Source organism: Streptomyces sp. NRRL WC-3605 (assembly GCF_001509795.1).
Lineage (GTDB): Bacteria > Actinomycetota > Actinomycetes > Streptomycetales > Streptomycetaceae > Streptomyces > Streptomyces viridochromogenes.
The window spans coordinates 55258-99807 of record NZ_LLZN01000051.1 but is presented as its reverse complement, the minus strand read 5'-3'; the positions used below and the strand labels follow the sequence as shown (position 1 = coordinate 99807).

Sequence of the window (44550 nt, the reverse complement as noted above, 5' to 3'; positions counted from 1 at the left end):
CGTCAGCGGATCCAACAACTGGACCGTCACGATGAAGGTGCCCTCACCCGAAAAGGTCCTGGCCACCTGGAACATCAGCGCAAGCTACCCCGACGCACAAACGCTCGTAGCGAAACCGAACGGCAACGGCAACAACTGGGGCGCCACCATCCAGACCAACGGAACCTGGACCTGGCCCACAGTCTCCTGCAGCACCAGCTAGTGCTCTGACCGCAAAGGTTCGCCGGGTTGGGGTTCGGGGCGGTTGGATGGGCGGTGACGTCCGATCCGACTGCTGGAGGTGCAGTGGCCGAGCCCGTCCGTGTGCGCAGACTGACCGACCAGGAGGGGCAGAAGCTGCAGCAGATCGTGCGCCGGGGCAGCACCAACTCGGTGGGCTACCGGCGCGCGATGATGCTGCTGCCCTCGGCCCGTGGGAACCGTGTGCCGGTGATCGCCCAGCTGGTATCCAGGCGAACGAGGACACCGTGCGCGATGTGATCCACCGGTTCAACGAGATCGGCCTAACCTGTCTGGACCCTCGATGGGCGGGACGCCGTCCCCGCCTGCTCAATCGTGATGACGAGGACTTCGTCGTCCAGACGGCCACCACTCACCCCACCAAACTCGGCCAGCCCTTCACCCGCTGGTCGCTACGCAAACTCGCCGCCTACCTGCGGAAAGTCCACGGCCGGGTGATCCTCATCGGTCGCGAGGCGTTACGCGGCCTGCTCGCCCGCCCGCGGCGACATCATCTGGCGAAACCGCCATGCCGACGACCGGCGCCTACGCGCCGTCGTCGACCGGGCGAACGTCGCCTGATCTATTCATCGTCGCGGCACAGGCAGAAAGGATGGCCGGCCGGGTCGAAGAGCACCCGGACGTTTTCCCGCGGCTGGAACTTTGCGATGGTGGCGCCCAGGGCCACCGCCTCAGCGACCGCCGAGTCCAAGTCGCCGACCTGGAAGTCGAAGTGCATCATCGGGCGCTGGTCACCGTCGGCCGGTGGCCACACCGGAGACCGATAGCCCTCCGCCTGCTGGAACACGAAGAACGGTCCCTGCGGTGAGGCGGCCACGATGGCTGTTCCCGGTTCCTCGTGCCCGATGTGCCAATCGAGGAGTTCGGCATAGAACTTCGCCAAACCGCTGGGGTCCGGCGCTTCGATCGTGGTGCCCCACCACATGCCGCCTGTTCGAGATCGCATGCTTGAGCCTATCCGAGCCCTCACATACGCCGTTACCACCCGTTGGCACCGGAGCGAGTCGGCCCGCGCGTCAAGGCAGGGCAAACGTTGCCTGATGCGGCACTAGCGCGGCGCCGACCGAGGGATTTCGGCGCACATGAGTTCCGCGATCTCGAGAACGATGCACCGGAGGACGTCCCCGGTCTCGATCTCGTCATCGGTGGCAACGTCAGATCGTGCAGGGGGTGCGGGACAGTTGACCATGGACGAACATCCACGACGTTGCGGACCTCGACGACGCCGTCACTGTGCTCAATCCGACCCAGGGTCGCAAGGGTAAGGCGGTCATCCAATTTCGCCCCTTTGGCTTGGGCCCCACCTCAGGGCTTCCGGGCCGCCTGGCCGGAACCGGTCTTGTCGTATCGAGTGGCCGAGCCACGCGTCCTCGGATGCCTCATCGTCAGTTCTGCCAGCCGGACCGCGCTCATCGGCCAGTCTCTGTCTGCGCATCTGGCCGTGTGGATACGGGCGGAGGTGTAGCGGTCCGCGTGCCGGGAGTTGTGGGTTCGGGCAGGGCGCGGAACAGGAGCCAGCTCAGGGCCGGCATGGCGATCAGCGGGGTGAGGGCGGTCCGGAGGGTGGTGGTGTCGGCGAGGCGTCCCACTAGAGGGCTGAAAAGGCCGCCGATACTGACCGTGAGTCCGAGGGTGATGCCGCTGGCTGTGCCGATGCGGGAGGGCAAGTAGTCCTGGCTGAGCGTGACTTGGAGGGAGAAGGGGACGTACAGGGCGGCTGACGTGAGGGCCACGAAGCAGAACATGGCCGCACCCGGCGCGTAGATCAGCCCGGTGACCGCGGGGACGCAGAGCAGGTAGGCCCAACGGGAAACCTGGACGCGGTCGTAGCGGTTGGCCAGGGCCCCGCCGAGGACCGAGCCGACAGCGCCGCCCAGGAACAACAGGGACAGCGCCACGGCGCCCGCGGTGGTGCTGTCTGGTATGCGCTGCTGGGCGTAGAGGGCGATGAAGGTGCTCAGGCCGGTGAAGACGATGGAGCGGAAGACCACCGCCAGGGACAGCTTCACGAACGAGGCCACGTCGTCCGCGGCAATCGGCGTCTGCGGGGTCGTGGTCGTGCCGGTCTGAGGGCGGGCCAGTATCCGCAGAACCGGCACGCACACCGAGGCGCCGGCGAGAGCGGGCACGACGAGGACGGGTGTCAGGTGCAGGGAACCCTGCCCGATCGTCGCCGACACCATGAGGGGGGCGAGCGCGAAGCCGATGTTGCCGCCGAGGGAGAACCAGCTCATCGCGCTGTGGCTGCCCTGGCTCGCCTGCCGGGCCATGCGCGCGGACTCCGGGTGGTAGGCGGACACGCCTATGCCGGACGCGGCGACGAAGAACAAGGTGATGCCGTAGGAGCCGCTCAGGCCGCTGAGCGCGATGCCCGCCCCGCCCAACAGAGTGCTGACCGGCAGCAGCCACGGCATGGCCCACCGGTCGGTGAGCACTCCGAACAACGGCTGGGCCAGCGACGACAGCAGGGACGCTGCCAGCACGATGCCCGAGGCGACCGCATAGGTGTAGTCCCGTTCGGCCACGAAGTACGGAATCAACGCCGCGACGGCGCCCTGGTAGATGTCGACACAGGCATGCCCCGCGGCAAGCAGCAGGATCGGTGCGTTCTTTCGCATTCCTCCCATGCTGGAAGGACCGCATCTGTCGCGCTTTCGATACATTGACACGTGATGCAGAAAACCCGCCGATCTCCTGCCGCGCCGACCCGAACTCAGCGCCTGGCTTCCGGCGGCGAGATCGACGCGCACCGCCACGACGACCACCAGATCGCCTACGCCAGCCGCGGCACCATCGCGGTCACCACCGACGCCGGCTCCTGGATCGCCCCCGCCACCCGCGCACTCTGGATCCCCGCAGGCACGGTCCACCAGCACCAGGCCCACGGCGACCTCGACCTCCACCTCGTCGGCTTGCCCACCGCCGCTAACCCCCTCCGCCTGGACAGACCCGCCGTCATCGCCGTCAGCCCACTGCTGCGCGAACTCATCGTCGCCTACACCCGCGATCCCGACGACGACACCCCGCCCCGCCACCGCCTACGCGCCGTCATGCTCGACCAGCTCGCCCTCTCCCCCGAACAGCCCCTGCAACTGCCGGTCCCCACCCACCCCCTGCTCCGCGAACTGCATGACATCCTGCGCAGCGACCCTGCCGACAACCGCTCCCTCGACGACCTCGGGCGTCAGATCGGCGCCAGCGCCCGCACCCTCTCCAGGCGCCTCCGCGACGACCTCGGCCTCACCTACCCGCAGTGGCGCACCCAGATCAGGCTCCACCACGCCCTGATCCTTCTGGCCGACGACACCCCGGTCACCGCGGTCGCCCACCGTTGCGGCTGGTCATCCGCCAGCACCTTCATCAGCGTCTTCCGCCGCACCTTCGGCCACACCCCGGGCACCCGCCCCACCGCCTGAGCACGCGCCCCGGTCAGTGCAGCGGCCGTCAGGCTTTCCGCTGGGCACAGCCTGAAGCCCCGTCGGGGCGAGTGCCTTGCTCAGCGTTCCAGTGGCCGTCGGCCTACCGGCCGCGCAACCCCAGACCCTGGACGGTCGCCGACGCCTCCGTCGCCTTGACTCTCCCCGATCCGTCGCCATACGGGGACGCAGCAGGTCCCGACGCCGAGTCCAGGGCGCTGCGGACGGCCGACAGGATGTCCTCGGTGCCGGCGCCGAGCGCACGGGCCGCGGAGGTGAAATCTCTGGCCAGCGTGTTGAGTTGATGGACATCGTGCCCGTGTGCGGGAGGGAGTTCGGCGACCCGGGTGCCCGCGCCGCGGCGAGTCCGGATCAGGTGCGCGGCTTCCAGCTCGCGGTATGCACGGGCCACGGTGCCGGGTGCCAGACCGAGGTCGGTGGCGAGTTGCCGGACGGTCGGCAGGCGGTCACCTTCGGCCAGTCGGCCGGTCCGGATGAGCGCGGCCAGTTGTGCGCGGATCTGCTCGTACGGCGGTACTTGGCTGGTGGTGTCGACGCGGACGGCAGGGTCACTCATCCTCGCCACTCCCCTCGCCTGTCACGCCGTCGTCGACCGCCCGCGGCGCGACCACGGTCAGCAGGGACCATCCGAGCGTGAACACGCTCAGTACTCCCAAGGGGCAGGTCACCATCACGGTGACCGCGCCCAGCGGGCCCGCGCAGGGGCCGTCGATGAGCGCGACCAGAAAGGTCAGTACGACGAGCAGCACCTGACACGACACCAGCAGTCCCCAGGCTCCCACGATGGCCCAGGCTCGGTCGCGGCGCTGCTGGTGGTCGCCGGGTCCGAAGGCGATGCGGCGCAGCGCCCAGACGCAGGCAGGGGTTGCGACCGCGAGGGCACCGAACATCGGGCCGCTGTAGTACAGCCCGGGCCAGGGGCCGACGGAGGAACGCACCCCGTCGCAGACGACCTCCATGGCGCGCCCCGCCCCGCCTGTCCGGTCACTGCTGGAGGATGCCGTGACAGCCCCCATGACCAGCAGTGCGAGAAGAGAGCCTGCTTCCAGCAGGAGCAGGGGCGTCATACGTGGCGGCACGTGGTCGCGCACCAGGCGTGGGGCGAGGCTGGCGGTGCGGACCGCTTCCTGCGGGCGCAGTGTCAGGGCGTCACCGATCAGGACCCCCGCCACCGCGCACAGGCCGAAGGCGGTGACGGCCAGCACGAGGGGTGTCGTTATGTCGCCGCTCTCGATCGTGAGCAGTTGCCGTGCGACCTCTATGCCGATCGCCAGGCCGGACCAACGGGCGTAGTGGTCGGCGTGGTCGAGGAACCGGGTCTGGAGCGGGACGGTGTCGAGCACGTGAGGATCCCCCAAGGCACCTTGTACCAAGTGATGGATACAAGATGCCCTGCTCTGAAAACTTGTGTCAAACCCTCGATACAAGAAGAGACGGCCGCTGTCCCCCACGCGCCACGGCCCACGACATGACTAGCGGGTCTGTGCCCCCAGGGCGGGCGAGGTGAGCAGAGGCCCGCTCAGGAGCCGGGCCGCGAAGTGGTCAGACGGTGGTCTCCACCGACTCCCGGTCGTCGTCACCGTCACTGATCTCGCCAGCCCTGCGTGCTCACGCTCCACGACCACTGCGAGCAGGTATGTGAGGCGGTGCGGTGTGGTGTGGTCATGTGAGGCTTGGTGAGTCATGCCGGGGCGGGCGTCCGGGGGCCGGCCCCCCGTTGAGTAGGGACCTACGCGTCGCATGAATGGTCCTTCCCGGCCGACCACCGCACCGGCCCCTCTTGAAGGCTCGAAACGGCCAAAGCAACTGGCAGTCCTCCGCCAGGGACGGTCGACGGTGGGGGCTTCCGGGATGGCGGCTCAGCGTGCGACCTCACCCAGGGACGCCGAGCGGCGGATGCTCGAGCACGCGCGGCTTGTACTCGACCAGCTGGGTACGGCCGTCGAAGGTGCGGTGGTCGATCATCTCCAGGGCGACGTCCGGATAGCCGTCGTAGATGCGTTCTTCGCCCGTGGCCCCGGTGATCACCGGGAACATCACCACCCGGAAACGGTCCACGAGTCCTGCCTGCAGCAACGACCGGGACAGGCTGAGGCTGCCGATCGTGCTCAGCAGTCCCGAGCCCTCCGCCTTCAGGGCACGCACCGCCTCGACCGCGTCACCACGGACGAGCGTGGAGTTCGCCCACGTCAGTGGATCTTCCAGAGAGGAGGAGAACACCACCTTCGGCGCCTGCGTCAGCTCGTCGACGGATGCCTCTTCCTCGGGCCTGAAGTCGTCCTGGCCTGCTGGAACCTCCCCTGCCGCGAACCCTGACATCAAGCGGTAGGTATTCGCCCCCATCAAGTACGTGACCTTCGGCTGCTCCCCCAGCCATCCGAGGTACTCCGGGCCCTCCAGACCCCAGAAACCGGGCCACCCCTCACCGGACGCGTAGCCGTCGAGAGAAGTGATGAAATCGACCAATAGCTCCGACATGACAGTGTCCTTTCCCAAGTGGTCACGCGACGTGGTCACCAGGTTGGACCGGCCAACAGCCAGAAACTCATCGCCCGCGCTGCGAAGGACACGAAAGCGGGCGAAGCTGCAGCCGGTCGGACCTGTGGATCCGGTTCACGGCGACAATGACCGCATGAACGTCACCGAGCTGCTCGAATCGGCTTCCCTCCTCGTTCCGCAGGAGGTCGCGACCGAGAACGACCTCTCGGTGGAGGACATCTGGGACTATCTCGTCCACGACGAATGGCAGATCGCGCTGAACCTGCTGGAGGAGCTCGGAGGCGGGCTACCGCTGCCCCTGGCCTTCTGGGAGCAGCTTGCCGAGGCGGCTACGCAGCTTGGCCTTGAGCGGAGCAGGGCCTGGTGCCACTGGCGGTGTTCCGAGATCATGAACGGCATGATCCGGGCGGACCTGATGCTACGGCCCGCCCACGAGACCCGTCGCACGACGCCCATCTCGGGTCACGGTGTTCTGCGACCCATGTGGGACATCGGCAACCTGTCACCCACAGGGCACACCTCCGTCAGCATCGCGGGGCTCTGGGTCGAGGACATGCCCCTTCTGCACCCTGGCGGCCGAGCCACCGTGCGGCTCGTCCCCCTCACCCCTGCCCATTGGACGCACGTCCAGCCAGGTCAGCTCATCACCATGCACGAGGACCGGACGGCCGCCGGCACGGCAGTCGTGCTGGAGGCGCGCCCCCCTTCCCGCACCACCCCCACGATCTGAACGCCGTCCCGCAACTGTGGCCGTACGGCGACAGCGTCGCCAGGCGCTCGGACTCCTCCACAGTTGCCGCTCGTCCAGGGTCCCGAACCATACAGCCTTCGGTGAAGTGGGAGACCTGTGAGAACACCGAGTCCGCTCCCCGCTCTATGCAGGTGACCCGCCACGGAAGGTCGGCGCCCGCGCGTCGTGCGCGGGGGCGTCCGGATTCAGGATCGGCTTCCAGTCGTCGGCGCCGTCGCCTTGCCTGCAATGAGGACTACCGGTTCCGGCCGCGCCCAGAGTGCAGGTCATCGGCCGTTGCCGTACAGCGGGAAGGCCGGGGCCGCTTCGACCTCCCCAGGTTCGACGGCCCCAGCCCTCCCGCCGGACAGCTGCCAACTACCCCGATGATCCGTGCCTATGCACAGCTGTCAGGGCAGGTCCCTCGACGGTGCATCCTGCAGATCATCAGCCTCGTTTACGCAGTTCAGGCACCCGCAGGGGTGACAGAGGTGGGATCGCATGCCCGCAGTCCCGTCACGTGATTGCCGTTCGTCCCGTATCCGGCGAAGGTGGCCCGCCCGTCGGGCTCGATGACCCGGCATGGGGCCCACTGGCCGTTCGTGTACTCGACCGTGACGGATACGGCGTCGAGGCAGCCATTGTGGACATCGGTGTAGCGCCAGCTCTGGAAGTACTCGACGCACTGCGGAGCCGGCTCTCCGACGGTCGCCGCAGACGAAGGCGCGGCCGTCAGGGGCACCAGCAATCCCGCCGCGACGATTGCTGGGAGAGCGATGAAGGACTGTGCGCGTCGCGTCACGTGATTGGTCATGCGGCGCATCCTCAAGCCATTCGGATACGCATGCAACTTGCAGCAAGGATTTTCAGACACTTGGTGGGGATGTATACAAAGAGCCTGGCAATCGAGCTGAGGGGTGTGTGAAAGAGTTTGCAATCTGACCGCCCTCCTCCCCTCCCCGCTGGGGGCGGGCGCTATCGCGCTGCTCTGCGCAGCAGCCCTCCCGCAGGCGGAGCTCTTTACATCGCAGGGCTGGCGAGCAGACCCAGGATCTGCCATGCCCTCCAGTGCGCGGCCAGGTGGAGCCTGGATCGCCGGCGCGGCATCAGGTGCGGAGTCGTGGGGCCGCCGGGGCTGGCCGGTTTCGACGCGGGCGGGGAGGTGTGGCGGCCCCACGGCCCTGCGACCCCGGGCACCATCCCGCCGGCGCCGACCGTCAGTCGATCAGGACGCTCTCACCCGCGGCGAGGCGCCGGTACCGCGTCGGGATCCCGGGGCCCCGCTCACCCAGGAAACCCGCGACCATCGCGGTCCCGACGTCGTTGAGGGCACCGTCGTGCACCGCGTACGTGTCGCGGGGCGCGACCTCGCGTACGTAGTCGATCAGGTCCCCGACGGTGGACCAGGGTGCGTGTACGGGCAGCAGCAGCGTGTCGACCGGGGCGCCGGGGACGGTCAGGGCATCGCCGGGGTGGAAGAGGGCATCGTCGACCATGAAGCCGATGTTGGGGATGCGAGGGATGTCCGGGTGGATGACCGCGTGCCAGGTCCCGTGGACGCGGATGTCGAAGCCGGCCGCGCTGAAGGCTTCCCCCTCCCCCGTGGTGACGACCTGCGTTCCGATGCCGTCCAGTTGCTTGGCCACGGAGGAGTTGGTCCAGATCCGCAGCCCTGGACGCTCCTCGGCCGCCCTGCGCAGTACCTCCTCCGAGAAATGGTCGAAGTGCTCGTGGGTGACGAGTACGGCGTCCGCGCCTTCCAGAGCTTCCGGGCCGGTCAGACCGCCCGGGTCGATGACGAGGCGACGCTCGTCCTTTTCCAGCCGCACGCACGCATGACCGAACTTCGTGAGTTCCATGATCTCCGCACCTCTCACTTCTATGAAGGTTAGTTGTACAACTAGACTGTACAACACGGTTTTGGAGTTCCGGCTACGATGGACCCATGCACGAAGACGCCCTGGCCGAGGAACTGCGGCGGTCGCTCGGGGAACTGGTCCGGGCCGTCCGGACCGTGGACACCATGCCGCCCGGCGAGGCCGCCATCCTCGGGTTCCTCGACCGGAACGGCCCTCTGACGACGGCCGACCTCGCCCGCATGCGCGGTGTCACGCATCAGTCGGCCGCCAAGTCGGTCAAGGACCTCTCGGCCCAGGGCCTGGTCCGCGGGGAGCCGCATCCCGACGACGGCCGCAAGCTCCTGCTGCACCTCACCGACGCCGGCCGGTCCCGCCTCCAGCGGGAACGCACGCTGCGCGCGGGCGCCCTGGGTGTCGCCATCCGCGAGACCTTCGACGCCGACGAGATGCGGCAACTCAGCGAGTCCGTCGCTCTGCTGTCCCGCTTGACCGCGCGTCTCACCGGTCGCTGATCGGGCCTGCTGTCACCGGGTGCCTTGCCTCACTCCGGGCGGTGGCGCGTCGAGAGATGCGCGACGGTGCGCCGAGGAGCCGGTGGCCTCATGCAGGGCTACCGTCATGAGGGTGACTGGAGTCCATGCCGACCGGCGGTGGTCCGCATCCATGCCGGCAGCCTATGAGCAGTACCTCGTCCCGGTCGTCTTCCGCCCCTTCGCCGAGGATCTGGCCGCCCGGGCCGCGGCACTCAGCCCTCGACGCGTCCTCGAACTCGCCTCGGGCACCGGCGCGTTGACAGCACGCCTGCTCGTGGCACTGCCCTCCGCCCACGTCACGGCCACCGACCTCAACGAGGCCATGGTCGCCTTCGGGTCGGAGCGCGCCCCGGGCGCGGTGTGGCGGCAGGCCGACGCGCAGCGACTGCCGTTCCCGGACGGGAGCTTCGACCTCGTGGTCTGCCAGTTCGGTGTGATGTTCTTTCCCGACCGCATCGCGGCGTTCAGCGAGGTCGGCCGGGTGCTGGCCGCTGGCGGCCGGTTCCTGTTCAACACCTGGGGCCCGCTCGAGGCGCACGCCTTCGAAGTCGCGTTGCAGGCGGGGTTGGAGCGGGCGTTCCCCGTCGACCCGCCCGCGTTCTTCAGGACGGTTCCGCACGGCTACGCCGACCCCGCCGTCGTCACGGCCGATCTGACGGCGGCCGGGTTCGCCGTCGAGGACGAGCAGGAGCTCACACTTCCCGGCCGGGCCGCCTCGACCGCCGATCTTGTCATTGGCTACCTCACCGGGACGCCCGTGCGCGCGGCTGTCGAGGCGCACGGAGACGCACCGGGCGTCCGGGCCGCCGTCCTCGAGGAGATGACGGCCCGGCTGGGCCCGGGGCCGGTCGACGCGACCATGACCGCCTACGTCTTCCGCGCCGTCGCGGCGGCTGGGTAGAGGAGGGGTGGGCAGGTCGGGCGGCCGCTGGACGGGCCTCGGGTCCTGCCCCTGTCGCCGGGCGGTCAGTACAGCTTCTCGACAGCCGTGGTCGTCGTCTTCTTGAACGCGGTCACGGGGGCGTCCGTGAAGTCGCCCATCTGCCCCCACTGCACCACGGTGACGGTCCTGCCGTCACGCCCGACGGACAGCAGGGCGATGTCAGAGGCGCCCCAGGACGTCTCGGTGTGCAGGCCTCGGACGCGCGCGCCCTCCTCGACCGCCAGCTTGCCGTAGTCCCGCCCCTGGGCCTCGACGTCGGGCGTGGCGGCCTCGATGCGGTCGGCGCAGGTGCGGATCAGGTCGTCGTAGTGCTTCGCCAAGGCCTTGGCCTGGGCGGTCGTACCCGTCACGACGGTGAGCTGGGCGGCGCTGGTGTCCAGGTCGGTGTGGAACGTGCGGTGCCGGTAGTCGTAGGAGAGCACGCCCTCCGTGCTCACGCACAGTCCGAGTGCCTCGGGGAAGCCCTCGGTGATGGGCCCCGCGGTCCACGACGACGTGGGATGGGGCGGCAGTTGGGACGCCGACAGGAAGGTGGGCGTGGTGGTCTTCGGCGCGGCGCCTGCGGACGGTGCCGTCAGGGCCGTGCCGGCGGCCAGGGTGGCGACGGCGAGCGCAATCACAGCGCTGATTCGGCTGCGCATGGGCATGGGCATGGGTGTCCCCCGTGGATGAATGCATGGATGCATGCCGGATGTGGGTGCCGCGGCCGTGCCAGGTGGTCAGCCCGGATCCGTTCGGCGCGACACCGAAAGCATCGGTGGTCACCACCGCCGGACGCAACGACCATCGGTCGATCGGACGTCATGGAACCGTCCCAGGCCGGGTGACCTGCATGTACGAGGATGCCTGGGATGCCGTTCCGGGCATGGCAAGACGCACGACGCCCGGACAGCAGCCTCTGTCGCGGCGGCGGGCGAGGACTACGGGATGCGCACCGGCGCCCCGACTGCCGTGAACCTCATCACCTGCTCATGGTCTCAACTGGCTCGCCCGGGAAGCCCGTGGACACCCCGCAGCCGATACGCGGCGACCACTCCGGGCTGGGGACTATCGACTGCTCCCGATCGTGGGGATCCGTAGATTCCAGCGGCCGGATCTGCCGGTGAGTTGCACGGCGGCGAGGGGCGGAACGTCGATGCGCCAGAACGACTGCTGGGGCGCACCCGTCGCGTGCAGCAACGCTGCCCGGGCCACGGCCTGTTCGACGACGGCCAAGGCCCGGCCCGTCTCGTCGGGCAGCTCCTCCAGCCAGGCGGAGACCCGGTGGCACAGCTGCGCCACCGACTCGCCGCCGTGCGGAGCCGCTTCGGGGTCCGACATCCACCGGGCGAGTCCGGTCCCGTCACCGGCCGCGATCTCGTCCAGAGTCCGGCCGCGCCAGCCGCCCATGTCCATGTCCCGGAGGGCCGGCTCGACAGCGACGGCGTCCCCTGCGAGGGTCTTCGCCGTCTGACGGCACCGTTGGGAGGGCGCCGCGAGCCAGGCGCCGGCCGACGGCAACGATCCGGCCGTCCCTCGGACTTGCCCCAGGGCCCTCTCGTCCAACGGCGTGTCCGCGCCGAATCTCACGTCGCGTTCCGTCGGCGCCGCCGCGCACAGCAGCGTGAGCCGGATGGTCATGATGGGCCTTTCTGCGAGGTCGGTTCATCGTAGGTGGCGTACGCCATGTTGGCCGAACTGCGCATTGCCCCTACCATCTGGGGCGACAAGGACGACAGCGCTACGGAAGTCCGGTGCAAGCCCGGCACGGTCGCGCCACTGTGTGCCATCCCGCCAGCCAGGTGGGGCGGTGAGTCAGACCCAACGCTGTCGTCGAGTGCTCCACACGACGCGGGACGCGTAGTTCCCGAGGAGGTCTCGCCATGGCGCAGTCCACTGCCGCCCCCACCCCCACCACCCAGACCCTCGCGCCGCTGCCGCTGCGGGCGGTCGCCCCCTGGGCCGTCTTCGTCGGCATCCTGATGCTGGTCCTGCTGTACTTCGTCGGCGCCGAGCAGGGCGCCACCGCACTGGTCTCCGGTGAGGGCGTGCACGAATGGGTGCACGACGCCCGGCACCTCCTCGGCTTCCCCTGCCACTGACGGAGACGTTCGATGAACTCCGTCACCGTACGCACCTTGCTGGTGCGCGGCATGCTCGCCGGCCTGGGCGCCGGCGTGCTCGCCTTCGTCTTCGCCTTCCTGGTCGGGGAAGGCCCCGTGGACGCGGCCATCGCGTTCGAGGAGGCCGGCTCCCATGAACACGGACATGGCGGCGAGGAACTCGTCAGTCGCACCGTGCAGTCGACCGCCGGTCTCGCCACGGGTGTGCTCGTCTTCGGTGTCGCCATCGGCGGCATCGCGGCGCTCGCGTTCTGCTTCGCGCTGGGCCGCATCGGCCGGTTCGGGGCACGGTCCACAGCGGCGCTCACCGCGCTGGCCGGGTTCCTGCTCCTCTACCTGCTGCCGATCCTGAAGTACCCAGCGAACCCGCCTGCCGTCGGCAACCCCGACACCATCGGAAAGCGGACCATCCTGTTCGTGGGAATGATCGCCCTGAGTGTCCTGCTGGGCATCGCGGCGATCCTGCTGGGCCGCAAGCTCGCCCCGTCCTGGGGCAATTGGAACGCCACCATCGCCGCCGGCGTCGCCTTCGTCACGGTCGTCGCGGTCGTGATGGCCGTCCTGCCGGAGGGGGACAACACCCCCAAGGGCTTCCCGGCGACCGACCTGTGGGAGTTCCGGGTGGCCTCGATCGGTCTCCAGGCCGTCCTGTGGGCCGCTTTCGGGTTGTTGTTCGGCTTCCTGGCCGAACGCGTCCTGGAACCGAAGCGGGCCCGCGACGAGGTCGCCTCACTGGCCGTCTGAACGGGACAGCACGCGGCGGGGCTGCTGGGGGCGCGCCCAGGGGTCCCGCCGCCGCCGTGCCGGAAGGCTCGTCTACCGGCCCTTCGGTGCCGCGGCCTCCAGTTCGTCGACGCTGCCGGACATGATCGTGCGGATGTGCTCGGTGATGTGCCGGGCCGGCCAGTCCCACCAGGCGACGGCCAGGAGCCGGGCGATGTCCTCGTCGTCGAAGCGACGGCGGATGAGGCGGGCCGGGTTGCCGCCGACGATGCCGTAGTCGGGAACGTCGTCGACGACGACGGAGCCGGAGGCGATGACGGCTCCGTGTCCGATACGGACGCCCGGCATCACCATGGCACGGTAACCGAACCAGACGTCGTTCCCGACCACGGTGTCACCCCGACCGGGCAGCCCCGTGATCAGGTCGAAGTGCTCGGCCCACGATCCGCCCATGATCGGGAACGGAAACGTCGAGGGTCCGTCCATACGGTGGTTGGCGCCGTTCATGATGAACCGCACCCCCTCGCCGAGTGCGCAGAACTTTCCGATGACCAGCCTTTCCGGCCCGTAGTGGTAGAGCACGTTGCGGGTCTGGAACGCCGTCGGGTCATCCGGGTCGTCGTAGTAGGAGTACTCCCCCACTTCGATCAGCGGCGAGGTGATCAGTGGTTTGAGCAGCACGACCCGGGGCTGGTCGGGCATCGGATGTACTACGGTCGGATCGGCGGGGACGGCTGGCATCTCGATCGCATTCCTCACACATCGTCAGGCTCGGACGGTTCATGATCGCAACTGTCGCCGTCCGGCGACCACCGAGATTGTCCGCGTCTGCCTCGCCCGTGCACGGCTTTCGCCGGGCCATGTGAAGCCGAGGACCACGTCACCAGGAGGAACCAGTGTCACGCCCGGTACCGCATACCGCCGAGGAGAAGCTCGCGGACGCGAAGCAGCGGTTGGGCCTTCCACGCATCGTCGTGATCTGCGGCTCCACCCGGTTCATGGCCGAGATGGGCGAGGCCGACGTGCGGGAGACCGAAGCGGGGAGGATCGTCGTGAAGCCGGGGTGCGACCTGAAGTCGCCGAACCCACTGTGGTCGGATCCTGATCAGGCCAAGGCGCTGAAGCTTCGGCTGGACGAACTGCACCGGGCGAAGATCCGGCTCGCCGACGAAGTCCTCGTGGTCGGCGACTACATCGGGGACAGCACCCGGGCCGAGATCGCCTACGCCCGGTCACTGGGCAAGCCCGTCCGGTTCACGCATCCCGAAGTCGACGCCGACGCCGGTCGATAGGGCGCCGCAGAGGCACCGGCCGGGGCGAGTTCTGCGAACTGCTCACCGTGCTCCCGGAGGAAGGCCACGGCCTGGTCGCAGCCCGTCGGTGGGGAGTACTCGACCTCGGCCCCGTCCTCTTCGAAGCCCCGGTCCAAGGGACCCCCAGCCGACATGATCCGAACCATGTCAGGCGCCACTGACAACGTCCGCGTGTGCGGGGCGGGGCGTCGAGTGCGCGGTGCAGGCCGAGGGGGCTACCCGACGTGAACCGCGGCGCGGGCGTGCCGCAGTTTGTGTGTGAAGCGGTGCATGTGCGGGTCGAGCACTTCCGGCGACTCCTCGAGCACCTCTTCGGCGGTCAGCCACCGGATCGCGTCGAACTCTTCCTGATCGTAGGAGGTGATGCTGTCGGCGTCGGTGACGAGGAGGTACCAGAGCGAGACGTCGGTGTGGACGCCCGGCCCTCGCGTCTCCGTGACGGTGAGGAAGAAGGGGCGCTCGCCGGTGGTCGGCGGCGGCGTTGCCGGGATACCCAGTTCCTCATCGCACTCGCGGACCACCGCGGACCACGGGTCCTCGCCCGGTTCGACGTGTCCGCCGGGCGGCAGCCACAGGCCCGCCTTGCGATGAGCCACGAGCAGCAGCTGGCCGCTCGGGGCGTCCAGGACGACGAAGTAGCTCACCAGGTGCATCGCGGGAACGTCGGACTTGCGTACCCGGTGGAGCGGGGCTCCGCTCGTGATCCACTGCGCGGTGGTGGTCAGGTGGGTGCGCTCGAGGCCGTCCCACGGTTCGATGGCGCCGACCAGCTCCAGCAGGCGGGCTCGCAGCTCTTCGTCATCCCCGTGGGGAGGGGAGGCGGTTGAGGTCATCCGCGCATCCTGTCAGAGGGGTCTGACAGGCGGCCTCTGCCCATCGATTCCCTCCGTCGGCCGGTCGCGCCATGGCCGACCCGGTGGCGCATCGGGACGGCGGTCGTCCGGACTCAGCCGTTGAGGACGCCGGTGGCCTCACTGATCGGGGTTGCGTCCGCGGCACGTGGCACCTTCACGCGGACCGGCTCGCCGATGTCCGACAGGATGGTGGTCACCGTCACCCGCGCGCCGGACATGTTGGCGCTCATGCGCGTCTGCACCAGGTTCCCCTTGCCATCGACCCACGCGTCCGCGAACACCGGCAAGTCGCCGCCCAGGATGTCGCGGGCCTGGCCCATCTTGGTGCGGACGTCCGCGGCCATGCGCAAAGTGACGGTGCGATGGTCGAGGATGCCCCGGTAGTGCACCGCACGCGCACCCTCGACGCTTTCCTCCCCCTCTCGGGAGACCTTGCGCATCGCGGCGATCTGCTGCAGGACGTGCTCGGGGTCGTTCAGCGGCGCCCGCAGCAAGTAGTGCGCCTGGGCCTTGTCCCGGGGGATGGCTCCCCATGTGTCCTCACCGGTCCCCAGCACGTTTCTGACGTAGATCTTGCCCTCTACAAAGACCTGTTCGCTGTGGTCGATGCCACCGCCGGGGAAGTCGACCGCCAGGTGGCCCCGGTCCGCGGCGAAGTCGAAGCCGCCGGTGATGGTGAGGCGGTACACCTGCCCATCACCCTGCACCTCGATCTTCTGACGGAACCCGGCGCTGTCCTCGCGAAGAGCCGCGACCGCCTCCTGGACGGCCGACGGGGCGTCCGACGCTGCCTTGGATGACGATGCCGCTGCCTCAGCCTCGTCGGAGCCTCCCCCGTCGGTCGCGGAACATCCGACGCACAGCAACAGGCCGGCTGCAGCAGCGAGCATGAGAGGACGGCGCATGGAACTCCCCGAAAGTACTGGCGCGCACGCTCTCCTCGCGGCACGCCTCACCCCGTGATCTTACGAAGCTCCGCACATCAGTGCGAGCGCTTTCTGGTGTCGAGCAACACCAGGAAGTAGCCAAGTGACACGCCGGTCAGCGCGCCCGCGCGTCTGGTCGATCTCGACCAGCGGTTTCCCGGGCTGATCGACTCCATCGTGGCCGCGGAGCCGCACTCCGGATGAGGCGGCGGCCTCAGTAACTGTCGTACGTCGGCTGTCCGTTCGTGCGGTAGACGGCGACGACGGTGCCTCCCTTGGTCGTCGTCACACTGACCGGCTCCAGCGCGGTGGGGATGGCTCCGTCGGCGAACAGGCGCTTGCCCGTGCCGATGATCACCGGGTGGATGGTCAGCCGGTACTCGTCCACGAGGCCGTTCCGCATGAGGGTCTGGGCGAGGTCGCCGCTGCCGACGACACTGATGTCGCCGCCGTCGGACGCCTTCAGCTCGCGCACGGCGTCGACGACGTCACCCTGGAGCAGGTGCGAGTTCTGCCAGTCGACGGACGTGAGGGTCCGGGACGCCACGTACTTGTCCATGCGGTTCATCCGGGCGGTGAACGGATTGCCGGGATCGGCGTTCGGCCAGTACGACGCGAAGATCTCGTACGTCTTGCGGCCGAGGAGCATCGCGTCGAAGTCCTCGTACCAGCCGCCGATGGCAGCGCCGACCTCGTCGTCGTCCACCGGCTTCTGCCAGCCCCCGTGCTCGAAGCCGCTCTGCCTGTCCTCGTCCGGACCACCCGGCGCCTGCATGACGCCGTCCAGCGTCAGGAACGTGCAAACGATGATCTTGCGCATGGTGCGCTCCCTTCGTCAGGGGGTAGACGACACGGCGGCCGCGAACTCATCGGCGGCACACGTCACGCTTCCGGGGCACACTGAGCCCATGGAGTACGTCGGCCGGGTGCCCTGTCCTCCCCTCGACCGGTTCGTCGACGACATCTACTGCCTGAGCGGGGTGCCGCGTCACCGCCGCATGAACATCCCTCCGATGCCGTCCGCCCACCTGTTCCTCAACCTGGGCGACCCCGTCGTGCTGCGGGACTCCGCCCCGGGGGCGGCGCCGGCCGTGCTGGCCGACGGGTGGTTCGTGGGCGTGTGGACCAGGCGTTTCGTCGTCGAGTACCCCGCCCGGGTACGGCTCGTCGGGGTGCACTTCAAGCCGAGGGGTATGTCGCCCTTCGTCGGCGTGCCGGCGAGTGAGCTGCGGGATCGATGGCTACCGGTCGACACCGTATGGCAACGCTCCGTGGACCGCATCCGCAACCAGATCGGCGACACCGCGTCGGCGACCGAGACCCTGCGCGTGCTGGAGGCGGAGCTGCTGTCGCGGCTCGCCGAACCACCGCCGCGCGGACTCGATCTCGTCCTGCGCGCGGGCCGTCGCCTGGTCGCGTCCGGCGGCGCGGTCCCGGTCGGTGCGCTGGCCTCGGGCGCCGGGGTGAGCGGCAATCATCTGGCCGCGCAGTTCAAGGCTCACGCAGGGGTCACTCCGAAGCGGCTGGCGCGGATCTACCGCTTCGCCCGGCTGATCGTCTCCGTGGACGCCCGGTGTCCGACCGGATGGCCGGACCTAGCCCATACGGCGGGGTACTTCGACCAGGCTCATTGCAGTCGGGAGTTCAAGGACTTCACCGGGCACACCCCGACGGAGTACCTGGCCCTGCGCCGCCGGTTCCCCGCCGCGCCGGGGTTTCCGCCGGACGCCGGTCCGATGCCCGCCGATTGATTTCCTACAAGCCCGTTCAGGGCTCTCCAGGACAGGATCGGGTGTGCACGGAGCTGCGCGGACTCGGACGCGCACGCGAGGCGGAGTCGAGGAGGATCCCGTGGGCACAGTGATCATGCACGACGTCGTGTCGGTGGACGGCTTCATCGCCGATGACCACGACGACGTGGGGCCACTTCACGAGTGGTACTTCAGCGGTGACACCCCGATCGGAGCCGAGGGCGACCAGCAGTACGACCACTCCAGCCTCGGGAGCGGCTTCAAGGTCTCCCGTGCGTCGGCGCGGTACGTGGGACCGATGTGGGAGTCGATCGGCACGATCGTGATGGGCCGCCGCTTCTTCGACCTCACGAACGGCTGGGAGGGCCATCAGCCCGCCGGTGACCATGTGGTCGTGGTGTCGCATCGCCCCAAGCCCGAGGGCTGGCATCCGGAAGCCTCCTTCCATTTCGTCGACGGCGTGACGGCCGCGATCGACAAGGCGCAGGAGCTCGCCGGGGATCGCGTCGTCGCGGTCAGCGCCGGCGAGGTCGGCGGTCAGGTCCTCGCGGCGGGTCTCGTGGACGAGGTGGCCATGGACGTGGTGCCGGTGGTGTTCGGTTCGGGCAGGCGCTACTTCGGGAACGTCGACAAGCAGTTCCTGCTGGAGGATCCTCACGTGGTCGTCAAGGGCGACCGGGTGCTGCACCTCAGATACAAGGTGCGGAGCTGAGGAGCGCAGAGCGCAGGTGCGATGAGTTCGCGGGGCGCCCGAGGTCTTTCCTCTGACAGGCCCGGCGCGCCGAGGAACCAGGCAGTGCCGGCCATCGGGAGGAAGGGTGGAGGCAGCCATGGGCGGTCCGATCCGGCTGTACATGTCGATGTCGCTCGACGGCTGCGTCGCCGGTCCCGACGACCGGCCGGAGCAGGAGCTCGGACGCGGCGGCGGACGACTCTTCAACTGGCTCGACGACCGGGAGTCCGACGGACCGAGCGGTCAGGTCTACCGTGAGGCGATGGCGACCGGCGCGGTGATCTCCGGACGGCGCACCTTCGAGCTGGCCGGACGCTGGCAGGGGGATCACCACGACGGTGTGCCGATCTTCGTACTCACCCATGAGGTGGACAGCGAGGACATGCCACCCGGACACGCGCGCTTCGTCACCGACGTCGAGGACTGCGCCCGCCAGGCCCGTGCGGCGGCGGGGGGCCGGCCCGTGATGGTCCACGGGGCGGGGGCGGCGCAGGCACTGCTGCGGGCCGGGCAGCTGGACGAGATGGAGATCCATCTGGTTCCGGTTCTCCTCGGGGGCGGTCGGCGGCTGTTCGACCACCTGGGCGGCGAACGCACCGAGCTCGAACTCGTCCGCCGCCTCGAGGACCGGGACGTCACACACCTGCGTTTCCGGGTGCGCCGACCCGAGGAGGCCGCGTGAAGACCCTGTTCGTCTCCTACCGCGTCACCGACCTGGACCGCTCGCTCGGCTTCTACACCGCTGTGGGCTATGCCGAATTGGGGAAGGTCGCGCTCGGCGCTGGCGCCCACCTGGTGCTCCTGAGGTTTCCCGACGAACCGGCGGCCTCCCTCGAACTGGTCCACCGTCCCGGCGACGGACCCGTCGACGTGGGCAGCGGTTTCGACCACCTCGCGATCCAGGTGGAGGAACTGGCCGTCACTTTGGAGCGGCTCGTGGAGGCCGGGCTGAGTCCCGGGCCCCTCGAGTACCCCGGTGGCCCTGACGGCCCGAGGACCTCGTGGCTCACGGATCCGGACGGCTACCGGATCGAGCTTGTGGAGTGGCCCCCGGGACACGCCGACGGGATCACGCCCGCGGACTTCGTCTGACGCCCAGCGCCGCACGTCGGATGTCGGTTCGCCCCCTACGGAGTCCGGCGCGACGGCGCTCACTGCGACGACAGGTCGTAGGCGGTGCCGTCCGCCACGGCCCTGAGCTTGTCCGGGTTGGCCACGTTGTGGAGGGCGGTGATACGGCCGTCCGCATCGAAATCGAAGGTGACCGTCGCGATCACACCCGCCGGCCCGCTGAACACGATCCCCGGCCCACCGTTGATTCCGACGAGTGCCGCCTTCATGTCGCCCGGCTCGACGCCCTGGTAGGTGACGGTACCGATGGCCGAGAACCAGGACGCCACCGTGCCGGCGCCCACGACGGGTCGCAGGGCTTGGCGGACCTTGCCGCCGCCGTCGGTCCACAACGTGACATCCGGGGCCAGCAGTTCCATCAGGGCGTTGACGTCACCGCCGGTCGCGGCCGCGAAGAACCGCTCGGTCACCTCGCGTTGCCGTGCCCGGTCGGCGGCGAAGCGCGGCCGCCGGGCCCGCACGTGCTCCCGAGCCCGGTGCGCGGCCTGCCGCACCGCGGACTCGGAACGCTCCAGCGCCTCTCCGATCTCCGCGTGGCTGAAGCCGAAGACCTCCTTCAGCACGAACACCGCGCGCTCCAACGGGCTGAGCGTCTCCAGCACCACCAGCATGGCCATCGACACCGACTCGGCGTCCAGTACGGCCTCGGAGGCGTCCCCGGCGGTGAGGACGGGCTCGGGGAGCCACGGGCCCACGTACGTCTCCCGCTTGTGCCGGGCGGAGCGCAGCCGTTCAAGCGCCAGGTTCGACACGATCCTCGTCAGGTACGCCTTCGGGTCGGCCACCTGCGAGCGGTCCGCGCCGGACCACTTGATCCAGGCGTCCTGGACGGTGTCCTCGGCATCGGCCGCGCTGCCGAGGATGCGGTAGGCCACGGAGAACAGCAGCCGTCGGTGCTGGCGGAAGGCCTGCTGGTCAGGGGTGGCGGCGGCGCTCGGGTCGGTCACTTGGTCCCCCGGAGCCGCGTGAAACGGCCTCCGCGGGGCCAGAACGCGCCCGAGGCGGGCATCTCCTTCATACGGCCGTACGTCGGCCAGGGCGAGGCGGTCACCGTCTCCTTGTACCGGACGGCCGTACGCCCGGTCAGGCAGAATCCTCGCGGACTGTCGTCGGGCCGCGTGAACTGGACCACGGCGTCCTGCCGTCCCAGGCTCACGGGCGTGTGGTAGTAGCCGAACCGGAACGGCTTCGGCTGCCGGCCCCGGAGCGCCCGGTCGATCGACAGCGCCGCGTGCACCCCGGTCGGCATGCCGCCCTGGCAGGTGCCGTGCATGACGCCGTAGCCCTGCTGGATGGCCGCCGCGTCGCCGATCGCGTACACGTCGGGGTGGGACACCGAGCGCAGCGCGGCGTCGGTGACGATGCGCCCGCGCCCGTCCACGGTCAGCCCGGCGACGGCCGCCAGCCGCGACGTCCGGGTGCCGCTCGTCCAGAGCACCACGTCAGCGGCGATGTTCTCCCCGTCCGCCGACTCGACCGCGTCGGGCAGCACCTTCACCACCTCGACGCCGACGCGCACGTGGATGCCCAGACGCCCGAGCGCATCGCGCACATACGACCTGGCCTTCCGGTTCATCGTCGCGCCAGGCCCCTGCCTTCCCAGCAGTACGACGTTCAGCTCGGGGTGCCGCTCGGCGATCTCCGCAGCCGATTCGACGCCGGTGAGGCCGCTGCCCACGACCACGACGGTTCCGCTGCCCAGCCTGGCCAGGCGATCGGCCAGCAACTCGGCGTCCTGGGGGCTGCTCAGGGTGTGGGCGTGCTCGTCGGCCCCCGGCACCGCCGAGGTGTCGGCGACGCCGCCCAGGCCGTACACCAGGGTGTCGTAGGACAGGACCCGGTCGTCGTCGATACGAACGGTCTTCGTGTCGGGGTCCACCGCCGTCACCCAGCCCCGCACGAACTGCGCCCCCGTGCCCTCCAGCAGTTCCGGGACGCTCAGTTCGGCGAGCTGTTGCCCGGTCGCCGCCATGTGCAGCCTCATGCGCTCGGTGAACCGCTCCTGCGCGTTCACCAGAGTCACCTCCACGTCACCGCGCCCCTTGGTCCGCGCCGCGAGCTGAACCGCCGCGGCCATACCGGCGTATCCGGCCCCCAGGATCACGACGTGGTGCGCGCCTTCCGTGCCCGTCTCCTGACGTGTGCTCATCGTTCCGTCCTCCTCGGTTCGCGTGCTGACGCCCACCAGATGGGATCAGGAGGCGTGAACGTGACATCACCTGCCTGTGATGCACGACACAGCGGAAACGGCCTCATGATCGGTGGCTTCGCGTGGTGCAGTGTGAGCCTCTGACGACTTCGGTAGGTGGGAGCGGTTCCTCTGATGCCCTCGGTCCTGGACAGTTGGACGTTCAAGCCCGCGCTGGTCAAGTCGGTGTTCAGGGACGTGGCGCCGATGCACGTCTCTCGGTCGGCCGCGTGGGCCGCAGCGGCGGTGACGGGGACGGTGCTGACGGAGATCATCGCCGGCGCCAGGACAGCGGCGGCTGTCGAAGGCCGCAAGAAGCTCGTTCCGCAGGACCTGATCGCGGCGATCGATCAGAACGTCGAGCTCGAGGTGGGGACCAAGTGGTACGACTTCAGCCCGACGTTCCGAGGTCTGACCGGTGTCCTGCGCGATGCCGACGGCGTCGTCGTGACGACGCGCCGGCGCAGAGGGGTACGCAAACCGAGTGCCGTGGCCGGAGCCCACAGGTTCGAGGCGGGGGTCAAGCGGCTGTTGCGTGATCAGGGGGTGACGGCCGTCCCGGCGATGGTCCGGGACCTGGACGGCATCGCGAGCGTGTTTCTGGCGGACCTGGCCCGGGACGCGGCCATGGTGGTCCGCGAGGGTGGTATACAGCGCTTCGGCACCGTCAGTGTGGGGGCGCCGGGCGATGCCGCCCCACCCTCGTCCCTCCCACCCTCGTCCCTCCCGGCCGCCTCTCTCCCGGCCTCCTCCCGTCGGGTCTCGTCCTCGCGCCGGACCATCCACAGTGACGACGTCCTGGACGCCACCACGATCCAGTTGATGGGCGGCGACCTCAGGCAGCGAGCACTCACCGCGGCACGAGCCGCCACACAGAACCCTTCGGCCGGCTGAGCGCATGCGACGACCCGACCGGCATCATGCCGGGCCCCTCCGTGTCCTCGTCGTCGACCCAGCCCACGGCGAGCAGGCTCTTCCTGAGCCCATCGCCCTCGAAGACCTCGGCTTGACGCCGACGGTCATGCGACCGTGTTGGGGTGTCCCGGCCCCTTGTCAGTGGCGGTTGGCAGGATCGAGGTCGATGAGGTGCCCGAAGGGCCGATGGCGATGCTGCCGGTGGCGCAGCTGTACGCGCGGGACATACCCGATCTGCACCCGCCACAGGGAGCGGACCTGCTCCAGGTCCTGTGGTGTCCCTTCGATCACCCGATCATGCCCAGGACCGCGCTGTTCTGGCGTGACGCGGCGTCCGTCACCGACATCCTCACCACGCCCCCCGAGCCGCCCGCGATGCAGTTCCACGACTACTTGCCGAAGCCCTACCTGCTCCAGCCCGAACAGGTCACCGACTATCCCGACCACCTCGAGCTGAGCAAGGAGCTCCGGGACCGGCTCACCGACTGGAACGCCTGGCAGGTCACCGACGCGGCGAACGCCGCCATGTCCCCCGTCCGGGCGTCCTTCGATCGCGCCTACCCATCGGAGCCCCCGGAGGCCCGCGAGCGCCGGTTCAGCTCGTACCTGCCCCTGTACTACGACAACGAGCTCGCCGGTGCGCCCGGGTGGAAGGTAGGTGGCTGGCCCCGCTGGGGTGCCACCGACCCCTGTCCCCGCACGTGTCCCGACTGCGGCCACGCCATGGACGCCCTGCTGACCATCGCCACGTTGGAGGGCAACGCCGACAGCGGCTGGCGGCCGTACGAACCCTCCGGCGACCAGTCCACCGGGCCCGACGCCTACGGTCCCCGGCAGCCCACCGAGGTCCAGATCGGCAGCGGATACGACCAGCAGCTCTACGTCTGTCCGGCTTCACCGCACCACCGTCATCTCGAACTCATGCACTGACCAACCGCGCACGCGGCACGGTGGCCGGCGCCGACGGGGAGCGCGTCACACGCAGGGCGTCACAGCTCAGCGTGCTGCGGAGAGCCGCGTCGGCCGCCCTGTGGCACGTATCCCCGTGTCCGCGGGCAGAAGCCGGTCGACCTGCCGATGCCGGTCGAGTCGTTCCCGGCGGACGACGGGCAGCGCGTGTCCACCTGGACGGCCACCGAGTGCCTCGTCACGCGCCCGATCACACCGGGCTGAGAGCGCGCCGGAGGGCGCTGAGATATTCGCTTGGGCACATGAGCGATGCCTGGTTAGGGTGCCCGAATGGCTTTGCAGCGTGCCCTGTTGCCGCGCTCGACACCGGCCGCCTCCGGGGTGTCGTCCCGGTCGATCGCCGCCCTGCTGGACCGGCTGGAGGCGTCACCGATCCAGTGTCACTCCCTCATGGTGGTCCGCCACGGCCACGTCGTCGCCGAAGGCTGGTGGGCACCGTACTCCGCCGAACGGCCGCACCTGCTCTACTCGTTGACTAAGTCGTTCACGTCGGTCGCCGTGGGTCTGGCGATCGTCGACGGGCTGCTGTCCGTGGACGACCGGGTGGTCGACGTGCTGCCCGAGCACGTCCCGGACGGCATCTCGGAGCAGGGACGCCGGATCACCGTCCACCACCTGCTGTCCATGACGGCCGGCCACCCCACGGACAGCCTCGCCGACGCCTGGGAGCTGGAACCCGATGACCTGGTGAAGGGATTCCTCAGGCTGCCGTTCGCCACGCCCGAAGGGACGCGGCACGTCTACGACAACTCCACGACCTTCCTCCTGGCCCGGATGGTGGAACGGGTCACGGGCCGCGCCCTCGACGACTTCCTCGACGACCGTCTCTTCAAGCCGATGGGCGTCGATCACGCTGAATGGGGCCGTGTGAAGAGCGGCGCCGTCTTCGGCTTCCACGGTCTGCACCTCATTACGGAGGCCGTCGCCGCGTTCGGTGAGCTGCTCCTGCGCGGCGGCTCGTGGGACGGCCGGGAGCTCGTCCCGCGCGAGTGGGTGGAGCTCGCGACGAGACGGCACGTCGACTGCGAGCCGTTCGAGGAGGGAACCGACAACGCCGACTTCTCCTGCGGCTACGGCTACCAGTTCTGGAGGTCGCGTCACGGGTTCCACGGGCACGGGGCTTTGGGACAGCAGTGCGTGGTGGTGCCGTCACACGATCTCGTGGTCGCCGTGACGGCCGAAGGGGAGGCCCAGGCGTTGTTCGATGCCCTCTGGGACTGCCTGCTGCCCGGCTTGGACCTGCCGGGGACCGACCAGGACGACGAGAAGCTCGCCGATCGGCTGAGGCGACTGTCCTTGTCTCCGGTGCCGGGCTCCGCCGGTACGCCGGGTTCTGTCAGCGCCGTGCTCGACGCGTCCGCCGACGCCTCCGCTCTGCCGGACGGGACCCTGGTGACCGTCGAGAGCACCGACGGCGGTTGGCTCGTACGCTTCGAGTCGCTGTTCGACGTCGAGGTCGGCCACGGCGACTGGCGGGAGAGCTCTCCGCTCGGCCGCCCTGTGGTGGCGGCCGGCGCCTGGCAGGACAGCACCTTCGTCGCCGACCTCCAGGTCATCGCCACCCCCCACCGTGTCCGGCTGGTCGTCGACAGGGAGTCGGGCACCGCGTCCGCCACGTGGAGCACGGTGCCCCTGACCGGGCCCCGCCTGGAGCTGCACGTGCGGTCACCCCTGATGACACGGCCCGATGTCGCGTAGGCGGTGAGCGTTCCTCCCAGGGGCCCTCGTCGAGCTGAACTCGCGCGGGTCTCGAAGCCGTCGAACACGACCCGATCTCCCTGTCTCTTCGGCACACCGTCCGTGGCCGACGAAAGCCGATCTCCCGCTTCCTCCCTCCTCCTGCCCCTGCCGTCCCACCGTCCCGCGGTCCCGCGGTCCCGCGGTCCCGCGGGACACTTCATCGACTCAACGGGTCAGCGAGACTGCCTGCGGGCCCTCCTCACCTCCCGGTCGACGGCCCAGGCGTCGGCCACCGGGCCGAGGTGACCGAGCTTGTCCGGGTTGATGACCGAGCGGACCGTCCGGATCTCCCCGTCGAGAACGTCGAGGACGAGGATGTGGAGCACCCTGCCGTCGCGGTCGCGGAACAGCGCGCCCGGCTGGCCGTTGATCTCGCGCGTCTCGAAGGTGATGTCGACCTGGGCCATGAACGGGTAGACGGCGGCGAGCAGCCTCGCCACGTTCTCGGCGCCGGCGACGGCCCTGGCCAGCTGCGGGGCCTTGCCACCGCCGTCCCCCACGAGCTGGACGTCGGCCGACAGCAGCTCCCGCAGTCCGTCCACGTCGCCCCGCGCCAGCGCCTCGAAGAACCGCCTCGCCAGCTCCTGCCGCTCCCGCCGGTCCGCTTCGAACCGGGGCCGTCCCTCGTTCATGTGCCGGCGGGCCCGTACGAGCAGCTGCCGGCACGCAGCCTCCGAGCGCCCCACCGCCGCGGCGATGTCGTCGAAGCCGAAGGCGAAGACCTCCCGCAGCACGAACACCGACCGCTCCAGGGGGCTGAGCCGCTCCAGGAGCAGCAGCGCCGCCATCGACACCGAGTCGGCCAGCTCGGCCGCGCGGGCCGGGTCCTCGTAGGGATCGTCCAGCAGCGGCTCGGGCAGCCACGGTCCGATGTACTCCTCCCGTCGCACGCGGGCCGAGCGCAGCACGTCGATCGCGATCCGGGTCACGGTCGCCGACAGGAACGCCTTGGGCGACACGGGCTGCGTGGTCGAGGCGTCGTAGCGGAGCCAGGTCTCCTGCACGGCGTCCTCCGCCTCGCCCACGCTGCCCAGGATCCGGTACGCGATCGAGAACAGCAGTGGCCGCAGCTCCTCGAACTCATCGACCTTGCTCACGTCGTCCTCCTGCTGCGGTCCGTGGGCCTGGCCTGGCCGGGCCGTCGCCGGCCAGGCGTCCTGCGAAGATCATCCGCTGTCTCGGCTGTGCGGCCAACGCTTTGTTCAGTGGGCCTGGCCGACCTGGTAGTCGCCGCCCGGCTGCCGGGTGATGATGTTCAGCCGGTTCGCCGTGTTCATGAAGGAGACCAGCAGGACGAGGGACGCGAGCTGGTCCTCGTCGTAGTGCCGGGCGGCACGCTCCCAGACCTCGTCGCCGACCCCGGTGCCCGCGTCGGCGAGGCGGGTCCCGTCCTCCGCCAGGGCGAGCGCGGCGCGCTCGGCCTCGGTGAAGACGGTCGCTTCCCGCCAGGCCGCGACGAGGTGCAGCCGCACCGGGTTCTCACCGGCCGCGACGGCCTCCTTGGTGTGCATGTCGATGCAGGCGGCGCAGCCGTTGATCTGGCTGACGCGCAGCGCCACCAGTTCCTGCGTCGTGGCAGGCAGCGGCGATTCCTTCAGCTCCCGGCCGACCGCCATGAAGTGCTTGAAAGCCTTGCCGGCGGTCGGGCTGGCGAAGAGGTTCAGTCGCGCGTCCATCGTGTGCTCCTCCGGGTTCGTCGATGTGCTTCACCTCCCGAGACGAGACAGCTCTGCGGCCTGTGACACGCGGTGTGGAGAGTGCACCGGCGGAGGCGTGAGAGCTCCGTCCTGCAGGGCGGCGGTGATCCCGGCGGCGGACAGCAGCGGGTCCCCCTCAGTTCGGCAAGGACCGTCCTCTCCCGGGCCGAAGGAACGCGCCCGCTGACGTCGGCGCCCTCTCCCGGGGTGTACGGCCGTTCGCGGGCCGCGGGTCGGCGCACGGCACCCTTGATCGTCTTCTGGGCGACGCCTAGGCTCCCATGCCCATGGACACGGGGGAACCAGACGGCGGGTGGCGGGCGTGGCACGAGCGGCCGGTCACACGTCGTGTCGCCGCAGGCCTGCTGGCCGCGGCGGGACTCGTCACGCTGGGCACGCTGTTCGTCGTACTGCCGGGCGTGGTGGTCGACCACGACCTGGCCGGGGCGCGCGTCGCAGCCCAGGATCGCCTGAAGGCGGTGAACGACGTCCGTACGACGCTTCTGCAGGTGGTCGGCGGCCTGGTCGTGCTCTTCGGCGCGTACGCCACCTGGCGGCAACTCCGGGTCAGTCAGGACGGGTTGCGCGCCGCGCAGGAGGGTTACGTCACCGATCGGTTCAGCCGGGCCGTCGACCAGCTCGGCAGCGACAAACTGGATGTACGTATCGGTGGGCTGCACGCGCTGTGGCGGATCGCGGAGCAGTCCGCCCGCGACCGGGAGGCCGTCATCTCCATCCAGGCCGCCTATCTGCGGACGCACCTGCCGTGGCCACCCGCCGGTCCGGGTTCACCGGCGGCGGACGCGCCCATCAACGACATCGCGCCCTTGGAGACCCGCTCCGCCGACGCCCAGGTGGCGCTGACCGCGCTCGGTGTCCTGTGCCAGCACCGGGAGCAGTCCTGGGTCAATCTCAGCATCACCGACTTGCGCCGGGCCGACTGCGACGGACTGTGGTTCCCCGAGGTCAACTTCGACCGCGCCTGCAGGGAGGCGGCCGGCTTCTACCGCGCCAATCTGACCCAGGCGTCCCTGATCTCGGTCAACCTGCGGCACGCCGACCTCACGACAGCTATTCTTCGCCGGGCTCGATGCGTTCTGTCCGACCTTCGGGCCGCGAAGTTGGTGCAGACCGACTTGCGTGACGCCGACTTCACGGAGACCGACCTGCGCGAGGCGAACCTCCGCAAGGCCGACGCCCAGGGTGCGGTCTTCCACCGCGCCGACCTCCGTATGGCCGACTTGCGCGGCACCGACCTGAGCACCGCCGAGCTCGGTGAAGCCCGCCTGACCGGCGCTCTTGCCAGTGAGCACACCCGCTGGCCCGCCGGCTTCGACCACGCGGCCGCCGGAGTCGTCGACACCGAAGACCCCGGACCCGAGCCCTCGCCCCTGCTCCAACCGCCCGCCCTGATGTGGCAGGCACCGCCGCTGAGGTCCACTTCCTGACCGTGGCGCGCCGGTCGGCCCGGCGACGACCGGGTTCCGCCCGGCCGACGTCGCCGCCCGGGTGCCGCGTCATACGGATGGACGCCGGGCAATCCCGGTTCGGCGGCCGGTGCTCTGGCAGAGTCGACCCGTGTTCCGTATCGCCGCCAACTCACGCACATGACACCGACCGAGCAGCGCGCCGAGGGCGCGGGACCGTTCACGACGCGCCTCACCTGGCAGTCGCCCGGCGGGGGCACCGCCGTCTGGGAGTCACGGCCGGCCCGGCGTCGCGGCGTCATCGCGGCCGGTCCGTCCGGAGCATCTGCCGGCCGGAACGTCAGCGGCGACGCCCGTGCGCTGGGCCGTCTGCGCAGGCTCAACGCGATCGCGGCGATCGCCTTCGTCCTCGGCGGCGCGCTGTTCGCGGCCGGCGCCGGTGTCGCCCAGGTCGGCTCCGGGGACGCCACCACCTGTGCCTCGATCTACTTCGCCGGCGGCCTGTTCTTCAACACCGGTGGCTACGTCTCCCTGCTCCAGGTGGTCAACGCCCCGCGTCACGAACCCGGCGGTGAGGGGCGTCTGTTCACCCGTGCCTGGCGCTGGTGGAGCTACGAGCCCGGGCGGGTGGACTGGCTGAGCACGTTCGTCCTCTTCACCGGCACGCTGGTGTTCGCCGTCGATCTGCTGGACTCGTTCCTGCAGGGTCTGAGCGTCCAGCAGGTCAACCGGCTCATCTGGGCCCCGGACGTGGTGGGCTGCCTGTTGTTCCTGATCTCCGGCCACCTCGGCTTCGTCGAGATCTGTCACCGCGCCTGGCCCTGTCTGCGGCGTCGCGACCTCGGCTGGTGCATCGTCGCCGTCAACCAGCTCGGCTCGGTCCTCTTCATGGTCTCGGCGCTCGCCGCCTACACCCGTCCCGCCACCGGCAGCCTGGTGAACGCCGACATCGCCAACTGGGGCACCTTCCTCGGCGCGGCATGCTTCTCCCTCGCCGGTGTCCTGCAGTTGTACGAACGTCCGTGACCGTGAACCGCGTCAGACCCGCTTCGCGTACCGGTCCAGGAGGGCCCGGAGCCGGGGGACGTCGTCGGGCGTGCTCAGCCCGTGCTTGGGCAGGACGTCGACGCACAGGATGTTGGGATCGCGGCTGAGCAGGACGAAGTGATTCTTCGTCTCTCGGTAGCCCTGGTAGACCGACCACTTCTGGGTGAGCGTGGTGTGGTCGCTGCTGGTCGTGATCCCGGCCGCGGACACGGAGGTCCGGTACTCGCCCTGCCATCCGACGAGGCGCTGCACCTGGGCGGCCTGAAGCCGCGGATAACCTGCCACCAGGAGGACGACGGCGAGGAACAGCACGGTGGAGACCGCGTCGACCCCACCTCGGCTGATCATGCCGAGCAGCCACTGCGCCACCCACAGGATGAGGAACACGACGCGCAGGATCAGCCCCCACCGCTTGATCCGCTGGCGGGCCTGGAGCCCGGCCAGTGTGTCGGCGGGCTGCGGCCGGTACACCAGGCGCACCTCGGCCTCCCCCGCGACGTCGGACTCTCTCGCTCCGCTGTCACCGGCGACTTCGCGGCCCTCGGCCATGGTCCCTCCCCCGTAAGACGACCTCCGGATCGTACCGGTCGCTCGACGGGCCGCACATGGCCCGCCTCCCTCGGCCAACGACGTAGGTCTCAGCGGCCCGGCATCCGGTGTCGTGCGTCCAGGAAATCCAGCAGCCTGGCGTTCAACAGCTCGGGTGCGGTGAGCGGCAGGGAGTGGTGCGTCGCGCCGGGGAGCACGGTCACCTCGCCCTGCCGAAGCACTCGGCGTGCCCTCTCCGCGATCTTGCCGGCGTCGTGGGCGCGGCTGCGCTCCGCGAGCAGGACCAGCACCGGCATGGACAACTCAGCGGCTGGGGGGCGGCGGCCGGTGACGAACGTGCGGCCGGGGACCGTGCAGGCGAGCGCATAGAGGCGCTGCCAGGTCTCGTCCGGGTGGGCGTCCGCCGTCTCCCAGGCCAGGAAGGAGCGGGCCCGTGCTTCGGTCGGGCGGATCAGGGTGGGCAGGGCCCGCATGAGGTAACCCGGGCGGAACCCGGCGAAGACCTGTGTGGGATCGACGAGGGCGAGGCGCTCCACGCGCCGGGGGGCGTGGAGTGCGTACGTGGCGGCGATCCAGGCGCCGTAGGAGTGGCCGCACACAGCTGCGCGTGGGATCCCGAGCCCGTCCAGCAGCGCGTCGAGCCACGCCATCAGGTCGTTGGCGTTCTTCAAGTGGGTGCCCTGGCGTGAGGTGCGACCGGCGTCGCCCATGAGATCGACCGCGTAGAGGCGGTGCCGTGTGCCGAGGGCCGGCGCGTTCGCGAACCAGACCAGTCCGGTGGCCGATCCGCCGGGCAGCAGCACGAGTGGGCTGCCGTCCGCCGGGCCGTACGCGAGGACACGGGTGGGTCCGTACGGGGTGGCGACGTCGAGTTCCTCGGTGAACCCGGGCCAGCGTGCGCGGAGTTCGTCGTAGGAGCGGTCGAAAGCGGTCAGGGACACGGAACATTCCTCTCGCCCGGCAAGTATCTCGCTCAGCGAGATACTATGCGGAGATCCACCGAGGAGGGGAGTGCCTATGGACGACCGGGATGACCAGACCGACCAGAACCCGCACATGGGACTGGTCCACCTGCTGCGTGCGGTGACGGTGGAATTCGACCTGCTCGGTGCCGAGTTCGCGTCCCGGCGGGGGCTGCACCCCACCGACGTAAGGGCATTGATCCACCTGCTGGACGCGGCCCGGGCGGACATCCGGGCCACACCGGGCTGGCTCGGCGAGCAACTGCGGCTCAACTCGGCCGGCACCACCGCCCTCGTGGACCGCCTGGAGCGGCTCGGACTCGTCCGGCGCAGCAGGGACACCGCCGACAGGAGGCGTGTGCTGCTGGAGGTGGAGGACAAGGCCAGGCAACTCGGGTGGGACTTCTTCGGACCCCTGATCGACGAGGTGGTCGCGGCCGCGGAGGACTTGGACGAGGGCGAGTTGGAGGCGGTGCGCCGCTTCCTGACGTCGGTGCTGGCGTCCGCGGCACGGGCGCGCACGGACTGACGCCGAGCCGTTCGGGCACTGACTCGGGCACTTGGTCAGCGCCGCGCAAGCGCCAGCACGCTCAGTCCGAACATCAGGACGCCGAGAGGCAGATGGACCGACGGGACGTGCGCGATGCCCAGCACCACCTGGATCGAGGCCAGCGCGAGGAAACCTGACGCGTGCAGGATCGGCCGAGGTGAGCCTCCGCCCGGCTTCCATGCCAGTACCGCGGCGAGCACGTAGAGCATCGACGCCCCGTACATCACGCGGGCTCCGACGCTGTGCAGCGTCTCGCCGTAGGACGCGGTCAGCAGCAGTCCGGCGGAGATCGCCTGGAGAAAGATGGTCAAGGTCTGCAAGGCGATGGTGAATCGCAGGAACGCGGTGCCGCGTGCCACGTGAGCCGTCTCGTGAATGGTCATGTGCCGTTTCTCCTGTTCCACCCTCGGGCTGTCCGCCCCGGGGTCGGGCTTCGACGACGTTCACCCACACGACGACGTAGGCCCGCGGAAGGTAAGGCGAGGGGTGGCGGGAGGATGAGGACCGTGGAGACAAGCGCAGTGGAGACGACTGGCGATCGGCGCCAACTGATCAACGTGGCCTACCGGTTGCTGGGTTCGGTGACCGAGGCCGAGGACGCCGTGCAGGACGCGTACGCCCGCTGGTACGGGCTGCCGCAGAGCCGACGTGAGGAGATACGGTCGCCCACCGCCTGGCTGACGACGGTCACCGGTCGGATCTGCCTGGACCTGCTCGGCTCGGCACGAGCTCGCCGTGAACGCTACGTCGGTGCGTGGCTGCCGGAGCCGCTGCCCGACCGCGCCGAGTGGCACCACGCGGACGGAAGCGACTCGGCCGCGCTCGGGGACCCCGCCGACCAGGTCGTCCTCGACGAGTCGGTGACCACGGCCTTCCTCGTCGTCCTGGAGTCGATGACACCGGCGGAGCGCGTGGCGTTCGTCCTGCACGACGTCTTCCGGTACCCGTTCGCCGACATCGCGGACGTCCTCCGCCGGACCCCGGCGGCGTGCAAGCAACTGGCGGCGTCCGCGCGGAAGCGGGTGAGCGTGGCGGCCACCCCGGCCAGGACGGCCGATCAGGCGGAGGTGGTCAGACGCGTCAAAGAGGCCTGGGAGAGCAAGGACGTGGCGGCACTCGTGGGTGTGCTCGACCCTGCCGCCGTGATGACGGCCGACGGCGGCGGCATGGTGGGTACCGTCCTGCGCCCGATCGAGGGCGACGCGCGCATCGCCCAGTACATGGTCGCCATCGCGGACAAGGCCGCCGGCCTCGAGTTGCTGGAGCGGTCGGTCAACGGGGCACCGGGGCTCGTGGCCCGGCATGCCGGCGTCGTCGTGACGGTGGCCTCGTTCGAGGTCGTGGACGGGAACGTCACCCGCATCTGGGTGGTCCGCAACCCGGAGAAGCTGCGGCCGTGGATCACCTACGGGAAGGAAGACGTGGACGGGTGAATCGGAACGGCCCACGAGATTCTTCTCGCGGGCCGTTCCGTCGAATACAGGAAGAACTTGGGCCCGCTCGAGCGGGCATGCGGTGAGCGGACCTCGTCGGGCGGATGCGTCAGGCCCGCCGGACCGGCACCGTCCCCGCCTGAGCACCCCCTCAACACACGCTCGGAGCCGGTGCGCGGGCCGGCGGCAAGGCGCCGCGCCCTGTCCTCTCCTCTGGGCCACCTCTTCAGCAGGCCCTTCCACAGCAGTGCGCGTGCGGTGGGACGCAGCGGGTGGGCTGGGCGCCGGGTGCGGGGCCGTATCCCTTTCCGAGCAGGCGGCTGCCTCTCTGAGTAGGCGGGACGCGGACTCCAACGGTGGAGACCGGGTACTGGGGAGTGGGCGACGGTCTGGCAGGTACGCGACTGCTGTCCTGAGTGTGTGCCATGGGCCCGGCGCCTTGACAATGCCGGCCCCCCTCCCTCAGCACCCGCCCCCCGTCACGCGATGAGCAGGCGGAGGCCTAGATCCGCCGCGTCCAGGTCCGCGAGATCGCCGTTACGGTCGGACCACCGACCGGATGCCAGGTCGTCGCGGAGGTCACGCACCGCCCTCCGCTCGGCCTCCGAGCCGACCCTCGTCCATACGGACATCGCACGCCGCACCGGCTCTTCCAGATACGCGCCTGGTCGACGCCAGTACGCCTCGAACAGGCCGTCCGCGCAGTCCCAGGGGATCGGGACCGGCTCGATGCGGGCGTCGATCGCGTCGGCCATGCCGGTGAGCGAGGGGAAGTCCGCGAGGACGTCGGCGAACTCGGGCAGGTAGTCCCGAGTCAGCCAGAAGCGGTCCCGCCAGCCGGGCTCGTCGGTGTCGAAGGTGAGTACGACGACTCGGCGGGCCACGCGCCGCATCTCGCGCAGCCCCGCGATCGGGTCCTCCCAGTGGTGAACGGTGGACACGGCCATCGCGGCATCGAAGGAGTCGTCCTCGAACGGCAGGCTCTCCGCAGCCGCGGCCACACACGGTGCCGAGCCGGCCGGCCGCTGGCGTCTCATCACCGCCGACGGCTCGACGGCGGTCACATCGCGCCCCGCGGGCTCGTAGTTGCCCGTGCCTGCCCCGACGTTCAGGACGGTCTGTGCGTCGCCGAGTGCGTCGAGGATCTGGGTGGCGATCCGTGGTTCCGTGCGCCGCGTCGCGGTGTACGCGCCGCCGATCGCGTCGTACAGACGCGCTCCGAGCACCTCGAGTTGCTCCTCCGGTGTCACCGTGTCTCCCCTCGCCCGCGCTTGAAGTTCCCTGTCGAGGGCCGCCACCATCGCGTCGGCGCGGTCACGCCGTTCCAGCAGCAGGCCGCGGAGCTGGAGCAGGCGCGCGACCACGTCTGTCGACGCGTCGTCCACCAAGTCCCCGATCTCACCCAGCCCGAGGCCCAGCCGCCGGTAGGCCAGCACCTCCCGGAGGCGCTCCACGTCCTGCGCCGAGTAGGCCCGGTACCCCTTCATGGTGCGTGCCGAGGGACGTACCAGTCCGATCGCGTCGTAGTGGTGCAGCGTGCGCACGGTGACGCCGGCCAGCTGTGCCACCCGTCCCACGGTCCAGTGATCCTCCACGGGCCCGACTATGCCGCCTGACGTCACGTGAGGGTCAAGAGCGTCCAGCTGTGCCCGGGCGCCTCTCACTTCGACGACGACGGTGTTCTCGAGAAGGACGACAGTGGGGGGGCATTCAGGCATCCCACTCGCTCCCGCACCCCCACACTGAGTGCAGACCCGCTCCGGCGGGGTGGTCTCGATCGAGCTCGGCAGGCTGGGGGTGGAGATGGCGGGTTCCGAGGGCAGGCCCTGGTTGTTCATCAGCCATGCGGGAGCCGATCTCGCGTGGGCCGAGTGGGTGGCATGGCAGTTGCAGGACGCCGGGTACGACGTCGAGTTGGACTCATGGCACTGGGGTGCCGGGGACAACGTCATCGTGCGGATGGACGAAGCTCTTGCCGCGCGTCGGATGGTGGCGTTGTTCTCCGCCGCCTACTTCGAGCGCCGGAGATGGACGACGGAGGAATGGACGGCGGTGGTCGCCGGCCGGGAGGGGCTCGTCCCGGTGCGCCTCGACGACGCGACGGCGCCGCCCATGTTGCGTGCGCTCAAGGCCCCGGCCCTGTTCGGAATGGATGAGGAGGCGGCCCGGCAGGCGTTGTTGGCCGCGGTCGCCGGGCCCGTGGGGGTACCCGCCGTGCGACCACGGTTTCCAGGCGACGATGAACCCGGTAGCCACTCGCGATCGACGGGGCCGCGGCTGCCCGGGACGCTGCCCCGGGTGTGGAACGTACCGGCGCGCAATCCAGGACTCGTCGGGCGTGACGAACTCCTCGTCGACCTTCGGGGTCGGCTGGCGGGCGGGCCCACGGCGGTGCCGGTCGCTCTGCACGGAGAGACAGCCGTGGGCAAGAGCCAGGTGGCCGTCGAGTACGCGCACCGCTTCTGCGGCGAATACGAACTGGTGTGGTGGGTGCGGGCGGAACACCCTGCCCTCATCTCCGACCAGCTCGCCCGGCTGGCAGTGGCCATCGGCGCTGCCGACCGGACCAGGTCCCCCCGGGAGGCCGTAGCCGCGCTGGCCGCGGAGCTGCGGTCGCGGACGCGCTGGCTGATCGTGTTCGACAACGCCGAGGACCCCGAAACGGTGACCGCCCATCTGCCGTCCGGCGCGGGACACGTCCTGATCACCTCACGCGACCCGCGTTGGCACGAGCGCGCCATCCCCATGGCCGTCGGCGCGCTGGCGCGCAGGGATTCGATCGCCTTGCTGCTCGGCCGCACACCTTGGTTGGCGACGACGGAAGCGGACCGGCTCGCGGCGGCGCTGGACGACTGGCCTCTCGCCCTGGTGCAGGCGGCCGAGGTCCTGACCACGACCAGCGTGCCGGATTACCTGGAGCAACTCGCCGGCCGAGCGGGCGAGGTGACCGACGCCGGCAAACCGCTCGGCTGCCCCTCGACGCTGGCCGCGCAGATACGGCTCAGCATGCGGCGGCTGCGGGCGCAGGACCCCCAGGCCACCGAAGTGCTCCAGGCCTGCGCGCTCCTGGCCCCGGAGCCGTTCACCCTGCCGGTCCTGCGAGGCCGCGAGGCGGCCGGTGCGTCGACTGTCGGCCGAGTCGTGGTCGACCCGGCCACGAGGAGCCGCGTACTGACGGCGCTTCAGCGACACGGGCTGGCGCGAGTGGAAGGCGGAGCCCTTCACCTGCACCGGCTCACCCAGGCCGTCATCGCGGACCAGCTCACCGGCCCTGAGCGTGCCGTCGCGGCTCGTCACGCCAGCCTGCTGCTCACCGCCGCGTTCCCTGGCGATGCCCAGGACCCGGCCGCCTGGCCCGGTCGGCCCGATCTGCTCCCGCATCTGCTCGTGATCGCATCCGGCGATCTGGTCACGGACGCCGCACGCCTGGCGGCCTGCGAGGCCTGCCAGTACCTGGTCGACCGCGGCAGCGCTGCAGCCGTACTCCCCCGGCTCGAGGGCCTGCACCGCGCCTGGACCGCCGAGTTGGGAGCCGATCACGCCGCCACCCGCCGGGCCACCGCCTGCCTCGCCCGCGCCGCCGCTGCCGTCGCCGACCACGACCGCGCCCTCGCCCTGAACCGCGGCCTCCTGGGCCGGCAACGGCAGGAACTCGGCGAGGACCACCCCGCGGTGCTGCGGACGGCGGCGAACGTGGCCGCCGACCTGATGGATCTCGGACAGACCGAAGAGGCCCTGGAACTGGCCCGGGACACCCTGATCCGTTACCGCCGGGTCGTGGGCGACGAGCATGGCGAGACACTGGCCGTCGCATCCACCGTGGCGGCCTGCCTCGCCGGACTGGGACGCCTGGAGGAGGGCCTCGCCCTCGCCCAGGACACCGTGAGCCGGCAGCGCCGGGTCCTCGGCGAGGACCACCGCGACACGCTCTTCACCGCCTCCAACATGGCCACGGACCTGTCGGAACTGGGACGTCTGGCCGAGGCCTGCGCCCTGGCCGAGGACACTCTGCTCCGCCGTCGGCAGGTCCTGGGGGACGACCATCCCGAGACTCTGGACACCGCGTCCAACCTGGCGGCCAGCCTTGCGGGGCTGGGCCGGATCGACGAAGCCCTCCAGATCGCCCGCGACACGGCCGAACGCCGACGGCGCGTCCTCGGTGAGGACCACCCCGACACCCGGCTCAGCGTCACCCTTCTCAACGCCATCGACCGGGCGGTCCCTGCTCCTCCGGACATGCCGTGACCGTTTGATCGGGCCGCATGGCCGACACGCCTCTTCCTGCGCCTCTGCTCAACGTCGCTCAACACACCTCAGGGCGACGGACGTTGTCGGGAAGCAATCGTCAGCAATCATGCCGTCAAGGTGTTAAATGGTCTCAGCCGACAATGGGGGAGGAAGCGTGCCGACACCCGGAGTGGACCTCATGGCGGGAGCCGCGGTCGGATACCTCGTGCGCCGGGCCCGCAGAATCGGTGCCGGTGGCGATGTCCCAGCCGATCTCGTCCTCGACCAGAACATGGACGCCCTGCATGAACTGGTCGCTGGAGCCATCGGCGAAGACCCCGCCCTCACCCGGCTCCTGGAGCAGGCCGGTGACGGCGAGGTGACCGAGCGCACGATACGGCGGGCCACGGACGCGATCGCCGACAGGGCGGAGGACGACTCCGGCTTCGCCGACGAACTGGCCGCGTCCGTCGACCGTCTGCAGCGTCACGAGGCAGGGCTCGCGCCCCACAGCGGCATCAGCGTGGCGCATGACCTCCGCGTCGAGACGGGCGGCGTCGTCGTCGGCGGCAACGTCTCGGGAGGAGTGACCACCGGCGCCCACCCTTCCACCCCGGGGCCGCACGAGGGCTAAGCGGTCCCGGAGAGACGCCTGCCCAGCCACCGGTCGCGGCCGGGATGGCAGCGATCGGCGGTGGAGTCGTCGCCGAACGCATCGACCACCTCCACCTCGTATCACCGCATGCGCACGAACCGGCCACCCGCCTGCGGCCGATCCGCGCCCTGCCGTCACGCAACCAGGCCTTCACCGGGCGGGCCGCCCTCCTGGAGCGCGTCGCCGCCAGCATGCAGGGCTCCGAGGAGGACGGTCACAGCGACGACCCCGGCGTGGTCTCCCTCATCGGCATGGGCGGGATCGGCAAGACCCAACTGGCTCTCGAGTACGCCCATCGCCACGCCCATGACTACGGGCTGGTCTGGTGGGTGGGGGCCGACCAGCTGGCGGCCGTCATGGCCAGCCTCACCGCCCTGGCCTCGCAGTTGGGACTCACCGCCGGCCAGCCGTCGCTCCTCATACGGGCACTCTGGGTGGAACTGTCCGCCAGGAGCGACTGGTTACTGGTGTACGACAACCTCGACGATCTCGGCGCCATGAACGACCTCCTCCCTCCCAGCGGAGGAAAGCTGCTCATCACCGGCCGCGACCCCCGTATCGGACGTATCGGTACACGCATCGACGTCCCCGAGTTCGAACGCGACGAGTCGATCAGCCTGCTGTCCCGCCGGTGCCCCACGCTGTCCCCCGAGGACGCCGACCGTGTGGCCGCCGCGGTGGGCGACCTTCCCCTCTCGGTGGAGCAGGTCGGATGCTTCCTCGACGAGACCCGCCTGGAGACGTCCGACTACCTCAGGCTCCTGGAGTCACAGCCGACGGCGAGCGGCCTGGACGACCGGACCGTCTCGGCGCACCCCGGACTGGTGTCGGTGGTGGCCACCAGCCGAGACCGGCTGATGGCGACGGCCGGCCCGACGGCCGCCACCCTGCTCGACCGGCTCGCGTTCCTCGCGCCGGAGCCGATCCCGCTGGGCTCCGACCCCGCCGTCGCGGCACCCCGGTTCGGCGTCCAGCTCGGTGACACGGCGACGGCCGCTCTCGCCGTCCGCAAGATCGTCACCCTCGGTCTGGCCCGGCACGCCGACAACGCCCTGCAGATGCACCGCCTCGTGCACGCCCTGCTCCGGGCGAGGCTCCCGCGCGAAGAGCACGAGGTGACCCACCACGCCGCCGAGGAACTGCTCGCCACGATCACGCTGGGCGACCCGGACACCCCCGAGACCTGGCCCGAGTACGGGATGATCGTCCCGCACGTCCGTGAGCTCCTGTCGTCCGCCGCGTCCCTGCCCGGGCCCCAGCTGGACGCGGAGGGTTTCCGCGCCCTGGTCCTGAAGGTCCAGCGCTATCTGTACTTCTCCGGCCAGTCCCGGTCCGCGGTCGACATCTGCCGGATCACCCGGGAGTCCTGGACGGACCGCCTGGGCCCCGACCATCCCGACACGCTCCATTCCGGCTACAACCTCGCGTCCAACCTCTTCGAGCTGGGTGAGTACGCACAGGCGAGGGAGGTCGACCAGGACGTCTGGCACCGGCGGTGCTCGGTCCTCGGGATGGACCATCCCGACACCATCCGGTCGGCGCACCAGCTGGCGGCCGACCTGTGCGACCTGGGCGACTTCGCCGGGGCGCGCGCCCTGGACGAGGAAGGGTGGCGCCACCACCGCCGCCTGCTCGGCGAGGACCACCCGGACACCCTGCAGTCGGCGCACTACCTGGGCTCCGACCTGTACGAACTCGGCGAGCGGGAGAAGGCCCGCGACATCAACGAGGACGTATGGCAGCGGCGGCGCCGGGTCCTCGGCGAGACCCACCCCGACACGCTGCACTCAGCGCACCACCTGGCATCGGATCTCTGCGACCTGGGCGAGCTGGAACGGGCGAGGGAGCTGGAGCTGTGGGTGCTGGGGCAGCGACGCGAGCGACTGGGCGCGGATCACCCGGACACCCTGCGCTCGAGGCACTACCTGGCCATCACCCTGCACCGGATGGGTGACTACGCCCAGGCCCGGACGCTGAACGAGGAGGTCTGGAACCGGCGTCGGCAGCTCCACGGCGACGACCACCCCGACACACTCCGCTCGGCGTACAGCCTCGCCGACGACCTGTCCGCCCTCGAGGAGTACGCCCGCGCCCGGGAACTCCACCAGGACACGTGGGAGCGGCGACGCCGGGTGCTGGGCGAGAACCACCCGGACACGCGGCGTTCGGCCCAGGCCCTGGCGGAGGTGCCCTCAGCTCCGTGAGCGGCTGCCGGCGACCTCGGCCCCGAGATCTGCGATCACCTCGGCGGCCCGCTGGACGACGTCCGGGTCACGCAGCAGGGCCATGCGCAGATGCTTCCGCCCCAGGTGCGGGGACCGCCAGTAGAACCTCTCGCCGGACAGCACGTGGACGCCGTGCCGGGCGAGGAGCTTGCGGACGTCCTCGCCGTCCAGTCCGTCCATCTCCACCTTCAGCCAGGCCAGACCCAGCTTCCCGGTGTCGTCCGTCCGCAGGAACGAGCCGGGGACCGTGCTCTGGAAGAGCGTCCGGTTGCGCGCCACGAGCTCCCTGAGATGGCGTCCGCCGTCCGCCTCGGCGAGACCCAGGAACTCCGTGATCAGCCGGACGGTGAAGGGCGACAGGTGGAGAAGGAAGTCCGAGTGCATCGCCTTGACCTCGCGCACCAGACCCGGTGACACGCAGAGGAAGGGAGCCTTCAGCTCGGCCGCGGGCCAGACCTTGCCGGTGTCCTCGATGACGACGCAGTCGATTCCCGAGGCGGCGAGGATGCCGTAGTGGTCGTAGACCTCGTCGAGGGACAGGTAGACCCGGAAGCAGCCGTCGAGGACGAGGAGCTTGTTCTCGGTCCGGCAGTGGTCGACGATCCGGGTGAACGCCTCCTCGCCGACCACGGTCCCGGTCGGGTTGTTGGGGCTGACGAGGAAGATCACATCCGCGGTGAGTGTGCCGAGCAGCCGCTCCAGCGCGGCCGGCCCGGCCGTCAGTGCCGTCTCCGGGATCGGCTGGAGGGGGACGCGGTGGCGCCGGAGGATGTCCGCGATGTTGTCGAAGCAGGGCTCGATCAGCGCCGCCGAAAGCCCCCTGAGGCGCAGTACGTTGGCCACGATCTCGACGGCCATCGAGGCGGAGTAGGACATCAGGCCGGTGAAGTGATCGGGTATGTAGGACTGCGCTCCGAGAGCGAGGTAGCGGCGTATGTACTCGGCCTCGGCTTCCTGCCCGCCCCTGCGGTCGGACTCCCTGAAGAAGCGTGCCGAATCGCCGATGATCTCGGACTCGGCGCGGGTCCAGGGGCGGAAGGCGTGTCCATCCGACAGATTGAGCTCGAACGGGAGCGCGTCCACCTCCTCTTGCGTGAGATTGCGCTCGACCACCGTCACCCCTCGCGTATCCGTCCGACCTACCGTGCACCTTTCCCTTTGATCGTCCCTCTTGACCCCGACCATCCGCAAGATGCCGGTATGTCAACTTCGCCCGTGCCACTGGCTGTTGCCGGTCCGAACCCGCCATGGGCGCGATGATCCTCGGCGGCCGCACACGGAGGTGCCCGGTCGCATCGCCTCGGGGAGCGGAGGACGTAGCCGGAGAGGGTGGTGCCCACGAAGTCGGAGCCCTTCGCTATGTGCATCCGCAGGGGGAGGATGGCGGAAGCGCCGGGTGGTGACCTGGCCGAGTCGGGGACTCTCGGTGAGGCTCGCCGGCGATGCCGGTCGGCCGCGTCGCCGTGTCCTGCCCGCGCCGGCCGGCCCCGTCGTGGTTGTTTGGGCTCATGCTCAGCAGCGTTCGTGCCCGTGTCCTGCCGTCCGCCCAGCGCCGGACGTTGGACGAACTGACCGAGGACCTGATTCTCCGCTCCGGCGACACCACGTCCAAGCGGTCGGCGTTCTGGACGATGCTCACGCTGGCGGCCGTCATCGCGGGCGCCGGCGTCCTCACCGACTCGACGGCCACCGTCATCGGCGCCATGATCATCGCGCCCCTGTCCACACCGATCATGGGCATCGCCCTCGGCTCGGTGCTGCGCCGCCGCACCGGCTCCGTCACGGTCGTCCTCGTCGGGGCCCTGCTCGTCGTCGCGCTCGGGATGGTCATGTCGCTGGCGCTGCCCAACCACTACGACCTGCTGTCCAACAGTCAGATCTCGTCGCGGACCTCGCCGGACCTGATGGACCTGATCGCCGCGCTGGCGACCGGCCTCGCCGGTGCGATCGCCCTGGCCCGCCGCGACGTCGCCGCCGTACTGCCCGGCGTCGCGATCGCCATCTCTCTCGTCCCGCCGCTGGTGGTGACGGGGGTGTGCCTGGGGAAGCTGTCCTGATGGCTGGCGCTGGGATCACTGGCGCTGTTCGTGTCGAACCTCTTCGCCCTGGTCTTCGCCGGCATGGTGGTGTTCGCCTCGCTCGGCTACGCGGCGGAGGCGGACCAGGCGGCCGGACGCCCCGACCGCAGGGCGTCCGCGGCCATGGCGCTGCTGTTCGCCGTCGTGTTCGTCCCCCTCGCGGCCAACACAGCGGCCACGCTGCTGCTCAACGCCTGGACCGGTCGCACCAAGGACGTGGCGCGGGAGTGGCTCGCCTCCGAGCCCGGTGCGTCCGTGACCAGCGTGGACTCGAACTCCCGCACCCTGCACGTCCACGTCCGCACTCCAGGGGAGCTTCCTCCGGTGAAATCCCTGATGGACCGGCTGGACGGGCAGATCCCAGAGGGCATCCCCATCGTGGTGGACGCGACGCGCGGACAGCGCATCGATGCCGGGAAGGTGGGGGGTTGACGGTCCCCTCGTCCTACGGCGCTCAACCGTGCCTTCGCTGTCTGATCCTGACCCGGGTCTCCTTCACCGCCGAGCAGGCGGAGCGGTGGGGCGCGGTGGCCGAGGTGGTGCCGCTCGAGCAGGCGCGTCCGAGCCCGGAAGGTCTCACCGCTGCCGACCTCGCCCAGCAGCAGCACTGAGACCGCTCGTCCAGGCGTCGGGCAGCCGCTTCGGACGCGGTCAGAGCACCACGCGGTAGTGGGTGGTCAGGCGGCGGTCGTCGTCCAGGACGTGGAAGGCCAGCGCCGGCGGCTGGTCCCGGTCGGCCGCTTGGTCTCCCTCCCAGGGCATGCGCAGGGTCCAGGTGATGGCGGGGCCGACGATCAGGGGACGGCTCGCGAAGGTGGAGGCGGCTGCCGTGTGGGCGTGTCCGGTCAGGACGGCGGCCACCTGTGGGTGCGCCTCCAGCAGGGCGGCCAGCTGCTCGGGCTGTTCGAGTCTGCCGGAGTCGGGCAGGGGGTGGTGAAGTGCGACGGGCGGCTGGTGGAAAGCGACGAGCGCCGGGGTGCCGGTGGGCAGTGCGGTGAGCTGGGCGTCGATCCAGCCCAGCGTCTCGGCGTCGAGGCGCCCTTCGTCCCGGCCGGGGATGGTGGAGTCGCACATCAGGACCGCGGTCCCGGCGATGTGGTGGACGCGGTTGATCGGGCCGTCGTCGGGCGCCTCTCCGAGCAGGGCCTTGCGGTAGGCCGGACGCACGTCGTGGTTCCCGGGGCAGGTGAGCACCGGGAAGGGTGCCGTCAGCAGACGGGCGGCCTCCTCGTACTCGGCTTCGGCACCGTGATCGGCGATGTCGCCGGTGACGAGGAGCGCGTCCACCGGGCGCGGCAGGTTCCGCAGATGGTCCATGACGCGGGCGGCGCGTTCGGTGGCCCTTTCACTCCCGTCCAGGTGCAGGTCGCTGATCTGGGCAAGCAACACCGTCATTCCCCGTCCTCTCCCCTGACGGCTCCGGGCCGCCGTGTATGCCGTGTATGCCGTGTACGCCGAGGTGTGCGGTCCCCCGACTCGCCCTCTAACGGAAACTCTCGCGTTTTCCGTTAGAGACCCTAGAGTGTGCGGGGGAGTGTGATCAAGTGGTCGGCGATCGGAGGGAAGGAGGCGCTCATGGAGCGCTGGCTGGCGCTGGAACTGGCGAGCACGATCCGCCACGACGGGGACGGCGGTGTCGCCGACGACCTCGCGACGCGTCAAGGACTGGACCGCTGGCTCCAGGCGCAGGCCGAACTGCTGGCCGGCCATGTCGTGGTCGGGGAGGTGGCAGTCGACGACGGCCTCAGGAGGGAGATCGTCGAACTGCGGAAGGCGGTCCGGGCCCTCTTCGCCCGTGCGGTCAGCCCCGATCCGCCCAGCTCGGCGGACGCCGGCCGGTTGATGCCGGCCGACCGGGCGCTCACGTACATCAACTCGGTCGCCGCTCGCGAAGCGGTCGTCCCGCAGATGGACTGGCCGTCCGGGGGTGGTCCCGTGGTGCGCCTGGTGTCCACCGAGGGGGATCCGGCGGTACGGCTGCCTGCGGCGCTGGCCCGCGCCGCCATCGACTTCCTGAGCGGGCCGCAGCGCACTCGTCTGCGGGCCTGTTCCGCGCCCCGCTGTGTGCGCTACTTCGTCAGGAGCCACGGGCGCCAGGAGTGGTGCAAGCCGTC

Annotated in this window: 48 protein-coding genes and 3 pseudogenes (1 of these 51 only partly in view); 28 read left to right on the top strand and 23 right to left on the bottom strand. The window is 70.1% G+C overall.

Annotated elements, in window-relative coordinates; genetic code table 11:
* Together ADL34_RS36685 and ADL34_RS15140 are read left to right on the top strand one after the other, a co-directional pair.
* A pseudogene (locus ADL34_RS36685) lies at positions 1–202 on the top strand (1,4-beta-xylanase); the annotation flags it as partial.
* Positions 203–285: 83 nt separating this feature from the next.
* Positions 286–719: pseudogene (locus ADL34_RS15140) on the top strand (helix-turn-helix domain-containing protein); the annotation flags it as partial.
* Positions 720–802: 83 nt separating this feature from the next.
* Here the strand turns inward: ADL34_RS15140 and ADL34_RS15135 are convergent.
* Both ADL34_RS15135 and ADL34_RS15130 read right to left on the bottom strand, forming a co-directional pair.
* Positions 803–1186 carry a VOC family protein gene (locus ADL34_RS15135; protein ID WP_234375026.1) on the bottom strand — a complete coding sequence of 128 codons (384 nt, stop codon included), beginning with the start codon at positions 1184–1186 and terminating at the stop codon, positions 803–805.
* 463 nt (positions 1187–1649) lie between these two features.
* On the bottom strand, positions 1650–2858 hold the full coding sequence (locus ADL34_RS15130; protein ID WP_062668367.1) for an MFS transporter: 1209 nt from the start codon (positions 2856–2858) through the stop codon (positions 1650–1652).
* A 54-nt stretch (positions 2859–2912) separates the two neighbouring features.
* Here ADL34_RS15130 and ADL34_RS15125 point away from each other — a divergent pair, with 54 nt between their 5' ends.
* Positions 2913–3656 carry an AraC family transcriptional regulator gene (locus tag ADL34_RS15125; protein ID WP_062668368.1) on the top strand — a complete coding sequence of 248 codons (744 nt, stop codon included), beginning with the start codon at positions 2913–2915 and terminating at the stop codon, positions 3654–3656.
* Between the two features lie 103 nt (positions 3657–3759).
* On the opposite strand, the gene ADL34_RS15120 is transcribed toward ADL34_RS15125, so the two are convergent.
* From ADL34_RS15120 to ADL34_RS15110, 3 genes are all read right to left on the bottom strand, one after another.
* Complete coding sequence (locus ADL34_RS15120; protein WP_062668369.1) at positions 3760–4233, bottom strand: GntR family transcriptional regulator; 474 nt, start codon at positions 4231–4233, stop codon at positions 3760–3762.
* On the bottom strand, positions 4226–5020 hold the full coding sequence (locus ADL34_RS15115) for a hypothetical protein (RefSeq protein WP_199835576.1): 795 nt from the start codon (positions 5018–5020) through the stop codon (positions 4226–4228). The genes ADL34_RS15120 and ADL34_RS15115 overlap by 8 nt, the downstream gene beginning before the upstream one ends.
* Before the next feature lie 529 nt (positions 5021–5549).
* Entirely contained in the window at positions 5550–6155 is a 606-nt protein-coding gene (locus ADL34_RS15110) for a dihydrofolate reductase family protein (RefSeq protein WP_062668371.1), read from the bottom strand.
* Between the two features lie 154 nt (positions 6156–6309).
* Here ADL34_RS15110 and ADL34_RS15105 point away from each other — a divergent pair, with 154 nt between their 5' ends.
* On the top strand, positions 6310–6906 hold the full coding sequence (locus tag ADL34_RS15105) for a hypothetical protein (RefSeq protein WP_062668372.1): 597 nt from the start codon (positions 6310–6312) through the stop codon (positions 6904–6906).
* A gap of 466 nt (positions 6907–7372) precedes the next feature.
* Here the strand turns inward: ADL34_RS15105 and ADL34_RS15100 are convergent, their stop codons facing one another.
* A complete protein-coding gene (locus tag ADL34_RS15100) occupies positions 7373–7720 on the bottom strand; it encodes an alpha-amylase (protein WP_234375025.1) in 348 nt (115 codons plus the stop codon).
* A gap of 403 nt (positions 7721–8123) precedes the next feature.
* Positions 8124–8765 (bottom strand): MBL fold metallo-hydrolase, encoded by a 642-nt coding sequence (locus ADL34_RS15095; RefSeq protein ID WP_062668374.1) that lies wholly within the window; start codon positions 8763–8765, stop codon positions 8124–8126.
* An 86-nt stretch (positions 8766–8851) separates the two neighbouring features.
* Between ADL34_RS15095 and ADL34_RS15090 the strand changes: the two genes are divergently transcribed.
* Both ADL34_RS15090 and ADL34_RS15085 read left to right on the top strand, forming a co-directional pair.
* Positions 8852–9277: a MarR family winged helix-turn-helix transcriptional regulator gene (locus tag ADL34_RS15090; protein ID WP_062668375.1), complete on the top strand. Its 426-nt coding sequence runs from the start codon at positions 8852–8854 to the stop codon at positions 9275–9277.
* 151 nt (positions 9278–9428) lie between these two features.
* The gene (locus ADL34_RS15085; protein ID WP_062668376.1) at positions 9429–10199 is read left to right on the top strand and encodes a class I SAM-dependent methyltransferase; all 771 of its coding nucleotides are present in this window, start codon (positions 9429–9431) and stop codon (positions 10197–10199) included.
* A gap of 65 nt (positions 10200–10264) precedes the next feature.
* On the opposite strand, the gene ADL34_RS15080 is transcribed toward ADL34_RS15085, so the two are convergent.
* Positions 10265–10888, bottom strand: a complete 624-nt coding sequence (locus tag ADL34_RS15080; RefSeq protein WP_062668377.1) for a hypothetical protein — start codon at positions 10886–10888, stop codon at positions 10265–10267.
* A 400-nt stretch (positions 10889–11288) separates the two neighbouring features.
* Positions 11289–11861 (bottom strand): histidine phosphatase family protein, encoded by a 573-nt coding sequence (locus ADL34_RS15075; protein ID WP_062668378.1) that lies wholly within the window; start codon positions 11859–11861, stop codon positions 11289–11291.
* Positions 11862–12103: 242 nt separating this feature from the next.
* On the opposite strand from ADL34_RS15075, the gene ADL34_RS15070 reads away from it, so the two are divergent.
* Both ADL34_RS15070 and ADL34_RS15065 read left to right on the top strand, forming a co-directional pair.
* Positions 12104–12322 carry a CbtB domain-containing protein gene (locus tag ADL34_RS15070; protein ID WP_062668379.1) on the top strand — a complete coding sequence of 73 codons (219 nt, stop codon included), beginning with the start codon at positions 12104–12106 and terminating at the stop codon, positions 12320–12322.
* A 12-nt stretch (positions 12323–12334) separates the two neighbouring features.
* Positions 12335–13087: a CbtA family protein gene (locus ADL34_RS15065; protein WP_062668380.1), complete on the top strand. Its 753-nt coding sequence runs from the start codon at positions 12335–12337 to the stop codon at positions 13085–13087.
* 72 nt (positions 13088–13159) lie between these two features.
* Here ADL34_RS15065 and ADL34_RS15060 read toward each other — a convergent pair whose 3' ends face one another.
* Entirely contained in the window at positions 13160–13807 is a 648-nt protein-coding gene (locus tag ADL34_RS15060; protein WP_062668381.1) for a CatB-related O-acetyltransferase, read from the bottom strand.
* A gap of 155 nt (positions 13808–13962) precedes the next feature.
* Between ADL34_RS15060 and ADL34_RS15055 the strand changes: the two genes are divergently transcribed.
* The gene (locus tag ADL34_RS15055) at positions 13963–14358 is read left to right on the top strand and encodes a hypothetical protein (protein ID WP_062668382.1); all 396 of its coding nucleotides are present in this window, start codon (positions 13963–13965) and stop codon (positions 14356–14358) included.
* A gap of 236 nt (positions 14359–14594) precedes the next feature.
* Here the strand turns inward: ADL34_RS15055 and ADL34_RS15050 are convergent, their stop codons facing one another.
* The 3 genes from ADL34_RS15050 to ADL34_RS15040 all read right to left on the bottom strand — a co-directional run bounded on the left by ADL34_RS15050 (position 14595) and on the right by ADL34_RS15040 (position 16979).
* Positions 14595–15212 carry an NUDIX hydrolase gene (locus ADL34_RS15050; RefSeq protein ID WP_062668383.1) on the bottom strand — a complete coding sequence of 206 codons (618 nt, stop codon included), beginning with the start codon at positions 15210–15212 and terminating at the stop codon, positions 14595–14597.
* Between the two features lie 113 nt (positions 15213–15325).
* Entirely contained in the window at positions 15326–16123 is a 798-nt protein-coding gene (locus tag ADL34_RS15045; RefSeq protein WP_159038925.1) for a hypothetical protein, read from the bottom strand.
* Between the two features lie 250 nt (positions 16124–16373).
* Positions 16374–16979: a dihydrofolate reductase family protein gene (locus ADL34_RS15040; RefSeq protein WP_062668385.1), complete on the bottom strand. Its 606-nt coding sequence runs from the start codon at positions 16977–16979 to the stop codon at positions 16374–16376.
* A gap of 88 nt (positions 16980–17067) precedes the next feature.
* Here ADL34_RS15040 and ADL34_RS15035 point away from each other — a divergent pair, with 88 nt between their 5' ends.
* The 4 genes from ADL34_RS15035 (at position 17068) to ADL34_RS15020 (ending at position 19735) form a co-directional block, all read left to right on the top strand.
* Positions 17068–17910: a helix-turn-helix domain-containing protein gene (locus ADL34_RS15035; protein ID WP_062668386.1), complete on the top strand. Its 843-nt coding sequence runs from the start codon at positions 17068–17070 to the stop codon at positions 17908–17910.
* A 100-nt stretch (positions 17911–18010) separates the two neighbouring features.
* Positions 18011–18622, top strand: coding sequence for a dihydrofolate reductase family protein (locus ADL34_RS15030; RefSeq protein ID WP_062668387.1), 612 nt, complete (start codon positions 18011–18013; stop codon positions 18620–18622).
* Between the two features lie 118 nt (positions 18623–18740).
* Positions 18741–19325: a dihydrofolate reductase family protein gene (locus tag ADL34_RS15025; protein WP_062668388.1), complete on the top strand. Its 585-nt coding sequence runs from the start codon at positions 18741–18743 to the stop codon at positions 19323–19325.
* Positions 19322–19735, top strand: coding sequence for a VOC family protein (locus ADL34_RS15020; protein ID WP_062668389.1), 414 nt, complete (start codon positions 19322–19324; stop codon positions 19733–19735). The genes ADL34_RS15025 and ADL34_RS15020 overlap by 4 nt, the downstream gene beginning before the upstream one ends.
* A gap of 59 nt (positions 19736–19794) precedes the next feature.
* Here the strand turns inward: ADL34_RS15020 and ADL34_RS15015 are convergent, their stop codons facing one another.
* Both ADL34_RS15015 and ADL34_RS15010 read right to left on the bottom strand, forming a co-directional pair.
* On the bottom strand, positions 19795–20721 hold the full coding sequence (locus ADL34_RS15015) for an RNA polymerase sigma-70 factor (protein ID WP_062668390.1): 927 nt from the start codon (positions 20719–20721) through the stop codon (positions 19795–19797).
* A complete protein-coding gene (locus ADL34_RS15010) occupies positions 20718–21923 on the bottom strand; it encodes an NAD(P)/FAD-dependent oxidoreductase (RefSeq protein ID WP_062668391.1) in 1206 nt (401 codons plus the stop codon). Before ADL34_RS15010 ends, ADL34_RS15015 begins: the two co-directional genes overlap by 4 nt.
* Before the next feature lie 174 nt (positions 21924–22097).
* Between ADL34_RS15010 and ADL34_RS15005 the strand changes: the two genes are divergently transcribed.
* The 3 genes from ADL34_RS15005 (at position 22098) to ADL34_RS14995 (ending at position 25544) form a co-directional block, all read left to right on the top strand.
* A complete protein-coding gene (locus ADL34_RS15005) occupies positions 22098–22856 on the top strand; it encodes a hypothetical protein (RefSeq protein ID WP_062668392.1) in 759 nt (252 codons plus the stop codon).
* Positions 22857–23048: 192 nt separating this feature from the next.
* On the top strand, positions 23049–23807 hold the full coding sequence (locus ADL34_RS15000) for a non-ribosomal peptide synthetase (protein WP_234375024.1): 759 nt from the start codon (positions 23049–23051) through the stop codon (positions 23805–23807).
* 309 nt (positions 23808–24116) lie between these two features.
* The gene (locus ADL34_RS14995) at positions 24117–25544 is read left to right on the top strand and encodes a serine hydrolase domain-containing protein (RefSeq protein WP_199835575.1); all 1428 of its coding nucleotides are present in this window, start codon (positions 24117–24119) and stop codon (positions 25542–25544) included.
* A gap of 215 nt (positions 25545–25759) precedes the next feature.
* On the opposite strand, the gene ADL34_RS14990 is transcribed toward ADL34_RS14995, so the two are convergent.
* Both ADL34_RS14990 and ADL34_RS14985 read right to left on the bottom strand, forming a co-directional pair.
* Entirely contained in the window at positions 25760–26683 is a 924-nt protein-coding gene (locus ADL34_RS14990) for an RNA polymerase sigma-70 factor (RefSeq protein WP_062668394.1), read from the bottom strand.
* Between the two features lie 105 nt (positions 26684–26788).
* A complete protein-coding gene (locus ADL34_RS14985) occupies positions 26789–27262 on the bottom strand; it encodes a carboxymuconolactone decarboxylase family protein (protein WP_062668395.1) in 474 nt (157 codons plus the stop codon).
* A gap of 308 nt (positions 27263–27570) precedes the next feature.
* Here ADL34_RS14985 and ADL34_RS14980 point away from each other — a divergent pair, with 308 nt between their 5' ends.
* Together ADL34_RS14980 and ADL34_RS14975 are read left to right on the top strand one after the other, a co-directional pair.
* Positions 27571–28731 (top strand): pentapeptide repeat-containing protein, encoded by a 1161-nt coding sequence (locus ADL34_RS14980; RefSeq protein ID WP_234375023.1) that lies wholly within the window; start codon positions 27571–27573, stop codon positions 28729–28731.
* A gap of 159 nt (positions 28732–28890) precedes the next feature.
* The gene (locus ADL34_RS14975; protein WP_062668396.1) at positions 28891–29736 is read left to right on the top strand and encodes a hypothetical protein; all 846 of its coding nucleotides are present in this window, start codon (positions 28891–28893) and stop codon (positions 29734–29736) included.
* 12 nt (positions 29737–29748) lie between these two features.
* On the opposite strand, the gene ADL34_RS14970 is transcribed toward ADL34_RS14975, so the two are convergent.
* The gene (locus tag ADL34_RS14970) at positions 29749–30306 is read right to left on the bottom strand and encodes a YcxB family protein (RefSeq protein WP_062668397.1); all 558 of its coding nucleotides are present in this window, start codon (positions 30304–30306) and stop codon (positions 29749–29751) included.
* Positions 30307–30395: 89 nt separating this feature from the next.
* A complete protein-coding gene (locus tag ADL34_RS14965; protein WP_107115637.1) occupies positions 30396–31247 on the bottom strand; it encodes an alpha/beta fold hydrolase in 852 nt (283 codons plus the stop codon).
* 76 nt (positions 31248–31323) lie between these two features.
* Here ADL34_RS14965 and ADL34_RS14960 point away from each other — a divergent pair, with 76 nt between their 5' ends.
* Entirely contained in the window at positions 31324–31797 is a 474-nt protein-coding gene (locus tag ADL34_RS14960; RefSeq protein ID WP_234375022.1) for a MarR family winged helix-turn-helix transcriptional regulator, read from the top strand.
* A 35-nt stretch (positions 31798–31832) separates the two neighbouring features.
* On the opposite strand, the gene ADL34_RS14955 is transcribed toward ADL34_RS14960, so the two are convergent.
* Complete coding sequence (locus ADL34_RS14955; RefSeq protein WP_062668399.1) at positions 31833–32201, bottom strand: hypothetical protein; 369 nt, start codon at positions 32199–32201, stop codon at positions 31833–31835.
* Between the two features lie 114 nt (positions 32202–32315).
* Between ADL34_RS14955 and sigJ the strand changes: the two genes are divergently transcribed.
* A complete protein-coding gene (gene sigJ, locus ADL34_RS14950; RefSeq protein ID WP_062668400.1) occupies positions 32316–33251 on the top strand; it encodes an RNA polymerase sigma factor SigJ in 936 nt (311 codons plus the stop codon).
* Between the two features lie 152 nt (positions 33252–33403).
* A pseudogene (locus ADL34_RS36680) lies at positions 33404–33587 on the top strand (DUF6411 family protein); the annotation flags it as partial.
* 143 nt (positions 33588–33730) lie between these two features.
* Here the strand turns inward: ADL34_RS36680 and ADL34_RS14945 are convergent.
* Positions 33731–34828: a MerR family transcriptional regulator gene (locus tag ADL34_RS14945; RefSeq protein WP_062668401.1), complete on the bottom strand. Its 1098-nt coding sequence runs from the start codon at positions 34826–34828 to the stop codon at positions 33731–33733.
* 169 nt (positions 34829–34997) lie between these two features.
* On the opposite strand from ADL34_RS14945, the gene fxsT (ADL34_RS14940) reads away from it, so the two are divergent.
* The 3 genes from fxsT (ADL34_RS14940) to fxsT (ADL34_RS14930) all read left to right on the top strand — a co-directional run bounded on the left by fxsT (ADL34_RS14940) (position 34998) and on the right by fxsT (ADL34_RS14930) (position 40337).
* Positions 34998–37496, top strand: coding sequence for an FxSxx-COOH system tetratricopeptide repeat protein (gene fxsT / locus ADL34_RS14940; RefSeq protein WP_159038924.1), 2499 nt, complete (start codon positions 34998–35000; stop codon positions 37494–37496).
* A 157-nt stretch (positions 37497–37653) separates the two neighbouring features.
* Entirely contained in the window at positions 37654–38112 is a 459-nt protein-coding gene (locus ADL34_RS14935) for a chromosome partitioning protein (RefSeq protein ID WP_159038923.1), read from the top strand.
* 44 nt (positions 38113–38156) lie between these two features.
* Complete coding sequence (gene fxsT, locus ADL34_RS14930; RefSeq protein WP_062668404.1) at positions 38157–40337, top strand: FxSxx-COOH system tetratricopeptide repeat protein; 2181 nt, start codon at positions 38157–38159, stop codon at positions 40335–40337.
* On the opposite strand, the gene ADL34_RS14925 is transcribed toward fxsT (ADL34_RS14930), so the two are convergent.
* Complete coding sequence (locus tag ADL34_RS14925; RefSeq protein ID WP_159038922.1) at positions 40326–41471, bottom strand: pyridoxal phosphate-dependent aminotransferase; 1146 nt, start codon at positions 41469–41471, stop codon at positions 40326–40328. The genes fxsT (ADL34_RS14930) and ADL34_RS14925 overlap by 12 nt on opposite strands.
* A 395-nt stretch (positions 41472–41866) precedes the next feature.
* On the opposite strand from ADL34_RS14925, the gene ADL34_RS36675 reads away from it, so the two are divergent.
* Genes ADL34_RS36675 through ADL34_RS14915 form a run of 3 tightly spaced genes read left to right on the top strand, consistent with a single transcriptional unit; the run spans position 41867 to position 43047 of the window.
* Positions 41867–42415 (top strand): DUF389 domain-containing protein, encoded by a 549-nt coding sequence (locus tag ADL34_RS36675; protein ID WP_234375021.1) that lies wholly within the window; start codon positions 41867–41869, stop codon positions 42413–42415.
* A gap of 30 nt (positions 42416–42445) precedes the next feature.
* Complete coding sequence (locus ADL34_RS36670; protein ID WP_234375020.1) at positions 42446–42868, top strand: hypothetical protein; 423 nt, start codon at positions 42446–42448, stop codon at positions 42866–42868.
* Positions 42865–43047, top strand: coding sequence for a hypothetical protein (locus ADL34_RS14915; protein ID WP_062668406.1), 183 nt, complete (start codon positions 42865–42867; stop codon positions 43045–43047). Before ADL34_RS36670 ends, ADL34_RS14915 begins: the two co-directional genes overlap by 4 nt.
* Before the next feature lie 40 nt (positions 43048–43087).
* Here ADL34_RS14915 and ADL34_RS14910 read toward each other — a convergent pair whose 3' ends face one another.
* Entirely contained in the window at positions 43088–43831 is a 744-nt protein-coding gene (locus ADL34_RS14910) for a metallophosphoesterase (protein ID WP_062668407.1), read from the bottom strand.
* A gap of 180 nt (positions 43832–44011) precedes the next feature.
* On the opposite strand from ADL34_RS14910, the gene ADL34_RS14905 reads away from it, so the two are divergent.
* Positions 44012–44550 carry the 5' portion of a CGNR zinc finger domain-containing protein gene (locus ADL34_RS14905; protein WP_062668408.1) on the top strand. Its footprint extends 76 nt past the window's final position, so only the first 539 of its 615 coding nucleotides appear in the window; its start codon is at positions 44012–44014; its stop codon lies off the right edge, out of view.

Coding starts and splice junctions, on each gene's coding strand:
- ADL34_RS15135 (WP_234375026.1), bottom strand. CDS start 1,186: ATGCGATCTCGAACAGGCGGCATGTGGTGGGGCACCACGATCGAAGCG.
- ADL34_RS15130 (WP_062668367.1), bottom strand. CDS start 2,858: ATGCGAAAGAACGCACCGATCCTGCTGCTTGCCGCGGGGCATGCCTGT.
- ADL34_RS15125 (WP_062668368.1), top strand. CDS start 2,913: ATGCAGAAAACCCGCCGATCTCCTGCCGCGCCGACCCGAACTCAGCGC.
- ADL34_RS15120 (WP_062668369.1), bottom strand. CDS start 4,233: ATGAGTGACCCTGCCGTCCGCGTCGACACCACCAGCCAAGTACCGCCG.
- ADL34_RS15110 (WP_062668371.1), bottom strand. CDS start 6,155: ATGTCGGAGCTATTGGTCGATTTCATCACTTCTCTCGACGGCTACGCG.
- ADL34_RS15105 (WP_062668372.1), top strand. CDS start 6,310: ATGAACGTCACCGAGCTGCTCGAATCGGCTTCCCTCCTCGTTCCGCAG.
- ADL34_RS15100 (WP_234375025.1), bottom strand. CDS start 7,720: ATGACCAATCACGTGACGCGACGCGCACAGTCCTTCATCGCTCTCCCA.
- ADL34_RS15095 (WP_062668374.1), bottom strand. CDS start 8,765: ATGGAACTCACGAAGTTCGGTCATGCGTGCGTGCGGCTGGAAAAGGAC.
- ADL34_RS15090 (WP_062668375.1), top strand. CDS start 8,852: ATGCACGAAGACGCCCTGGCCGAGGAACTGCGGCGGTCGCTCGGGGAA.
- ADL34_RS15085 (WP_062668376.1), top strand. CDS start 9,429: ATGCCGGCAGCCTATGAGCAGTACCTCGTCCCGGTCGTCTTCCGCCCC.
- ADL34_RS15080 (WP_062668377.1), bottom strand. CDS start 10,888: ATGCCCATGCGCAGCCGAATCAGCGCTGTGATTGCGCTCGCCGTCGCC.
- ADL34_RS15075 (WP_062668378.1), bottom strand. CDS start 11,861: ATGACCATCCGGCTCACGCTGCTGTGCGCGGCGGCGCCGACGGAACGC.
- ADL34_RS15070 (WP_062668379.1), top strand. CDS start 12,104: ATGGCGCAGTCCACTGCCGCCCCCACCCCCACCACCCAGACCCTCGCG.
- ADL34_RS15065 (WP_062668380.1), top strand. CDS start 12,335: ATGAACTCCGTCACCGTACGCACCTTGCTGGTGCGCGGCATGCTCGCC.
- ADL34_RS15060 (WP_062668381.1), bottom strand. CDS start 13,807: ATGCCAGCCGTCCCCGCCGATCCGACCGTAGTACATCCGATGCCCGAC.
- ADL34_RS15050 (WP_062668383.1), bottom strand. CDS start 15,212: ATGACCTCAACCGCCTCCCCTCCCCACGGGGATGACGAAGAGCTGCGA.
- ADL34_RS15045 (WP_159038925.1), bottom strand. CDS start 16,123: ATGCTCGCTGCTGCAGCCGGCCTGTTGCTGTGCGTCGGATGTTCCGCG.
- ADL34_RS15040 (WP_062668385.1), bottom strand. CDS start 16,979: ATGCGCAAGATCATCGTTTGCACGTTCCTGACGCTGGACGGCGTCATG.
- ADL34_RS15035 (WP_062668386.1), top strand. CDS start 17,068: ATGGAGTACGTCGGCCGGGTGCCCTGTCCTCCCCTCGACCGGTTCGTC.
- ADL34_RS15025 (WP_062668388.1), top strand. CDS start 18,741: ATGGGCGGTCCGATCCGGCTGTACATGTCGATGTCGCTCGACGGCTGC.
- ADL34_RS15010 (WP_062668391.1), bottom strand. CDS start 21,923: ATGAGCACACGTCAGGAGACGGGCACGGAAGGCGCGCACCACGTCGTG.
- ADL34_RS15005 (WP_062668392.1), top strand. CDS start 22,098: ATGCCCTCGGTCCTGGACAGTTGGACGTTCAAGCCCGCGCTGGTCAAG.
- ADL34_RS14995 (WP_199835575.1), top strand. CDS start 24,117: ATGGCTTTGCAGCGTGCCCTGTTGCCGCGCTCGACACCGGCCGCCTCC.
- ADL34_RS14985 (WP_062668395.1), bottom strand. CDS start 27,262: ATGGACGCGCGACTGAACCTCTTCGCCAGCCCGACCGCCGGCAAGGCT.
- ADL34_RS14980 (WP_234375023.1), top strand. CDS start 27,571: ATGGACACGGGGGAACCAGACGGCGGGTGGCGGGCGTGGCACGAGCGG.
- ADL34_RS14975 (WP_062668396.1), top strand. CDS start 28,891: ATGACACCGACCGAGCAGCGCGCCGAGGGCGCGGGACCGTTCACGACG.
- ADL34_RS14970 (WP_062668397.1), bottom strand. CDS start 30,306: ATGGCCGAGGGCCGCGAAGTCGCCGGTGACAGCGGAGCGAGAGAGTCC.
- ADL34_RS14960 (WP_234375022.1), top strand. CDS start 31,324: ATGGACGACCGGGATGACCAGACCGACCAGAACCCGCACATGGGACTG.
- ADL34_RS14955 (WP_062668399.1), bottom strand. CDS start 32,201: ATGACCATTCACGAGACGGCTCACGTGGCACGCGGCACCGCGTTCCTG.
- sigJ (WP_062668400.1), top strand. CDS start 32,316: ATGAGGACCGTGGAGACAAGCGCAGTGGAGACGACTGGCGATCGGCGC.
- fxsT (WP_062668404.1), top strand. CDS start 38,157: ATGGCAGCGATCGGCGGTGGAGTCGTCGCCGAACGCATCGACCACCTC.
- ADL34_RS36675 (WP_234375021.1), top strand. CDS start 41,867: ATGCTCAGCAGCGTTCGTGCCCGTGTCCTGCCGTCCGCCCAGCGCCGG.
- ADL34_RS14910 (WP_062668407.1), bottom strand. CDS start 43,831: ATGACGGTGTTGCTTGCCCAGATCAGCGACCTGCACCTGGACGGGAGT.